Here is a 57,671-nt window from a genome sequence, read left to right as displayed (position 1 = left end):
GACCAGGAAGCGGCGCAAGCCCTGATGTCGAAGATGAGCGATATAAAAGACGACATCGCCGCTTGGGAGAAGGCCGATGACGACGCCGAAGAACTCGAGATAATGAACGAACTCGCGGTCTCCGAAGGCGATGAGACGCTCGCCGCCGACGTGGAGCGAGACTTCAGGCGTTTGAAGAGATACGCCGACGACCTCGAGCTGCGGAGCTGGTTTACCGACCCGCTCGACAGCCACAGCGCCATCGTCACCGTTCACCCCGGGGCGGGCGGCACCGAGTCGCAAGACTGGGCCGAGATGCTCATGCGCATGGTAATTCAATGGTCGAAAGATAAGCACTATCAGACCGACATCTATGAGATTGCGGCGGGCGACGAAGCCGGCATCAAGACCGCGACATTTACTATTCAAGGAAAATACGCGTACGGCTTTTTGCAGGCGGTCCGCGGTGTCCATCGTCTTGTCAGGATATCTCCGTTCGATTACGGCGGCCGGCGTCACACCTCGTTTGCTTCGGTCGATGTCATCCCGGAGGTCGAGCGCGATGTCCAAATCACAGTCGACCCCGCCGATTTAAAGATAGAGACCTACCGCTCGACGGGCGCGGGCGGCCAGCATGTCAACGTGACCGACTCCGCGGTGCGAATCACGCACATCCCGACAGGCGTCATGGCCCAGTGCCAGAGCGAGCGCTCGCAAACGAAGAACAAAGAGACCGCGATGATAATTCTCCGGGCCCGCCTGTACGAGCGCATTCAGGAGGAGCAGGCGCGAGAGGCGGCCGAGCGGCACAAGCAGAAAAAAGAGATAGCCTGGGGGAGCCAGATAATGTCGTATGTTATGCACCCTTACCAGCTTATCAAAGACCACCGCACCGGCGTCGAGAAGGGTAATGTCCAGGCGGTCCTCGACGGCGACCTCGATGATTTCATAATCGAGTATCACCGGCAGCGGATTTCGGAAGCCTCCGATGAGCAGAGGGCGACGTAGGATCGTCAGGGCTAAAGCCCTGAACTGCGGGCCCGGAGTTTCGGGAGCAATAATAATCATGTTAGCCGAAGGCCGATAACCATGACTGAACCTAAAAAGCCTATTATCAAAATCGAAGCCGACCTCCACGTCCATACGGTGGCCAGCGGACATGCTTACAGCACCGTCGAGGAGATAACGAAAGAGGCGGCCAAGAGAGGTCTCAAGATGGTCGCGCTTACCGACCATGGCCCGGCGTTGCCCGGCGGCGCGCATCGGTACCACTTTTGGAACCTGCGCATAATGCCGGCCGAACTAAACGGCGTCCGCATCCTCAAAGGAATCGAGGCCAACGTCACCAACGCCAACGGCGACCTCGATTTGCCCGAAGACTATCTCGCGCCGCTCGAGCTGGTACACGCCGGGTTTCATCCGAATTGCGGCTACGTGAGCGGCTCGGTCGCGCAAAATACCGAAGCGCTTTGCCGGGCGATGGATAATCCGTTGCTCGACTTTTTAGTCCATCCCGGCAACGCGAAATTTCCTATCGACCCCGAGACGCTCGTCGACGCCGCGGTCGAGAAGGGTATCCCGCTCGAAATAAACAACAGCTCGTTCTTGCCGACCACCAGCCGGCCGGCTGCTTACGATTATGATTTAGCTGTCGCAGAGTTCATCCGCGAGAAGCGCTCGCATGTTATAATAAGCAGTGACGCCCATATCCACACACAGGTAGGCGTCTTCGACCAGGCTCTAGAGCTGGTCACCCTAGCGGGCATAACCGAAGATCAAATCATAAATACCTCGGCTCAAAAAGTGCGGGACTATCTCGCTTCAAGGAGAGCCCGGCGTTAGGAGTTAGCGTGAAACGCTGGTGTATAATCGCGACATTAGTCATAGTCTCGGGCGTATTCTTCGCGATAGTCGTCCCTACCGTCGTCAGTTACTCGATAGAGAAGGCTGTCATCGAGACTATCCGCCGCGATTACAATCTCAAGGATTGCGCCTATGTCCGCGTCGACTACAGTTATCCGGAACTCTTCCGCGGCAAGATAGAGCGCGTCTACATCGAATGCGCCAAAAGCGAGTTCAACGGCATTAAGCGCAGGAGTGTCGTCATCACCGTTAAAGACATAGAGTTCGACGTCAAAAAGACGCTTCAGACGCGCGACGCCGCAATTAGCGACGTCGGTGCGGCCAAGACGAGCATAGTCGTCGCCGAGGCCGAGTTAAACAAATTTATCGCGAAGAGTCATGACGATTTGAAAGGCTGGCGTCTCGACCTTAAACCCAACAAAGTGGTCGCAAGCGCGGAAATCGAGATGATAGGCAAACTAGATATTTCGCTCAAGCCCAGGTTAAGGGGGAACAGGCTCGTTCTCGAGCCGACCGATGCTAAGTTTGCAGCTATGGATGACCTCGGGCTAAGTGAGGCTAAGAACTGGATAGGCGAGATAGGGCTCGACCTTCCCGTGAGCGACCTGCCGTTTAATATGAAAATCACCAAAGTGCTCGTTCAGGATAACCAGATATTGGTCAACGCGGGCAACTGACAGCATTGAAGCGTAATGGCCGCGCATCGGTGGTCGAGGTAATCGCCGATATTGGTCAACGCGGGCGACTGACAGCGATAAAACCTTGTTTTAAGTGAGTTTTAGCACTTCCAGCCAGGATGGGCGCATGCAAGCGGTCGCCGAATAATCATCGAAGTTATTTGCCGCGCGGTGCAAAACGCGCTATAAAGATAGATGGGATTAATCGTTAACGCCAAAAGAGTGCTTTGGCGAGGCATTGCCGGTCGGCTTGCGCCGGCCGTATTGTGTGCGGATTGTGAAAGGAGCGGACTTGATAACCGACACGACAGACAAACAGGTGACCGTCTCATTGGTCGAGGCGAAAGCCAGGACCATACGGACCCGAATAATAAATATGCTTGGCGCGGCGGGCTCGGGCCACCCGGGCGGCTCTTTATCGGCTGCCGATATCGTTGCGACACTCTATTTCCATGAGATGAAACATAATGCGGCGGAGCCGCGATGGCCGGGGCGCGACCGTTTTGTCTTAAGTAAAGGGCATGCCGCGCCGGTCTTATACGCGGCGCTCGCCGAGAGCGGCTATTTTCCCCGAGAAGACTTGGCGACGTTACGCAAGATAGACAGCCATCTCCAGGGTCATCCCGATATGAATAAAACACCGGGCGTCGAGATCTCGACCGGCTCGCTGGGGATGGGGTTTTCGGCGGCGGTAGGGATGGCGCTCGGCTTGAAGTTGGACAAGAGCGAATCGCGGGTCTATGCGCTCATCGGCGACGGTGAGTCTCAGGAGGGGATAATCTGGGAGGCCGGCATGTTCGCGGCGCAGCATAAACTAGATAACCTGGTCGGGATTGTCGATTATAACAATTTGCAGATAGACGGCCATGTGAGCGATATTGTCGATATCCGGCCAATCGCCGCGAAATGGTCGGCTTTCGGCTGGCACACGATTGAAATCGACGGACATAGCGTTGCGCAGATAATCGGCGCTCTCGATGAGGCGAAATCGGTAAAGGGTAAACCGACTATGATAGTCGCCAACACCGTTAAGGGCAAAAACGTCTCATTTATGGAAGGCCAAGTCGACTTCCACGGTAAGGCGCCGTCCAAAGATGAGGTCGCGCAGGCCTGTGGCGAGATAGCGGCTCTTGGGCCGCTGGGATAACAATAAGGGGACGTTGTTACGGTTGCTACGGTTACGCAACTAAGCAGCGGAAGATTTGCGTTGCATAATAGAATCTGACAATAGAATCCGTAATATCCGTAATACCCGTAACAACGTCCCCTTTTATAGTAAGGAGAACGATGTCTGAGAAGAGAGCGACGCGCGAAGCGTATGGCGAAACACTAATAGAGTTGGGTCGAGTTCACCCGAATATAGTAGTCCTAGACGCGGACTTGGCGAAGTCGACAACGACGATAAAATTTAAGAAAGAATTTCCTGACAGGTTTTTTGATTGCGGTGTCGCCGAGCAGAACATGATGGCGATGGCGGCGGGGTTGGCGACGACCGGCAAAATATGTTTTACGGGCTCGTTTGCGATGTTCGCCACCGGTCGCGCGTTCGAGCAGGTGAGAAATACGATAGCGTATCCCTCCCTCAATGTTAAAATATGCCCCACGCACGCCGGCATAACAGTCGGAGCCGACGGAGGGTCGCACCAGACCATCGAAGATATCGCGCTTATGCGCGTGATTCCCGGCATGACCGTCATCGTCCCGGCCGACTATTACGAGGCGAAAAAGGCGATTGCCAAGGCGGCGGAGATAGACGGGCCTGTCTATGTGCGACTCGGCCGCGCGATGCCGCCGATGATATTCGACGGGGATTACGATTTCGTCCCCGGCAAGGCGGTTCTCCTCAAGGAAGGAACGGATGTCACGATTTTTGCGACCGGCATCATGGTCGGTAGCAGCCTGGTCGCGGCGGAAAACCTTGCTAAAGCAGGCATCAGCGCGGAAGTTATCAATATATCTACTATAAAACCACTAGACGATAACGCTATAATAGAATCGGCGGTAAAAACCGGAAGAGTGGTAGTAGCAGAGGAACATAGTATTATTGGCGGACTCGGGAGCGCTGTCGCGGAGTTGTTATGCGAGAAGCATCCGGTACTGGTGGCAAGAGTGGGAATAAAGGACGTTTTTGGGCGCTCAGGCGAGCCGGACGAGTTGCTGAAATATTACGGACTAACCGACGAAGACATCTCCCAAGCGGCGAAAGGTCTACTAGGCGAGTAGATACGCAAGCCCCACTTTCCCGCAAAGCATACCGGCAAAGACTTTTGCTTTATCTTGAGCCTTCTGGTAGCATACCGATTTTGGGAGTGATAGTAGCATGATTAAAATGAAGAACGTATCGATGTTATATAAGGGGGCTCATCGTCCCGCGCTAAAGGACATCAACGTCGATATCGACCGCGGTGAATTTATCTTTTTGGTCGGTCCCTCGGGTTGCGGCAAATCTACTTTCATACGCTTATTGCTTAGAGAATTGATACCCACAAAAGGCGATATCTTTATTGCCGGTCACGACCTTGTCAACATGCGTCGCTGGCGCGTGCCGTTGCTCAGGCGCAACATAGGCTGCGTCTTTCAGGATTACAAACTTCTCCCCAACAAGACCGTCTACGAGAATGTCGCGTTCGCGCTCGAGGTTATCGGGCGCCCGACGAAAGTCATCAAAGCGCAGGTTCCGGAAGTCATACGGCTCGTCGGTCTTGAGGAGAAGCTCAACAATTACCCGGATGAACTCTCCGGCGGTGAGCAGCAGCGTGTCTCGATTGCGAGAGCTTTCGCCAACCGTCCGGCGATTATCCTCGCGGACGAGCCGACCGGAAATCTCGACCCGGCGACCTCGGGCGGCATCATGTCGCTTCTGAACAAGATCAACCGGACCGGGACGACGGTTTTGGTCGCGACGCACGACCGTGAGATGGTCGACAGCATGCGCAAGCGCGTCATCGCGCTCGAGGAAGGGGTTCTCATGCGAGACCAGCAACGCGGTGTATACGGGTACGAGGAGTAAGTCAAGGAATTCAGGGAAAAGATCGCCGGCAAACCCCGAATTTCTGTGTTGAATATTTAGAAGGAGCCGAACTATATGCAATTTCGTCCTTTTTACTTCTTGAAAGAGTCTTTGGTAAGTTTCAAGAAAAATTGGGTCATCAGTATGGCGGGCATTACCACAGTCGCACTATCGCTGCTGCTGGTAGGGGCCTTCATGCTCTTCGCGTTCGCGATGAACAACATCATAAAGTCGACCGAGCAGAAGGTCGAAGTAGTGCTTTTCCTGGCCGAAGGGGTGCCCGCCGAATCGGTCGAGGCGCTCCAGGCTGAGATAATATCGTGGGAAGAGGTCAAGAAGGCGACCTATGTCTCCAAAGAACAGGCGCTCGGCAGGCTTAAGCAAGAATTTAAAGAGTCGGACATGCTCGAGATGCTCGAAGGCAACCCGCTGCCGGCGTCTCTTGAGGTAACGCTTAAGAACCCGCAAAAAGCCAACGATGTCGTCGACCGGTTAAAGGGACGTTCTGAGATTGACGATATTAGGCATGATAGAGAGACTGTTGAGCGGCTGTTTCAGGTAACCAGGGTCGCAAGGTGGTTCATCGTGGTCTTTGTCGGGCTGCTCGCGTTTACATCCCTGGTTCTTATCGCTAATGCGATTCGCCTCGCGATTTATGCGCGGCGCAAAGAAGTGGCGATTATGCGGTTAGTCGGTGCGTCGAACTGGTTTATCCGTTGGCCGTTCTTGCTCGAAGGCACATTGCAGGGTTTCATCGGCGGTATTATCGCGGCGCTCCTGCTCTACCTCGCAAAGGTCATGCTCATAGATAAGATAAAGGATGCGCTGGTGTTTCTGCCGATCAACTCGAGTCCGCAGGAATTCTATCAACTTATATTTGCTTTGCTTGCGGCGGGGATGTTCATCGGCGCGGCGGGGAGTGCCATAGCTCTGCGGCGATTCTTAAGAGTCTAAAACGGCAAGCAGGTGCGGTTGCTATACGTAAGCTCGAGGATTACGCGCCCCTATGTAGTGCGCTGGTTGACTTGCCAAGCCTCCAATGCTTAACTAGTAGCTAATCAAAGGTGGAGCCATGGGTATTACTACTGCGTTGCGGCAAAAGATAACAGCAGTAATTACGATATTAGTCATTATCTCCCAGGTTAATCCTGCCCTTTCTTCCGAGGTCTCCAGTAAGAAAAACGAGCTAAACGACGTCAACAGCCGCCTCGAGCAGACCCGCGAAAAAATAAAACAAACCAAAGCACAAGAGTCCAGGCTTGTCGGCGAGATAAAATCGGTCGACGATAGCGTCCTTGCGGCCCAACAAGAGTTAGACCGGTTCGACGCCGAACTCAAGAAGATAGGCTCGGAGCGCGGTGTGACCGAGCGCCAGCTCGAAGTCTTACAGGTCGAACTATGGGATACCGAGCGGGAGCTGGAACAGACCTTAGCGAAACTCGACGAACAGAAGACCTTTTTAGGCAACCGTGTCGAGGGCATGTACAAGCGCGGAAGCGCGGGTTACCTCGATGTTCTGCTCAACGCGAGCAATTTTACGAGTTTTTTGAACCGGATGCGTTTCCTGGAGTATGTCGTAGCTCAGGACATAGATATAGTCGGACGCATAACCGACACCAAGGAGATCATCGAGCAGAAAAAGCGCGATGTCGAACAGAACAAAGCCGCTGTAAACGGCGAGCGCGTCAAGTTGGTAGCCGAAGAGCGGCGGATTAAAGAGCTGACCGAAGCGCGGCTCACTAAGAAGAAGGCTCTCCAATCCGAGAACAGCAGGAAGCAAGCGCTGCTCGTACAGATTAAGGACAGCCGTTCAGCATATGAGCTGGCCGAAGACCAACTTCTCGACGAGTCGTCGCGTATTACGTCAAGAATAAAGGAGCTGGAACGCAAGGCGCGCGAGAGCGGGCGCTCTTCGGCGAGACCGAGCAATTTCTCACCGGGTGCTTTTGCTTGGCCGACCGATGGCGAGGTCACCTCCTCGTTCGGCATGAGAAAGCATCCCATACTCGGCGTAACGCGCATGCACACCGGCATCGACATCGGCGCGCCTTCCGGGCAAGCGGTTATCACGGTCGACGACGGCGTGGTTATCCAGGCCGGATGGCTTAAAGGATACGGACAGACCGTAATCGTCAGCCATGGCGGCGACACGAGCACTCTTTACGCCCACCTCTCATCGATCACCGCCTCCGAGGGGAGCAACGTTTCTAAAGGGCAGACGGTCGGCAAGGTGGGTTCGACCGGCCTCTCCACCGGACCCCATCTCCACTTCGAAGTGCGAAAAGACGGCGAGCCGCGGAATCCCATGAATTGGTACTAATAAATCTTTAGTAAAACCGGTCCGCGGCCATTCGACGACCCCGGTAATCCCATTGTGGCCCTAATATTTCGCAAGCTATGGCGGATGCCCCTGTTTTTGCTTATACTAATAAAAGTAATCGTATTAAAAGAGGTGTAAGTTTTGGATAGAAAAGTTTTAGCCGCAACTGGAGTCGCGCTCGCATTTTTGGTAGTCTTCGCCACATTCGCGGGGGGGATGTTTCTCGGCAAGATGCTGGAGCAGGAGCGAACGGAGGCGTACAGACAAGGATTGCCGTCGGTCCAGAAGGTCCAGGAGGTATTCTCGATAATCGACCACGCTTATGTCGAGGAAGTCTCGGATAAAAAACTGATAAACGGTGCGGTGGAGGGTATGCTCAAGGTGCTCGACGACCCCTACACCCACTACTTCGACAAGAAACATTTCGACAAGTTTATGGAGGACACGACCGGGCATTTCGATGGTGTCGGTATTGTCATCAGCCAGAACAAAGAGAAAGAATTGGTCGTGATATCGCCTATCGACGGTACCCCGGCCGATAAGGCGGGCATTAAAGAGAACGATGTAATAGTGAAGATAGACGACAAAACGACCAAGGGCATCAATAGCGACGCGGCGGTAAAGCTGATTCGCGGAAAGCGCGGCACGAAGGTCAAGCTGACGATGCGCCGTGAGGGCGCGAAAGAGCCGCTCGTTTTTAACCTGGTGAGGGCGCAAATCAACATACCGAACGTCTCGTCCGAGAAGGTCGATGGCGATATCGGTTATCTCAGGCTCCACCAGTTCAACGAGCAGACCCAAACAGACCTCAAGAAACACTACGAAGAACTCAAGTCGCAAAAGGTAAAAGGGGTCGTCTTCGACCTTAGAAACAATCCCGGCGGCATTCTCGAGCAGTCTGTCGATGTGGGAAGCATGTGGATAAAGTCGGGCTCTATCGTTAAGGTGAAATCTAGGACCGGCCAAGTCGAATCGCGAAATGCGAACGGTGGGGCGGACGAGAAGATGCCCCTCGTCATTCTGGTCAACAAGGGCAGTGCCAGCGCGGCTGAAATCGTCGCCGGAGCTTTACAGGATTATAAACGGGCCGTGATAGTCGGCGAGAATACTTTCGGTAAAGCGTCGGTACAGACGGTCATCAATCTATCTGACGGGTCGGGGATATTGCTCACAACCGATAAGTATCTGACACCGAAAGGACGGATTATTCATAAGAAAGGCATCAAGCCCGATATCGTTGTCAAATTCGACCCGCACAAAGATAAAGAGGACGTCCAGCTTAAGAAAGCCAAAGAGGTTTTGAGGGAGTTAATCTCGGGGAAGCGGAGACTTAAAGCGGCGTCGTAAGGTCTGCGTCAACCGGTGACGCGCGCAAATTAAAATAGCCCAGAGCGTCTGCCCTGGGCTATATGATTTTCGTGCTATAATCTGTCGTCGTCGTCGATTTCATCGAAGAGTTCCGCCGGTACCTCTTCGTCGTAGTGCGCCGCCGCAAAGATCTCGCGATTGACGCGGTTTGCCCGCTTATTGTCCTCTTCGACCGGGGTCAGCTTTAGGATTTTGATGTCATCGACCAATTCTATTACGCTCAAATTGTTATCATGAGGGAAGAAACGTAAATAATTAAAGCTAAGGATATTCAAGAATATGCAGCCGTTTACGATGAGAGTCGAGGTCTCGGCGTTAGAAAAGACTTTAACCACGACACCCTCGCCCTCACTGATGGTGTCGCCGTCGACGTTGTAGGTATATTTGACGCTCTCAAGGGTCTCGAGGGCGCGTCGCATGTCCTTCTTGTTAATCAGGATGCCTTCATTGACGATACAAGGAGCAGGTGAGGCATGACGAAAGTTTTGCATCGATTATAACCTCCGAGTCTGTTGCGAGTTACTTGCTCATTCTATAACAGTTACCGGAAACCGTAAATACCAAAAAATCGAATATGGCGAAAACTTTGAGAGGTGTAAAATGCAGATAACGCGCGAGATAATCAAGCTGATGAGCAAGAAGGGATACGCGCCGCAAGACCTGGACGGGCTGGCGGCAGAGCTTGAGCTTCCAGGCATAGACAAGCACGATATAAAGAAAGCCTTGGGCTTGCTCGAGGCCGAAGGGAAAGTCTTGCGGACGAAGAAGGGCAAGTATGCATTGCCGGCGCAGCTCGATTTGGTCATCGGCGAGTTGCTTTCGAACAAGGCCGGATATGGTTTTGTAAAAACCCCCATCGGCGATGTCTTTGTCCCGGCGAGCAAGATAAACGGGGCGATGCACGGTGATAAGGTCGCGATTCGCATTTCGCGAAGAAAGACCAGGCAGGGCCCGCGGAGCGAGGGCGAGATAGCACGCATACTGGAGAGGGCTTACGAAGCGGTCGTCGGACGTTACGAGCGGCACGGCAAGATAAGCATAGTGGTCCCATCGGACAAGCGCATACAGTATCATGTCTTTGTCCATAGAAACGACGCTATTGACGCGAAAGACGGGGACATGGTCGTCGCCAAGATACTCGAATACCCGGACGGGGTGCGCGCGGCGCGCGGGAGCATCGTAGAGATAATCGGCGACGAGACATCGCCGACGATAGAGATAGACGTCATCGTCCGCGAACACAATCTAAGCACGGAGTTTACGTTGGCGACCATGGCCGAGGTCGAATCGGTGCCCGAAAGCGTCATAGTCGCCGATACGCTGGGGCGCAAAGACTACCGCGATCTCTTTACGGTCACGATAGACGGGCTCGACGCTAAGGATTTCGATGACGCCGTCAGCATCAGGCGAGATAATAGGGGGCATTTCCACCTCGGCGTGCATATCGCCGATGTCTCACACTATGTGGGCATCGGCAGCGCGCTCGACCAGGAGGCTTACGAGCGCGCGACCAGCGTCTATCTTGCCGACAGGGTGTTGCCGATGTTGCCCCATAAGCTTTCGAACAATATTTGCAGCCTCAACCCGCGTGTAGACAGGCTGAGCCTCTCTGTCGAGATGGTCGTCGATGAGAGCGGTGAGGTCGGCGATTTCGAGATATTCAACGGGGTGATAAATAGCGATTACCGTCTCACCTATGAGCAGGTCGACGAGGCGTTCGCGACAGGGGTCTTCCCCGATGAGGACGTCCGCGACCTGCTCGTTTCGATGCGCGAGCTGAGCGATGTTCTGGAAGCTAAGCGTTTGAGGCGGGGAAGCCTAAATTTCGAGACCATCGAGCCGAAGGTGATTCTCGATGCCGATCTCAAGCCTTTAGAGGTCATAGTGCGCGAGCGCACCGCCGCGACCAAGCTGATCGAGGAGGCGATGATTCTCACCAACGAGACGGTGGCCGGCTTTATGTATTGGCAGGATTCGCCGATGGTCTATCGCGTCCACGACAAGCCCAACGAGGAGAGCCTCGTCCAGATAGAGGAACTCATCGAAAACCTCCATTATCCGGTCAAGAAGCTCAAGGGGGCGCATCCGAGGGTGATCCAGCAAATCATCACGCACGCGCACGACAGGCCTGAGAAGCTGCTCATAAACAACCTTTTGCTGCGGGCGATGAAGCGGGCGAAATACACGCCGTCGAGTACGCTCCACTTCGGGTTGGCTTCACAAAACTATACCCATTTCACCTCGCCTATCAGGCGGTATCCCGACCTCATCGTCCACCGGCTGGTCAAGGCGGCGCTCGACCAGAGTCTATCCGAGCCCGACATCGTAGGCATGGTCGATAGTCTCGTCGAGATTTGCGAGCACAGCTCGTACATGGAGCGCGAAGCCGACGAGGCCTCGCGCGAATCGGTCGATGTCAAACTCTGTGAGCTTATGAAAGCGCATATCGGCGAGGAATTCGATGGGACCATAACCGGTGTCGCGGGATATGGGTTTTTTGTTCAGCTCGCGAACACGGCCGAGGGGCTCGTCCATATTAAGGACATAACCGACGACTATTACGAATACGATGAGGCTACCTTTACGCTGCTTGGGCGGCGCACGGGGAGGGCGTTTCAAATCGGCCACACCGTGCGGGTCCAGATTACGAACGTCGTTATCGGTGAGCGCAGGATAGATTTTGTCTTGGCCGAAGAGGAACAAGCCCGTAAGAAACGCTCTAAGAGGGCAAGGTAGCCGTGAGCCGTATATCGCGGTTGAACGACTTGTGCTACGCGACTTCTTCGGGGCGGGAGTTTTCGCCACATCCCGGCCGCGAAGTGATATAATTCATTACCATGAAAACCGAAAGAATCGCGGCCAAAAACAGAAAAGCATACCATGATTACCATATCGATGAGACCTACGAAACGGGAATCGAGCTTAAGGGGTCTGAGGTAAAGTCGATTCGCGCCGGTAAAATCAATCTGCGGGATAGCTACGCGCGGATAGACGACGGCGAGATGTGGCTATTTAATGTCCACATAAGCCCATACAGCCACGTCGATAAATTTACGCAGCCCGACCCGATTCGGCCCCGTAAATTACTGCTGCACAAGAAAGAGATACTGCGCCTCATAGGGAAGACAAAAGAGAAGGGCTATACGCTCATACCTCTCAAGGTCTATTTCAACAACCGCGGCAAGGCGAAGGTCGAGATAGGGCTGGCAAGGGGTAAGTTGCTCCACGATAAGCGCAAGGACATCTCCGAGCGCACCGCGAAACGCGATATAGAGCGCGCTCTTCGCGAGCGGCAGAAACAGTAGGGTCGAGCGTTTGGCATGCCGGGCGTGAGAGCGCCGGCCCATTTACAGCGCACGCCTTATTCTATATAATTTATATGAGGTTTCGTACATTGAAAAATGCGCCGGCGGTTAATATTGCCGGCCAAAAATATGGGGGCGACAGGCTTCGACTGAGGTTGGTTTCGGCAAGAGAAGCGAGTCGAGCTCAGACAACTCGTTAAACTATCTGACAAAAAACAAACGCAAACGAACCAGTTGCACTAGCCGCTTAATTGCGGCTCGTCAAACTAGAGATTGCTCACATCTCTAGGGCGACGTCATTTTAGTGAGCTTACTTCACCCGGACGCCCATAGGGGTTGAAGAAAATCTTATGGGATAGCGACCGGTTTACCCTGACTGTGGGGATGCCGGAAGCGAATAACAAACATAGTCTACACTCGTAGATGCTCTTGTGGAAATGCCTGAGGACGTGGGTTCGATTCAGAAATGGGGTCGCCGGTAGCGGTAACGCTACCAGGAAAAACAAGGCTTACATCGGTGAAATCTAAGTTCGAGAGAATAAGGCAACGCCGAGGGGTGAAAGCCCTCTAGAGACTTATGTAGGAGTCTTGCCAAGTAGGTAAATCTATGGCTCTTACTATACGCCTTGCACCGCATTGCAAGATAAATGCGGTTGAAGACATAGTCCGGTCCTTTCGGAAACGTTAGGGTAGCTGTCCCACCGCCTCCACAAAAATAGGCCGCCTTTTATGGGTGGCCTATTTTAATGCTTGCATATAGAACATATGTTCGTTTATCATATAGAAACTTCATGCGCAACCCGCTCTTGTTTCAGAACCGCCGTCACTCATCTTCGTGCCTCTCCGTGTCTATCTCGGCATATTCTTTAAGGTTTTTCTCGGTAGACCGATATTTTTAGAGTAGCAATAAAGCTCTGTCGAGCGTCAAAAAGCTTATCAATGCACAAGGGAGACATCGGTTGCGGGAACGTTATGATTTTCTCGAAAGATTATTAGGAAACTCGGCAATGGCGACGTTCGTCATCGATTTCGACGGCAAGTTCATCTATTTCAACGAAGCAGCGTATACGGCGCGCGGATACACCCGCGATGAACTTCTCGACATGACCATCAAAGATTTGGCGACGTCGGACAATGTGGAGCTGTTCGATGAGAGGATAGCGCAGCTAAGAGACGAGAGCAGCGCCGTCTTTGAGTCGGCACACATGAAGAAGGACGGGTCGGCTCTAAACGTCGAAGTCCATGCGCACATCGTGGAATTTCAAGGTAAAGAAGCGATCATCGCCATCGCACGTGACATCACCGACCGTAAGGATTCCGAGAGACTACTCAAAGAGAGCGAGGAACGCTACCGTCGCCTTATTGAATTATCCCCGGTTGCGATGGCAGTTCACAGCGGCGGAAAGGTCGTCTACGCGAACGCGGCCGCAGCGAAGCTTCTCGGGGCCTCGAAACCGGCTGAACTCATCGACAAACCGGTTCTTAGCCTTGTCCATCCGGACGACCACGCCCTGGTGAAAGAGCGTGTCGCTCTGATGATGCAAGGCAAGGAGGTCGATTTAATCGAAGAGAGGTTTGTACGCCTCGACGGCGGGACAATCGACGTCGAGGTAGCGGCCTCACCGATCATGTACAACGGCATACAGGCCATTCAGGTCGTAGTCAGGGATGTTACTGAGCACAGACAAGCGTTGGCCGCTGTCGTAGAGGCAAAAGAGCGGGTCGAACAGCTCTACCGGGTCATGCCGAGCGCCGTGTTCACCGTCGACAACGAGTCCGTTATCACTAGTTTCAACGATAAAGCGGCTGAGATAACCGGCTACGAGCCTTCAGAGATTATTGGGAAAAAATGTACGGTTTTTTCGCGGGACCCTTGTGTGAGCAGGTGCGGCTTGTTCTCGGCGGATGTGTTGAAGCCCATTATGCGTGGCGAATGCACGATACGTCGCAAAGACGGCGAAATCCGAACGCTCTCTAAGAACGTCGATGTAATTCGCGATGTCGGTGGAGACATAATCGGCGGCGTTGAGAGTTTCGAGGATATCACCGAGCGCAAGCACGCCGAAGAGATGCTCAACTATATGGCATATTTTGACCTGCTTACCGATTTGCCCAACCGCACGCTCTTATCCGACCGGCTTGTCTTGGCTATCGCAAACGCGCATCGCAACGGCCATATGCTGGCAGTGTTCTTCCTGGATCTAGACAGGTTTAAGGCGATCAACGATACGCTGGGCCACACGGTCGGCGACCAATTGCTCCAGCGCGTAGCCGACCGGCTCAAAAGGTGTCTGCGTGAAGGCGACACTATAGCACGTCTGGGCGGTGACGAGTTCACGCTGCTCTTACCGCGGGTTGATACTATTGATGACGTTACAGTCGTAGCCCAGAAGGTCATCGATGTGCTCAAGCCGTCGTTTATGTTCGAGGGGGGTGAGCTTCATGTAACGACTAGCATAGGTATCGCCCTCTATCCGGACGACGGCGAAGACGTGTCGTCACTCTTAAAGAACGCGGACATCGCGCTTTATCGCGCAAAAGAACAGGGTAGAAACAATTACCAGCTCTACGCGCCGTCGATGAATGCCAAAGCGTTCGAGCGGCTGGCGATGGAAGGCAACCTGCGAAAAGCGCTCGAACGGCAGGAATTTACCGTTTACTATCAGCCGCAGCTGGACTTGGCAACCGGCGAGATAATCGGCATGGAGGCCCTCATTCGCTGGAACCACCCCGACCTGGGCCTGGTCTATCCGGCGGAATTCATCCCCATGGCCGAAGAGACAGGGCTGATCGTGCCGATAGGCGAGTGGGTGCTCCGTACCGCATGCGAGCAGAACAAAGCCTGGCAAGACGCGGGACATGCTCCGATAAGGATGGCCGTCAATTTGTCTTGTCGCCAGTTCCAGCAGGTTGATTTAGCTGAGAGGGTGGCGCGAATTGTAAAAGAGACCGGTCTCGACCCCCGGTATCTGGAGCTGGAGATAACCGAGAGCGTTCTTATGAAAGACGCCGATGCGGCGGTCGATACGCTCAACAAGTTGAAGAAAAAAGGAATCTATATTTCGATAGACGATTTCGGCACCGGTTATTCATCCCTTGGATATTTGAAACGGTTCCCGATCGACGTTCTCAAAATAGACCGGTCGTTCATCAGGGAGCTGAGCGCCGGAACCGAAGACGCGGCAATCGCCACCGCGATTATAACGGTCGCGCACACGCTGAAGCTGAAGGCGCTGGCGGAAGGCGTCGAGACTTTGGAGCAGCTAGAACTCTTGAGGTCGCTGAAGTGCGATAGCATGCAAGGTTTTCTCTTCAGCCGCCCTTTACCCGCCGAAGAAGCGTCCAAAATATTGGGCGAGGAGCGCCAGATTCGTGTAGCTTGAGCCGGCCGGCTGAAGTTGCCCCAACCGGCGTCTACCTTCGAAGAACGCACTAAATCATTTTATTTAAAGTCATGTGTCCCTTAGTTTCTTATATGCCAAACTCTTCGAACCAGTACTCCATCACACATACATCGACTAGTATCCGTCATTCTGGGGGAGTTGAAAACGACCGAACAATCTCAAGCTTTAGAGATTCTTCGTTTCACTCAGAATGACAACTCATAAAACGTGTGATGGAGTACTAGTTTGCGCCAAAACTGCGCAAAATATCCCCTAATCTTTATTATTTTCAGCTCATTTTAGCTATAATGAGGAATGCTGTTTTAGTGCGGTATTTATAGCGCAGCGTTAACGTGGAGGAAGAATGGATAGCAGGCCGATAGGGATATTCGACTCGGGGCTCGGCGGCTTGACGGTCGTCGGTGAGATCGTGCGCCAACTGCCGCACGAGCAGACGCTCTATTTCGGCGATACCGCGAGGTTTCCTTACGGGCCGCGTAGCGCGCGGGAGCTTCGGGGGTTTGTCTTTGAGATAATCGATTTTTTGCTCATGTATGATGTCAAGTTTATAGTGATAGCTTGCAATAGCGCGTCGGCGGCCGCGCTCGAAGCGGCCCAGCAATTCTACAGTATCCCGATTATCGGCGTCATCGAGCCGGGCGCGCGGGCGGCGGTTCAGGCGACGCGGAACCGGCGTGTGGGGGTCATAGGTACGCAGGCGACGATATCGAGCGGCTCATATATTACGTCCATGAAGACGATAGACGCCGGGGTTAAAGCCTATTCGCTCGCTTGTCCGGAACTCGCGGACTTCGTTGAGCGCGACGAGATAGCGGGCGAGAGGGTGGAAGGGGCCGTCAAATGGTATCTCGACCCCTTGGTGCGCGACGGTATCGATAGTTTGATTCTAGGATGCACGCACTACCCGCTCTTGTCGGATACGATTGCGAAAGTCGCCGGAGACGATATCACGCTAATAAGCTCGGCCGAAGAAACCGCGCGTGAACTCAAGGAATTTTTGCAGCGCAAAGACCGCTTACGTGAAGGCGGCACGAGCCCGGAGCCGAGATTCTTTTCGAGCGGGGATGAGCACGTCTTTGGTCGGCTGGGGGCGCGGTTTTTAGGCCGGGAGATAGCCCATGTCGAGCGTGTCCATCTCCCATTGAAAGCAAAGGTGAATCGCGTTGAAAAAGGATAGAATCATTTGGCTGACCAGGGGAGCTATTATCGCGGCGATGTATGTGGCGCTTACCGTGACGCCGCCGCTAAATGTCATAAGCTTCGGTACGGTCCAATTTAGGCTCTCCGAAGCCCTCAGCATTTTGGCGTTTTTTGAGCCGGCGGCGATACCGGGCCTGTTTGTCGGTTGCTTGCTGGCAAATAGTATCGGCACGCTCATGGGGACATCCCTGGGCATGCTCGACATAGTATTCGGCTCGCTTCTGACTTTGCTTTCGGCTGTGTTCGTATGGAGAATCAAGAATCCCTTGTTGGCGCTGACGGCGCCGGTGGTGCTCAATGCTTTTGGTGTTGCCGCGCTCTTGAAAATCGTCCTCGACCTTCCATATTGGCCGAGTGTTCTCTTTGTGGGAATCGGCCAGACGGTGGTAGTCTATGGTCTCGGGTATCCGCTCTTGCGGCTGGTGCTGAAGCGGCGGATTTTAATCAGGGAAGACGTATTTCGCGAAAAAATGAACCGTTAAATCGTCGATGTCGAGCATAAAATCAGCCAAACCAACATTCGGAGAAAAGATTTCGCGGATGGTCTAGACGCGAGCCTTATTTGCCAACCAGCGCTTATTGCTATAACGTGGAACCAGGTGTTGATATAAGATACTCAAGCGTCGCGGGGGTTTAAGCCGCGATATTTAATAACGAAGGAGAGACTTATGGAGCGCGCCGATGGAAGGCGACCCGACGATATTCGGGAAGTCAGTATAACCAGAAATTACTTGCCGCACGCGGAGGGCTCGGTCCTTATCGAGATGGGCAACACAAACGTCATTTGCACCGCCACAGTCGAAGATAGGGTACCGAATTGGCTGCGCGGGCAGGGTCAGGGCTGGGTTACCGCCGAATACGGCATGCTGCCGCGCTCGACCGGAATCAGGATGGTGCGCGAGGCGAGCCAGGGCCGCGTCGGGGGGCGCACCCATGAGATTCAGCGCCTAATAGGACGTTCGCTCCGCTCGGTGGTAGACTTAAAGGCGTTGCCCGAGGTGACGATTTGGATAGATTGTGATGTGGTGCGAGCCGATGGCGGCACACGGACCGCGTCGATTACCGGCGCGTTTATCGCATTATATGACGCGCTCAGATGGCTCGTCGCGAATAGGCGAGTAGCCGAGTTGCCGCTCTCTGATTTCGTATCGGCGGTAAGCGTCGGCGTCGTCGATGGTGTTCCGTTGCTCGACCTTTGTTATGAGGAGGATTGCAAGGCGCAGGTCGACATGAACGTGGTGATGACGGCTTCGGGCAAGTTCATCGAGGTTCAGGGTACCGCCGAAGAGCACCCCTTTGAGCGCTCTGAGCTGGAGCAACTTCTCAACTTGGCGGAAAAGGGAGCATCGGAGCTTATCTCCCTGCAGCGCGAGATTCTCGGAAAGGATTTGTCGGTCAATGTTGGAACTCATCATAGCAAGTAAGAACGACGGCAAAATCAGGGAAATCGTCGATATCCTCGAGTTGTCCGACGTGAAGGTCTACACGTATAAAGATTTTTCCGACTGGCCGGATGTCGAGGAGACCGGGACGACCTTTTACGATAACGCTTTGCTTAAAGCGGAGGCGCTGGTCGAGAAGTACGGGAAATCGGCGGTCTCCGATGATTCCGGTCTCGAGGTGGACGCCCTGGGGGGCGACCCCGGTGTCGACTCCGCCATATACGCGGGCGAGCATGGAAACGCCGCCAAGAACAACGAGAAGCTGCTGCGGGCGCTCGACGGCGTTCCAGAGGATGAGCGAACCGCGCGTTTTCGCTGCGTCGCCATATTGATGACGCCGGACGGTTGGAGGATTTCGACCGAAGGCACGGTCGAGGGACGGATAGGCTTTGAGCCGCGCGGTGCGCTGGGCTTCGGCTACGACCCGCTCTTTTTTCCGACAGGGGAGACGCGCACCGTCGCGGAGATGGGTCTCGACGAGAAGAACAAGATAAGCCATCGCGGGCAAGCGTTCATGAAGATGCGGGAGAAGATGGAAGAGGTTCGCGGGCACCTGAAGCGTTCATAATCCGTTTACTGCTAGGATAACGCGCAACGGCGGACGATAACCCTCAGCAACGGACAGCAACAAACAGATATTAATTACTGCACTTTCCACCGACTATGTGCTAAAATACCATCTGGCATACCTTCAGGGTATGCCGTATATTTCGGGGTGTGGCTCAGTTTGGTTAGAGCACCGGTTTTGGGAACCGGGGGTCGGAGGTTCGAATCCTCTCACCCCGACCAGAGAGTTCTTATTCGAACTCGAAGAATTAAAGATTGCATCAAAGAGGTCACTTCGGTGCCGACATCGCCGAACTCGTGCTGCTTTTGGCTTTCTTCTAATGCTTTTGTAAGCTCATGGTCAGCAAGCTCATTTTGAATATCAAGCCTATCTGAATTTCGCCGTTTTGTAACTATAATATCCGATGATTTGTTATTCATAGCCCCGCATCCCTTAAGATATTAGCTGATCGACGAACTCACGAGGCGTGATTATCTGAATTCTCTGATAGGTGCCCACTTGAAGCAAATGATTATCCCCGGAAATAATGAAGTCCGCTTTGCCTTCGACTGCACAAGCCAAAAATATATTATCTGATGGATCTTCGGTTATGATATCTAGTCTTAGCTCGCCAGGGGTTATCTGAGAGTACTTACCAAGAAGCAATAAATCCTTCTCGATCTCTTCGTCTGTTAGAGAAAAGGTCTTCTTTATCTTGGGATAATTTAAAACCTTGCTTATCTCGGCAATAATCTCATCCGAGGCAAGCAATATAAATTCGCGGTCCCGCCAAGCTTCAAGTATCTCAAAAGGTGCACCTGAGCTTGAGATGGTTCCGCTTACAAAAACATTGGTATCTATGCATGCCTTAATCATGCTTAACCTCTTCTAATTTTAGATAGCGCTGATTCAACCGCAGCCTCTACTTCTTCAGGCTTGGCGCCTTGATTCTTGGCCCTAATCTTGTCTAAAATCTCAAAATCCTTCCTTCGTTGCTGTTTAAACTCTTGAAATTCGGCGTATGAGATAATCGCAACCATTGGTTTCCCGGCACGCTCAACGATGATCTCATCGCCTCGGTAGTGTGCTTCTTCCATAAGCCGTCCGAAGTTTTTCCTGGCCGTCATAGCGTTTTCTTTTTTCTCCACCTGCATAACACCTCCTCTAGTTAATACAGTCATTATAACTGATATAGTTATATTATCAAGGATATTATTTCCAAATTATTTTTATTTACCGCCGGCTTTTTAATCTAATCGGGTTGAATTAAGTTGCCGGCGTCGCTTCGCTCCGAAAGCGGCCGGAATAAATCGGAATCGGTGGCCGAAATCGTCGGAATACGCAAGGCGTCTTATGTGGGCGCAAATAGCAATTTTGGCGTATTATACGGATTAGTATAAACATTGTTAGGCGCACAAAAGCGTCAAAGCAATCAAGGAGCATTCGCGATGAGAGATGTATCACAAAAGATGGGAATCCGAGAGGGAATGCGAGCATTCTTTGGGAATGCCCCGCAGTCCGCTCTGGATGCTATAAACCTGCCAACTCTTAACATTGCTTCTCAACTCCGAGGACAGTTCGACTATATTCATGTCTTTACTATAACTCAGGCCGAGATGGACGATCTATTCCCTAAACTCAAACGCCATCTGAAGCCAACAGGAATGCTCTGGATTTCACGGCCCAAGAACAAAAAGCTCAAGATAACAATGGCCTTGCCATCCTAAGAATTGAAAAGGGTAAGCCTGTTGATAGTAGAATCGAGATACTCACAAACTCAGAATCTGTTATCTACGATATACTAACAAATGATAATATTATTGGCTTAGGAGTAGATACATTATCTTGCTGGAGCACAGCTTCCAATAATTTCAACCGAAATCCCGCAAACTTTTCCATAATGCCGTAGTCTTCAACCAGGTTCGATCTTGCGGTTTGGAAATGCCTCGTTGTAAGCCTTAGTTTTGGCATGAGAAGGTAGGCGGCAAAAACTTCAGCTTGACGCTTCTGCAACTTATCCCAGGAATATACACCAATAGAAGAGCGGTCGGAACTGTGTGACACTACACAAATCTTCTGAATGTGCCGGCAAAACGGGTGATAATACAGAGTCTACAGTCTCTTCTAGCGATAATCGACACTTAGTGTCTTAAATTGATGCACTCGGTGATTCATTAGGAATGAGCAATTCTGCTCCAGATTTGGAATAACAATAATGAGGATCATGTGTGGCCGGTTTTCGTACAGGTCACCGTCGTCTCGACTTTTCAAAGCAATTCTGCTATCATTTCAACGCAGCTAAAAGAAGCATTTCGCACTTTCTTGAGCTGCTAAGAATTGAATAACACCTTGTCGGGGTGAGTGAAGCATCGCCCGGGGTGAGGTCGGGGAAGCAATTCCTAGCGTACATGCGGACGTAACTCAGTTGGTAGAGTCACAGCCTTCCAAGCTGTTGGTCGCGGGTTCGAATCCCGTCGTCCGCTCAAGAAAAGCGCTTTGAGCGCTGAAGATGGCCAAAGGCCTCAGCCTGGCGGCCTTTCGTAGTTTCTAATTTCAAGTATGCGCCCGTAGCTCAGCTGGATAGAGCATCGGACTTCTAATCCGAGGGTCATAGGTTCGAATCCTATCGGGCGTGCAAAATAAGCAGGGAATATAAGAAAACCACCAGGCAAATATCTGGTGGTTTTCGCTTATTTGCTAACAATTTGCTAACAACAACTAGAAAAAAAATTATTCGCTAAATATCGCGTCTTCTGCAGTGCTCGCAATCTTAGAATAAATCTCAGGCATTAGGTGCATATAGATGTCTGTTACGGTCGCGGAAGAATGGCCCACAACGCCTTGAATATCGTTTCGGTGGACTCCCTGGTTTTTCAGTAGGGTAGCGAAGCTATGGCGAAGGTCGTGAAATCTGATCTTCTTTGTTATTCCTGCAGCCTTAATTGCTTTGTGGAACTGTATCCTTGAGATGTGGGGGGCATCGTAGAGATTACCTTCTTTCTTTATCAAAAAGATGAATTCAGAGCCTTCGGGCGCACTTAATTGCAGGTTCAGCAGCGCTGCATGAAGCTTATCAGATATGCCAACTACGCGCCTGCTGGTATTAGATTTCGGAGTATCAATCACGCCCATAACAATATTTTGGCGGACATAGATAAACCTTTTTTCGAGGTCGATATCAGACCAGCGCAAGGCCAATATTTCACCACGTCGCAGGCCAGTTAGTGCAGCTATCATAAAGAACGTTTTAAAGGCTCTTGTGCCGTATCAAACAGGAGCTTAATTTCTTGTGGGGTTAATACTTCGGTTTCTTGCTTCTCTTGCCTTGGCGGTTTAACATACTCAGCAGGGTTTTGCTTTAAGTATCCATCAATGCAGGCAGTCTTCAGTATTGCCTTTAAAACGACCAGGTGATACTGGATAGAGCGTGGGGATAGTTTATGTTCTTGCTTCTGGCCTTCCTCGTGCTCTTTTGATATAAACTCCTTAATAGCTGCAGTTGTGATGTTGGTTAGCTTATAGTTGCCAAAATGGGGGATTGAGCGGGCGGGATTGCTACCGCCAACAGAAAAGCATTATAAACTGCACCCTCTTCTTGAAACCGCTATTGAAGAATTAGCAAGCAAAAGTGAAAGCAAGCAGGTTTTGGCTGCTAAGCTAATAAGGGTCATAGCTGAAGATGCTTAGCTAGGCCTAGATAGAATGGCCATCAAGAATCTCTCTTCAACTTCTTCTTCGTTTTTGCAACCGCTTATATCAATATTTGACTTTAACAAGACATTAACTGCCGATCTTACCAGTTCTGTATTGGCCAATTTTCGCCCACCGGTTATTCTAGCCTTTAGGCTCAGCGCTTCTAAGCCCTCAAACATATCTGGCGGCATGGTTATTGGTACCCGCATACAGCTACTTCTATCACTTATGGTAATCACCCCTTTGTTCCTTTGTGCTAATCTTCTATATCGGTGACTCGAATCCTTCAAGATAATGAGACTGATTGTATATATGCCAATGCATTAAGAAGTAAGCAATGTTATCCTTGAGTAAATACTTATCTGTTTTTAAAATGAGTTTATTAACAACCCAATAAAATTATGACTGAAAAACAAAAACAATTATGGGGAGCAGCAAATGTATTCGTATTTATACTTATTAAATAAGCTCTAATCTTTATAAGGATTCAATTTATGAATAATAACACAAATAACAACGCGACAAAAGAGCAGGAACGCACAGAACTGCATCGCGCTATCTGGCAGATTGCCAATGATTTGCGCGGCAGCGTCGACGGGTGGGATTTCAAACAATATGTCTTGGGAATGCTTTTTTACCGCTTCATTAGCGAAAATCTCACCAGCTACATCAATGAAGACGAACGTCGTAGCGGTAATAAAGACTTTGATTACGCCAACCTTACGGATGAGAAAGCGGAGTTTGGTCGTACCGATACGGTAAAGGAAAAAGGGTTCTATATTTTACCTAGCGAGCTTTTTGTTAATGTCCGCGCCAAGGCGCGCCACGACGCCAACCTTAACGAAACGCTGGCCGCAGTGTTTCGCAACATTGAAAATTCGGCCAAAGGTTCTGACAGTGAAGACGATCTCAAAGGCTTGTTTGATGACCTTGACGTCAACTCCAGCAAACTCGGCAATACGGTAGAAAAAAGAAACCAACAACTGGTGAAACTTTTAGAAGCAATTGGAGATCTGCGGCTGGGCAATTACTATGACAATACGATCGACGCTTTTGGCGACGCCTATGAGTTTTTGATGACCATGTACGCTTCCAACGCGGGCAAGTCCGGAGGAGAATTTTTTACCCCGCAGGAAGTAAGTGAACTGCTGGCCTGTATCGCGACCGTCGGTAAAAAGGAAGTCAACAAGGTCTATGACCCGGCTTGCGGTTCCGGTTCGCTACTTTTGAAGTTTGCCAAGATTCTCGGCAAGGAAAACGTGCGAATAGGATTCTTTGGGCAGGAGAGCAACCTGACCACCTACAACCTGTGTCGCATCAATATGTTTTTGCATGATATCAACTATAATCACTTTGATATTGCACACGGCGATACGCTTACCGACCCGAAGCATTGGGATGACGAGCCCTTTGAGGCGATAGTCTCCAATCCGCCCTATTCCATCAAATGGGATGGTGATAACAATACGCTTCTCATAAATGACCCGCGTTTTTCACCGGCGGGAGTATTGGCGCCAAAGAGCAAGGCCGACCTTGCTTTTACCATGCACATGCTCTCCTGGCTTTCCACCAGCGGCACGGCGGCAATCGTTGAATTTCCCGGAGTGCTCTATCGCGGCGGCGCGGAGCAGAAGATTCGCAAATATCTGGTAGATAATAACTACATCGATACCGTCATCCAGCTTCCGCCCGATCTTTTCTTTGGCACGACCATCGCCACCTGCATCATCGTTCTCAAAAAGAGCAAGAAGGACAATAAAACGCTGTTCATTGACGCGTCAGCCGAATTTGTGCGCGGAGGAAATAAAAACAAACTGAGCGATGAAAACCGCGAAAAGATATTAAACGCGTTTATTGAGCGCGCCGACATAGAACATTTTGCAAAGCTGGCGGATAACAAAACCATTGAAGAAAACGAATATAACATCGCGGTATCCACTTATGTGGCGCAAAAAGACACCCGCGAGGTGATTGATATCAAAAAACTAAATGCCGAAATTTCCGGCATCGTTGCCCGGCAGAATGAACTCCGCAAAGCAATTGATGAGATAGTGGCGGACCTGGAGGGAAGCCGATAATGAAAGATGTAAAGAAACCTTCAAAGAAACAGCTTGCCCGTTCTTCTGCGGCTGAATACCTCACATATATCTCGGCAGTAGGTGATAGTCGGCAAAGTATTGAACTGCGGTACGAGAATGAAAATATCTGGATGACGCAGAAAATGATGGCGGAATTGTACGGGGTGAGCGTTTCCGCTATAAATCAGCATATTAAAAAACTTTTTAATGACAGCGAGTTGAATAATTCAGTTATTAAGCGATACTTAATAACTGCCTCTGATGGTAAGAACTACGATACCGTGCATTACAATCTTCAAGCGATTATCTCTGTCGGTTTTAAAATAGAAAACGAGCGGGCGGTCCAGTTTCGTAAGTGGGCGAGGGAAATTGTTAAAGACTACACCATCAAGGGCTTCGCGATGGATGATGATCGCCTGAAACAAGGCGGGAGTATTTTATCCAAGCAATTTTTTGAGGAATTATTAACCCGTATCCGCGAGATTCGGCTTTCGGAAAGAAAATTTTATCAAAAAATTACAGATATTTATGCTACGGCGATTGATTATGATTATACAGCCGAATCCACGAAACGTTTTTTTGCTACTGTGCAAAATAAACTGCATTGGGCGATTCATGGGCAGACGGCGGCCGAGGTGATTGCAGCACGGGCAAGTGCTGATAAGGAACACATGGGATTAACTACTTGGAAAGACGCTCCAGAAGGGAAAATACAAAAATTTGATGTGTCAATCGCGAAGAATTATCTCAAAAAAATTGAGCTTGCAGGTCTGGAGCGCATCGTTTCGGCATATCTGGATATTGCTGAAGATATGGCAGTGCGAAAAATCCCTATGACGATGAGTGACTGGGAAGAGCGTCTGGACAGATTTATCGTCATGACCGATCGTGAAGTGCTTCGCGACAGCGGGAAAATATCCCATGAACTAGCCAAAGAGTTCGCAGAAAGTGAATTCGAAAAATACCGCATCACGCAGGATGGTGTTTTTGAAAGCGACTTTGACCGGTTTATCTCGTCGGATGATTTTCATGAAATGGAAAAAAGACTGGAGAGCGGAAAAAAGTCAACTAAACAAGATCCTGAATCAGGAAGATCATCATGAATAGATCATTGAATAAGGTCGAAAAACTGATCGCCGAGCTCTGCCCAGAAGGGGTGGGGTTAAAGAGTATTGGTGAAATCTGCCAAATCAATCGTGGCAGAGTCATGTCAAAAGATTACCTCAGAAATAATGTTGGCGAGTATCCGGTGTATTCATCTCAAACAGTCGACGATGGTGTTTTTGGACGCATCAATACTTACGACTATGACGGAGAATACCTGACATGGACAACTGACGGAGCAAACGCCGGTTCAATTTTCTACCGCAAGGGTAAATTTAGCATTACAAATGTTTGCGGTCTTTTGAAAGTTAAAGTTGACGGTGTAAATACGAAGTTCCTCTTATATATCTTAGCGACAGTTTCTAAAAAATACGTTAGCGCCGGAATGGGAAACCCAAAAATCATGAGTAATGCAATGGAGAAAATCAAAATTCCCATCATACCCCTTGCAACCCAAGAAGAGATTGTGAAAATTCTGGATACCTTTACAGAGCTAGAAGCAGAGCTAGAAGCAGAGCTAGAAGCAAGAAAGAAGCAATATGAATATTATCGGGATGAGTTGTTGACGTTTGGGGAGGGTGTAGAGCGGAAGACGTTGGGGGAGGTTGTTCATTATCCAAAAAATCGAATATCATTTGATAGTGTTGATAATACAAACTACGTTGGTGTTGATAATTTATTACAAAACAAACAAGGCAAAATTGAGTCAAACTATGTACCGACTTCAGGTAATTTAATTGAGTATAAAATCAATGATGTTCTTATTGGAAATATTCGACCATATCTTAAAAAAATATGGTTGTCTACTAACAACGGAGGCACAAACGGGGATGTTATTGTTATTCGAATTAATGATGAAGATAAAGAAGGATTTATTCCGAGGTTCCTATATTTTTTATTGTCTTCTGATAAATTTTTTGACTACGATATGCAATTTGCAAAAGGAGCGAAAATGCCACGTGGGGATAAAGATGCTATCTTAAAATACAATATCCCCGTTCCACCGCTCGTTGAACAAGAACGAATCGTTTCAATTCTCGACAAATTCGATGCGCTGGTTAATGATATATCAGCCGGCTTACCGGCAGAACTCAATGCACGGCGCAAACAATACGAATATTACCGGGACAAGCTGCTCACATTTAAACCGTTGGAAAAAGAACATGCCAAACAATAAAAGATACAATCTTGTAGCGGAAAATCCTCAAAGCACGGTGGTGGCCGAATACGCTGCCGAATACCGTACCGCCAAAGCGTATCAGAGTGAGGCGGAACTGGAGCGCGCTTTTATTGAGCAGTTAGAGTCACAGGCGTATGAGCATCTGTCCATCACTTCCGAAGCCGATTTGGTTCTCAATTTGCGCAAACAACTGGAGAAGCTGAACGGCTTCACTTTTTCCGATGCAGAATGGGCGTCGTTTTTTACCGGAGAGATTGCAAATCCCAACCAGAGTATTGCCGAGAAGACGACCACCATTCAGGAAGACTACATCAAAAATCTAAAACGGGATGACGGAACAGTAAAAAATATCTATCTGCTCCGCAAAGACAAGATACACGAAAACAACTTGCAGGTTATCAACCAATACTCCACCGAAGAAGGACAAAGAGCGAACCGTTACGATGTAGCGCTTCTAGTCAATGGCCTGCCGCTCGTGCATATTGAGCTGAAACGGCGTGGGGTAGCGATCCAGGAAGCGTTTAATCAGATTAACCGCTACCAGCGCGAGAGTTTTTGGGCCGGATCGGGACTCTTCGAGTATGTGCAGTTATTTGTGGTTTCCAACGGTACACACACCAAATACTACAGCAACACCACGCGCTCGGAACATATCAAAGAATCAAGTGAAGGTGCCGTCAAGAAAGGCAAACGTTCCAGCAACAGCTTTGAGTTCACGAGCTGGTGGGCGGACGCGACCAATAGACCCATTACAGACCTTGTGGATTTTACCAAAACCTTTCTCGCCAAACACGCGCTTTTAAATATTCTCACACGCTACTGCGTGTTTACCACTGAGAAACAGCTTTTGGCGATGCGGCCTTATCAGATAGTGGCAACCGAGAAAATTCTGAATAAAATCGAAATCAGCACCAACTACAAAAAACTCGGCTCCGTGGGGGCCGGCGGTTACATCTGGCACACAACCGGTTCGGGCAAGACCCTGACCAGTTTCAAAACCGCCCAACTGGCAAGTAAATTGCCCTATGTTGATAAAGTGCTTTTTGTCGTTGACCGTAAAGACCTTGATTACCAGACCATGCGCGAATACGACAAGTTTGCAAAAGGCGCGGCCAACAGCAATACAAGTACGGCGATATTAAAACGTCAGCTCGAAGACCCCAACGCGCGCATTATTATCACAACAATTCAAAAACTCGACCGGTTCATCGGACGGAATAAAGGACATACGATTTTTGACGGCCATATCGTGCTTATATTTGATGAATGCCACCGCTCGCAATTCGGCGATATGCACACCGCCATTACCAAAGCGTTTAAAAACTACCATCTTTTCGGCTTTACCGGAACACCGATCTTTGCTGTGAATGCCCCTTCAGGAGGCCGTCCTGATTTTAAGACCACCGAGCAGGCTTTTGGCGATAAATTGCACACATACACCATCGTGGACGCCATTGCCGACAAGAATGTTTTACCTTTCAAAGTGGATTATGTTTCCACCGTGCGCGAAGCCGAGGACATCGAAGACAAGAAAGTGCGCGACATCGACCGGGAAGCAGTGCTTGCGGCGCCGAAGCGATTAGAAAATATCGTGCGGTATATCATGGAACACTTTAATCAGAAGACGAAACGGAATTACAGATCTTTTACCCATAGTGTTACTACAAATATTGAGGAGATTGTGACGGCAAAAGATAGATCCAAAGTTGAAAGGATTATGGAGAAAATCCGATTATCGGGCTTTAACTCTATTTTCGCCGTTTCGTCCATCGATGTGGCAAAAAAATACTATACTGAATTCACAAAACAGTTAGCAGACGTGCCAAGCGATAAAAAACTCAAAATAGCGCTTATTTACAGCTTTGGCGTAAACGATGAAGAAATCGACGGCGTCATAGACGAAAACTCCGAAGATACCAGCGGGTTGGACAAAAGTTCAAGGGATTTTCTCGAAAATGCCATCAAAGACTACAACGCCATGTTTGGGACTTCGTATGACACCTCTTCCGATAAATTTCAGAATTACTATAAAGATGTCAGCGAACGGGTGAAAAACCGTGAGGTTGATATTCTGCTGGTAGTCAATATGTTTCTGACGGGCTTTGACGCGACGACGCTCAATACCTTGTGGGTGGACAAAAATCTGCGTTTACATGGTTTGTTGCAGGCATATTCTCGCACCAATCGTATCTTAAACACCGTCAAGACATTCGGAAACATTGTTTGCTTCCGTAATCTGGAAAAAGCGACCAATGAATCCATTGCCCTCTTTGGCGATAAAGAAGCCAGCGGGATTGTGCTTTTAAAATCGTATGACGAGTATTACAACGGCTACAAAGACGGCGACAAAGAAGTTCGCGGCTATGCCAGTCTGGTTCAAGAGCTGTTGGATAAATTTCCAGTTGGCGAGCGGATTATTGGGGAACAAAATCAAAAGGATTTCATCAGGCTCTATAGCGCGATTTTGCGGGTGAGAAATATCCTGGTTGCATTTGATGAATTTGCCGGTAATGAAATTTTAACCGAGCGGGACATTCAGGATTATCACAGCGCCTACATCGACCTCTATAATGAATTTCGCAAGGCAGGTGAAGGCGAAAAGGAAAATATCATCGATGATATCGTGTTTGAAATGGAGCTCATTAAACAAATTGAGATCAATATTGATTATATTTTAGCGCTTGTTAAAAAGTACCACGAGGACCACATCAAGAACCGCGAACTGCTTGTTGACATTAACAAGGCAATCGACTCAAGCGTTGAACTGCGCAACAAAAAAGACCTTATCAACCAGTTTATCGCTTCGCTTGATATCCATTCGGTCGTGGATGAAGACTGGCAGAAGTATGTGGAGAAGAAAAAGATTGAAGAACTGGAAGAGATTATTAAGCACGAAAACCTTGACCACGACGAAACCTATAAATTTGTGCGAAACGCGTTTCGTAACGGCAGTGTTGAAACCACAGGAACCGCTTTAGCGAAAGCTTTGCCGCCGGTGTCACGCTTTTCTCCCGGAGGAGAGCGTTCCAAAAAGCGCGAGAGCGTTTTGGGCAAATTGACACGCTTCTTTGAACGGTTCTTTGATATTTCCGGAGGGCGTTTGTAACAATATACAAAAGCAAAGAATTGATGTGACGCGATATTTTCATTGGAATAGCCTCAAGCCTTGCCAAATTGATAATGTGGATGATGTTGAGAAATCATTTAGTGAGTTTTGGGCAAGTGCGCGCTCAGAGACTTTAACCGATCTTCGACAGTAAATAGGCATTTTTACCCTACCTAAAATCTAAAGCACCAGCTCAGCCGTCTGCAGAGTGCCAGAAACGCTGAAAAAGCGTAGGCACACGTTTACCAGTTATTACCTTGACTATTAAGGTATGCTTGCCCTACCATATAGGCATGTATTTAAGAACTATCAGCCGCAAGAACAAAGACGGCTCAGTTGTGCGCTATCTTCAGCTCGCACATAACGAGAGAAACGAAAAAGGCCAAGCCCAGGCCAATGTGGTCTACTCTTTCGGCAGAGAAGATAAGCTTGACCGGGATGCCCTCGCGCGTCTAGTAAAAAGCATCTCCAGGTTTTTAGAGCCCGGTGTAGCCCTTGAGGCAGGCGCAGCCCCGGATATCTCATTTATCTCGTCAAAGCCATATGGGACGGCCTATCTAATGGATACACTCTGGGAGCGAGTAGGTATCGCATCAGCCATAGGCGAGCTTCTCAAAAACAGGCGCTTTGATACCGATGTCGAGCGCACCCTCTTTGCTCTCGTCGCCAACCGGGCAATTAACCCGCTTGTCGAAGCTCTCAGCCGTCTCCTGGATAAAAGACGACGTGGTGATTGAGAACATATCAGAGGCAACCGACGACCACGCCTACCGCGCAATGGATTTTTTGCTCGAAGCCGACGAGGCCATACAAAAGCAAGTCTTCTTCTCTGTCGCCAACTTGCTTAACTTAGAAGTCGATCTGCTCTTTTTCGACACCACCTCCACTTACTTCGAGGCGGGCGAAGACGAGTTTCGAAAATACGGCAATACAAAAGACCACCGAGAGGATAGTCCCCAGGTAGTGGTGGGCCTTGCGGTAACACGTGAGGGGATCCCGGTTCGCTCCTGGACGTTTCAGGGAAACACCGCCGATATGTCCCTCGTCGAGCGGATTAAGGATGATCTTCGGGACTGGAAACTGGGCAGGGTCATCATGGTGGTGGATAGAGGCTTTACCTCAGAGGAAAACTTGCGCTACATGCAACGAGCAGGCGGCGGCTACATCGCCGGGGAAAAACTTCGATCGGGGAGCCCGTTAGCGGAAGAAGCCCTCTCGCGGGCCGGTAGATTCAGGCAGGTAAAAGACAACCTCAAGGTAAAAGAGATCGTGGTCGGAAATGGAGAGCGGCGAAAGCGCTATATACTCTGCTACAACCCGGCTGAAGCTAAAAAGGACAAAGAGATGCGCGAGCACACCATCTCACGGTTAAAGAACGAGCTTGCCAACATCAAACAGCTCAAAGGAGCCCCGCACAAAAAAGCGGCGTGCGAGCTACGCAGCAACAAAAGCATGGGGCGGTACCTTAAACAAAAAGCAGACGGCACGCTCTCAATCAACAAGGCCAAGATAAAGGCCGAAGAACGACTCGACGGCAAGTTCCTGCTTTCAACCTCAGATGACACGCTCTCTTCCGAAGACACAAGCCCTTGGCTACAGGCAACTCTTAGAAGTCGAGCGGGGGTTTAAGGATCTAAAACACACCCTTGAGCTTCGCCCCGTTCATCATAGAAAAGAGGACCGTATACGTGCGCACGTTACCTTATACTTCTTAGCTCTGCTTATCATTCGCATAGCTGAAATCAAAACAAAGAAGACCTGGAGAACAATCAAAACAGAACTAAACCGTTTGCACCTTGGCGAGTTTTCCGGCCCTGCGGGCAGAGTTCTGCAGCGAACAGAGACGACGCCGCTGCAAAAAGCGATATTTGCCGATCTAAAGATCAAAGAGCCGCCGAAGTTCTTCGAGATAACCCCGTAGGCACTACACGCATTTTAGCCACCCTCTATCCTTGCTGGATAACGCCCTGTTTGGGGCCGCGTTTGTCTACTGACTGTCGAAGTTCGGTGTATAAGTGGCAAACAAACCTAAGCATTTAAGGCATATTATCTGCAGGCCGATCATTTAATATAAGCGAATGTTGCTTTTTTCGGCTCGATATGGGTATATTTTTATTGCGGCACGATACGGGCTGCTTGGACACTAAATTGCCCCACTCTAAACACAGCAGGCAAATCAGAACAGCGTTAATGTAACAACTCAAGAATATCAAGGAAGCTAATACATAGACCCCGTATCAAGTAGTTAGAATGGGAGGTAGGCTTAGTGAGTGATGAAAAATATATGCACTCACCAATTGTAGAGGCCGTATGTGAGTTTCAGTTTGAACCTGATTCTCCCTGGGACTCTGTAATGCCGGGTCTTATATACGGGGAAGTCAAAGATGATTTTTCAAAACGTCAACAAGCAAAGGGCTTTGCTTTGGGTTTTACGATTGCCCCAGAAGAGGTGAGACAGCAGGTTCAACAAATCGATAGAATACAGTTTCTGTCCGAAGATGAGAAATCTTTAATTCAGGTTGGCCCGCAAGCTCTCTCTGTTCATAAGCTTGCTCCGTATAAATCTTGGGAGGATTTCCTGCCATTAATTGAGAAAGGTCTCACGGCTTACCGAAATATAGTAAATCCAAAGCAAATCCACCGAATAGGCCTCAGGTATATTAATCGCATTGAGTTCGAATCCGAACAAGTTAATCTTGAACAGTATTTTGAGTTTCGCCCGTTTATTGGAGATAAGGTGCAGGAAAAAATGCCTCAAGGGTATGGGCCTTTTATAACCGGTGTGCAAATACCGTATGAAGATGCGAGAGACGTCTTAAAGCTTGAATTAGTGAATGCTACACCTGAAACATCTACTAAAAGTAGCGCGATATTGCTCGATCTTGATTATTTTCTTATAAAGCCAAGAGAAGTTGGCTTCGAGGCTGTTAATGATTGGGTTAATAATGCACATGATCGTATTGAAGATATTTTTAAGGCAAGCATAAGCGAAGAGCTTAAGCAAAGGTTTAGAGGAGAGGCGTAATGTCAACCGCATCGACTGTCTTAGCATATACAGGCAAAATTCAGCCAAATTTGCGGCATACTTCAGTCACTTCAATACTCAAAAAGGCTTTAGATTGGCTAGCACCAGAAGAACAGCCAGCGTCTGGAGTCATCATATGCTTAGAGGAGAGCATGCCTGTCTCTGCATCTGCTGTGCAGGGGCTTAAGAAAGTCATGGAATGGAAGGATATAGGAACAACAACAGCTCGTATCTCTCAGCAAGAGAAGTTATTGCTCGAAAAAATGTATGACCTTAGGGGCGGCACTGAGGTTATGGGCTTAATAGAGAAACAACCGTTTCTTTCTACGTTGCTAATTGATGCTTACAGAAAGGTTTTGAGCTACTTTCCGGAGGCACACCGTTATCTTGATGTTATAAGAGACCCAGAATCACCTGAAGGTAGCAGGCTGGCGCTATACATTGCAACAACCCTTGCACCTGAAGAAGCTGTGGAGCGACTTGAGCAATTTGATGAGGATTGGTGGCTAGATACAATAGATAATACGCGAGGAAAACTAATCATTGATGTGGAGGTATAATGGCTTTTAATTGGTCAGAATACCTAGCTTTAGCCCAGGAACTCCCTAAGAAATCATCAAGCTCCGGAAATATGGAAGCAAAATTGCGATCAGCGATCAGTCGGGCATACTATGCAGCTTACTGTAAGTCTCGCAACCACATGCAGCATAAAGACATGAAATCCTTTCCGTCTTACAAAGTAAACAAACATGATTTTGTTAAGCAGCACTTCTTAAACGATACAGATAAAGCTAGAAAATCCATAGGAGCAAATTTAGATCGATTAAGAGAAGAACGGAATAAAGCTGACTACGATAACAGCTTTAAAGGCAACTTGCTTAATACGACCCAAAAATCGATAAGCCAGACTCAAAAGCTGTTTTCAAAGTTAAGCAGCTTATAAGGTTGAATATAAGCAGAGCCGCTCAAGGCATAGTTTCGCCATTGAGCAACTTCTAACATAGAAGGCAAAATACACATACGATAAGCGTAAGGGTAAGAATTCCTGTGTCGGCAATTAAAGCCTGTCTAGATCACAAGTGTCCATTTTTGCTAACATTTTGCTAACAGCACTGACAAACAAGCATGGATAAGCACGGACACTAAGTAATAACTACGGCTATTTACCTGCTTAAATGCAAATGACTAACAACGGATATTCAGAGAAAAGAATGGTTTACCAGGGATAATGCAAAGATTAGAACTTCTAATCCGAGGGTCATAGGTTCGAATCCTATCGGGCGTGCAGTATAAGAACCCTAATCGCGAGCATAAAAAAGACCGCGCCCAGGGTCGCAGTCTTATCTGTCGCAAGGTGTGTCCGTGACTATTACCTGCTCAGAGCGCCGACAAACAGCGCGATGATGCCGATTACCAGGAGTATTGCCAATAAGAACAGCGCGATGAGCGGGATGAAAAAAGTCCAGACCGCTCGGGCCGTCGAGAAATTGTAATTCTCGCGGACGCCTATTATCGTCAACACTATGGTCCAGATGGTAAAGGGCAGCGAGATGAGTCCGTAGAGCGATATGCCGATGCCCATTACATAGTCGAGCAGGCTAAACGGAGTCGAGATGATCATCGGGAAGCTTGCGAAACCGACCGCGCTGACGAGTCCCGGAAATTCACCTTTTCCTTTGAGCAATGATGCGATGAGATGGAGTATTCCGGCATAGACGACCAACCACAACAAGCTGAAAAACGGGGTTCCGACGATGGTAAAGACTATGATGGAACGCGGGCTGAACATGGGCAGACCGCTTATCTCCGGTATTTGTTCAAACGAGTTAAGTGAACCCGGTATTGAAGCGAACGCCCCGATCCAGGCTACCGCGACATATATAAGTATGCCGGCGGCGACGAGCTTGTGTTTGGCGACGTAGCGCAGAGTCTCGACCGGGTTGGCGATTACGCCGTAGAGCAGCTCGGTCGTCGTGCGCTTTTCGGGTTTCTCATGCGGCTCTTCAATTATGGGATGGTCGAGCCGCTCAGGGGTCGCATGGTCTCCGGTGCCGGCTTGTTCTTCGCTTTGGCCCGGCTCAGCTCGAGGTTCTTGAGGCTCGATGAACCGCCCCTCGGCTCTCATCGTGTCGCCTTCGCCGCTCTCCAAGCGTTGCTCTCCATCGTTTTTACCGTGGTCGTTGTCCTTATCCAAGGCTACAGTCCTCCATTGTGCTTATATTGTGGTGTTCCGTAATTCGCGCGCAGGTGCTCCAGCATCATCAAGTCGCTTCCCAACACTTTTAGCTTGATAAGGTCGCGAATGTATAAGCCCGGGGCTGCGAAGACCTCCTCGAATAAGCCGGGCGCTCTATACTCTTCGACGATGGGGTCTTCGATTTTGGCGAGTTTTGCCGCCGTGTCGATGGCGGTGTCGTATCCGCCTAAAACATCGACTAGGCCGAGCTTCTTCGCCGTCGTGGCGGGGAAGAGTTCACCGGTAGCCAGCTCTTCTACCTTTTCTCGCTTGAGCTTACGTCCCTTCGCCACATCGTCGACGAACTGGTTATATACCTCGTCGGAGAGCGCTTGGTACTTTACTTCTTCCTCGGGCGTGAGTGTTCTCTGGAACATGTCTTTGTGCTTGCCCGACTTTATCGTCTGCAGTTTGATGCCGAGTTTGTCCAGGAGACCGGATAAATCGGGTATCTGCGAGATGACGCCGATGCTCCCGACCAAGCTTCCTCGTTTGGCGACTATCTTGTCGGCTTGCGAAGAAATATAGTACGCGCCCGAGGCGACCGTGTCGCCCGCAAATACGACCACCGGTTTCTCGCTCTCATCGACCATCTCGGCAATCTCTTGCGAGGCGCCGACCGCGCCGCCGCCGCTGTCTATCTTAAATATGATGGCGCCTACGGCAGGATTATCGTTGGCCGCCTCTAAGCGGTCTCTTACGAACTTCGGTGTGATACCGCCCCCCGCCGAAAGGAGCGACGCATCCTGGCCCTCGGCTATGGTCCCGCTCAAGCTGATAAACGCGATGACGTCGCCGTCTCCGCCGCGAACCTTGTCAATGCCACTGACGGCTATTGCGATGATGGCGACGAGCGAGACGGCAACGACGGCGACGATGCCCGATATTACGATGGTACTCTTTTTCACGAAAATCCTCCTCGTATGCTCTCTTGCGAAGTGGCAGATGTTTGACTCGACTTCTCTATGAATTGACTGTACCCAAAGCTTAAGATAGCTATCGTACGTAGTTCGTTGTGGCGCGCGCAAAATCCTCTTAGGCTCGAGACGTTTTACGACAATCACTCAGCTTATCGTCGCATTCGATGTCATCGCTTTGACGTCAAATGCTCGATATCCCCGCGCGATATAGGTCTTGGCGGGCATAGGTCTGCGCTGTCAGCGTCTGCCGGTCTCCACAAGGGCCGATACACGGCAATGAAAAGCGGTAAACCTTGAATAATCAACAAAATAGTTTTAAAATAAGATGGTTGCCGTCGTTTAGTGCGGCAAAACATGGTGATCGTAGCTCAATTGGTTAGAGCGTCGGACTGTGGCTCCGAAGGCTGTGGGTTCAAGTCCCATCGGTCACCCAGGAAAAAAGTCGCCCCCTAGGGGCTATTTTTTCTAGAGAGTCGATTCTCTCGCGGGCTCTCTAGGGATAGAGGGAATAGACGGGCACTTAGCTCAATTGGCAGAGCAGCGGACTCTTAATCCGGAGGTTACAGGTTCGATTCCTGTAGTGCCCACGTAAATACCGCCTTCATCGGCGGTATTCTCGACGAAACATGTTTCCGCTTCGAAGAGCCGGTTTAGGTCGTTCGGAGACCGGCACCGGGAATGCGAGGGTGGCGGAATTGGCAGACGCGCTAGACTTAGGATCTAGTGGGGCAACCTGTGGGGGTTCGAGTCCCCCCTCTCGCACAGATAGCCGGCGACGGCGGTATCGCATAAGGGCATGGGTTTTAGCATTGGTCGGAGTTTATCTAGCGCAAGCTCGGGCCGACAGCCAACAGCTATTATTCGTGTTCTTTCGTTTCATTCGGGCATAAAGAGTGATAGTAGTATAATGATAGACGTTACGTCTAAATGGGAGGCTAATCTTGAAGACTGAAATCGAGAAGTTGGAAGAGAAGAACACGGTACTTCTGACAGTGGAAGTATCGGTGGATACGTTTGGGCGGGCGATCGATGAGGCATATAAAAAGATATCGAACCAGGTAGTGATTGCGGGCTTCAGAAAGGGCAAGATACCTAAGACCATCATCGACAGCAGGGTAGGCAGGGAGTCGGTGCGGGAAGAAGCGCTCCAGTCGGCTTTGCCCAAGTACTATGTAGAGGCGCTCCGGGAGACAGGCTTGGATCCGGTAGACCAACCCGATGTGGATATCGTCCAAGTCGGAGATGACGTGCCGTTGAAGTTTACGGCTAAGGTAAAAATCAAGCCCGAGGTAGCGCTCGGAGACTATAAAGGCATTGAGGTTATCAAGCCGGCGATAGAGGCCGGCAAAGAAGAGGTCGATGAGCAACTCGACGCTCTTAGGAATAACTTCGCGAACCTGGAGCCGATTGAAGACAGGGCCGTGCAAAACGGAGACTACGCGCTCATAAATTTTGAGGGCTTTATCGATGGCGAGCCCTTTGACGGCGGCTCGGCCGAGGACTATCTATTGGAGATAGGCTCGGGAACCTTCATACCCGGCTTCGAAGAGCGGATTGTCGGTGTGAAAAAAGGCGAAGCCAAAGATGTGACCGTGACCTTTCCTAACGACTACGGTAGCGAACAGCTCGCGGGGAAAGAAGCGGTCTTCAAAATTCTCCTGAAAGAGATAAAGGAAAAGAAGCTCCAAGACCTCGATGATGACTTCGCAAAACAGGTCGGTTTCGATACGCTCGACGAATTGAAATCCGATATCGAAAAGAAGATTAGTGAGGTAAAGGCGAAGAACGTCGATGCCGAAGTAAGAGGAAGCGCGGTTGACAAAGTGACGGAGGCCGCCGAAGTCGAACTCCACGACGTCATGGTCGAGCAAGAACTCGACGTCATGGTCGAGGATTTCGGAGAAGAGGTAAAAAGGCAGGGCGTCGAACTCAACCAGTATCTGAAAATGGTCAACTCAAGCATCGAGGAGCTGCGAGCGGAATGGAACGAGCGAGCGCATCATAGGGTAAAAAGCCGTCTTGTTTTGGAAGCTATCGCCACGCAAGAGAAGATCGATGCCGGCGTCGAAGAGGTCGATAATGAAATGAAGAAAGTCGCGACAGCGACCGGGCGCGATTTTGAAGAGGTAAAACAGATATTCACGATGCAAGGCAATATGGGAGCACTCGCCACTAGAATAAAGCTCGCCAAGACCATCGATTGGCTGGTCGGACAAGCGAAGATAAAGACCGGCGAAGAACCGGAAGTTGAAGAAAAAGAGGATAAGAAGGCGACGGAGAGGAATACGAAGGCAGAGACTTCGACGAAGGTTTCGGAAGCGACCGAGGAAGAGAAGGGGACGGATTAATGAGCGAGATCATCACGAACCAGTTAATACCCATGGTTGTCGAACAGACGGCCAGAGGTGAAAGGGCTTACGATATCTACTCAAGATTGTTGACGGAGAGAATTATCTTTTTAGGTACTCCCGTCGATGACAATGTCGCCAACTTGGTAATCGCCCAGCTCCTTCATTTGGAGTCGGACGACCCCGAGAAGGATATCAGTATTTACATCAATAGCCCGGGCGGGGTTGTTACCGCCGCCCTGGCGATGTATGATACAATGCAATATATAAAGCCGGACGTATCAACTATCTGTATAGGTCAGGCAGCTAGCGCCGCGGCGCTTCTCTTGGCGGCGGGGGCGCCCAATAAAAGGTATGCTCTTACGAACGCCAGGATATTGATTCATCAGCCGCACGGTGGCGCGACCGGTCAAGCGGTCGATATCGAGATTCAGGCAAGAGAGATTTTGCGGACGCGAACGGTCCTCGACGAGATACTCGCTTCTCACACCGGGCAAACAGTGGAGAGGGTGCACAGCGACACGGACAGGGACTATATCATGACCGCAGCGGAAGCGAAAGATTACGGCATTGTTGACGAAGTCGTAACGCAACGCAAGAAGTAAGGGAGGTAGCAATGGCCAAATTCAGCGAGAACGAGCAGTTAAAATGCTCGTTTTGCGGAAAAAGCCAGCGCCAGGTCAAGAAACTCATCGCGGGTCCCGGTGTGTATATCTGTGATGAATGCATAGACCTGTGCAACGAAATAATCGAAGAAGAACTGACGGAAGAGGTCGAATTCAAGCTGGAGGATCTCCCGAAACCAACGGAGATTTATGGCGCTCTCAACGACTACGTCATAGGCCAAGAGGTAGCAAAGAGAATTCTAGCGGTAGCCGTTTATAACCACTACAAACGCATTCAGGTCGGCCCGCAAGGCGACGACGATGTCGAGCTTCAAAAGAGCAATATTCTACTTCTTGGGCCGACCGGTTCAGGAAAGACCCTTTTGGCTCAGACATTGGCCAGAACGCTTAATGTACCGTTCGCCATCGCGGATGCGACGGCGCTAACGGAGGCCGGGTATGTCGGCGAAGATGTGGAGAACATCTTGCTCAAGCTCATCCAGGCCGCCGATTACGACGTAAAAAGGGCTGAGACGGGCATTATCTATATCGACGAAATCGATAAAGTCGCTCGCAAGAGTGAAAACCCGTCGATAACCAGGGATGTTTCAGGCGAGGGAGTACAGCAGGCGCTCCTCAAGATTCTTGAAGGAACCGAAGCCAGCGTACCGCCGCAGGGTGGACGCAAGCACCCGCACCAGGAGTTCATCCAAATCGATACGACAAATATTCTGTTTATCGTCGGCGGCGCTTTCGCGGGTCTCGACAAGATAATCCAGAACCGCATAGGCAAGAAGGGCTTGGGCTTCGGCGCCGAGCTTAGACGCGAAGACGAGAAAGGCGCGATTTCGGTCGTCGGCGAGGTACTGCCGGAAGACCTGTTAAGGTTTGGCATGATACCGGAGTTTATCGGAAGGTTGCCGGTAATCGCAACAGTCAGCCAGCTTAGCGAGGAAGACCTTATCAAGATACTCGTCGAGCCGAAGAACGCCCTTATCAAACAGTATAAGAAGTTCTTCGAGTACGACGGAGTCGAGCTGGTATTTACCGAGGGTTCGCTCGGGGCTATAGCACAGAAGGCTATCGTGCGAGGGACGGGCGCCCGGGGCTTAAGGGCGATACTCGAGCACGTACTCCTCGATGTGATGTACGAGTTACCGTCGCGCACCAATATTAAGAAGTGCGTCATAACCAAAGAGGTAATCGAACAGAATATCGAGCCGACCATTCTTACCGAGGGCATGGAAGACGTGGGCTTTCCGGAAGATGAAACCGAAGTCTCAGCTTAAAGAAGTGTAGCGCTTATAATAAAGGCAGCTTACCGCAAGCTGCCTTTATTTATAGGGTGATACTCCCGCATAGTCAAACGCCTTTGTCGGTATATATAACTATGGACAATTATGAATTGGTGCTAAGTAAACTCATAGAGCGGCTCGCTAAATTCAATTACGCGATCGTCGGCGACCGGACGGGCGCGGAGTTCGACTTGGAGACCGAATCGCTTAAGGTGCGATTTCTGGGACAGGATTATTGTGTTACCAAAACCGATTGCAAACCGCTCGGCGGTTACGTCGACGACACCAAAGATATAATTCTTATAATAGATTATTTGCTCTCATTTGGAAGTCTCGACGCCGGTGATGATTGGATAGACTTCAGGGATTTACCGGGGGCGATGCCGTATGATGGGGCGTTCAGGGCCAATGTCGAGATGGTTTTGGAGAAGAACGCCTCCCATATCATCGAGCGCAAAGACGGGCTGACCGGTAAATTCGACGGGTACGACGCGGTCGGCTTCTCAAATGCCGATTTTGCCGTTGTCTTTCAGGTCTTTCCGCGGGTCGATTGCCTCGTTTTATTATGCGCCGGCGACGACGAGATAGGCGCGGGCGCCAAGCTTTTGTTCTCTTCGAAAGCGCAACACTACCTCACGACGGAGAGCCTCGCGGCGATAGGCGAGACGCTGACCAGAAGAATTTCCGGCCGCGTTTCATAGGTAAGCGCATTAATCACGGGAGGCATTTTTTACAAGCGCCGCGACATTTGCGGTCACCCCATTTACCCGCTTACGCACTCCCATGCCCTGTGGTATTATGTTAAAATGGCTCAGTCCGAGTCCTGACCTCTATTTCTATGAAAAGGGAGACGTAAGTTGGAGGAAACCCTGCCTAAAGTTTATAATCCTCATGAAGTCGAAGCCAAGTGGTATGATATTTGGGTCGAGCGGGGCTATTTTCGCGCCCAGGTCGATCTCGGTAAGAAGCCTTACTCAATCGTAATCCCGCCGCCGAACGTTACCGGCTCGCTCCATATGGGCCATGCTCTCAACAATACCCTGCAGGATATCGCGATCCGCAAGCACCGGATGGAAGGGGACTCGACGCTCTGGCTCCCCGGTACCGACCATGCCGGTATCGCCACCCAGAACGTGGTCGAGCGACAGCTCGCGCAAGAAGGGCTGACCCGCCACGACGTCGGCCGCGACGATTTCATCAGGCGCACCTGGGAGTGGAGGGACCGGTACGGCGGCCGCATTATCAACCAACTCAAACGTCTCGGCGCCTCTTGCGATTGGTCGCGCGAGCGCTTCACTATGGACGAGGGCTACTCGAAAGCGGTCCGCCGCGACTTTGTCCAGCTCTATAGCGAGGGACTCATCTATAGAGACAACTACATCATCAACTGGTGTCCCCGCGATTTGACCGCGCTCTCCGATATCGAGGTAGAGCACGCCGAGGAAGAGGGCAATTTCTACTACGTCAAATATATGCTCAAGGGAACGCCCGATTTCATAACCGTCGCGACGACGAGGCCCGAGACCATTCTCGGCGACACCGCGGTCGCCGTACACCCGGAAGACGCCCGCTACCAAGACTTTGTCGGCCTAACGGTCGTTGTCCCCGTAGTCGGCCGCGAGATTCCGGTCATTGCGGACGATCATGTCAATCCCGAGGTCGGGACAGGTGCGTTAAAGGTGACACCCGCGCACGACCCGCACGATTTCGAGATAGGTAATCGCCATGGCATAGAGCGGATTAGCGTATTTACGCCCGACGGCATGATCAACGAGGAAGCGGGCAAATACGAGGGTATGAGCCGCGAGGAGTGCCGCGAAGCCATCCTCGAGGATATAGAAAAAGCCGGCCTTTTAGTCAAAGTCGAGCCGATGACGCACTCGGTCGGCCACTGCTACCGGTGCGATACCACAATCGAGCCGTACCTCTCGACGCAGTGGTTTATGAAGATGAAGCCGCTCGCCGAGCCCGCTATTGCGGCGGTAAAAGAGGGACGGGTCAAATTTGTCCCGGCGCAGTGGGAGAAGATCTACTTCGACTGGATGTACAATATCCGCGACTGGTGTATCTCGCGCCAGATTTGGTGGGGCCATCAGATACCGGCCTGGTACTGCGGCGATTGCGACGAGATAGTCGTCGCCGAGGAGACCCCGGCGGCGTGTACGAAGTGCGGCGGCGCTAATCTCGTCCAGGATACCGATGTCCTCGATACCTGGTTCAGCTCGGCGCTCTGGCCGTTCGCGACCCTGGGGTGGCCCCGGGAGACCGAGGAGCTTAAGTATTTCTATCCGACCAGTCTTCTGGTCACCAGCCACGACATCATTTTTTTCTGGGTCGCCAGGATGATGATGATGGGGCTTCATTTTATGCGCGACATACCCTTTGACGACGTCTATATCCACGCGCTCGTCCGCGACGAGCAAGGACGCAAAATGAGCAAGTCGCGCGGGAACGTCATCGACCCGCTCGACGTCATCGACGAGTTCGGTACCGACGCGCTTCGCTTTACGCTGTCGAGCATGGCGACGCCGGGCCGGGATATCTTTCTTTCGCGCGAGCGTATCGAGGGCAACCGGAACTTCGCGAACAAACTTTGGAACGCGTCGCGGTTCGTCCTAATGAACCTGGAGGGTTTCGAGAGAATCGTCGTTAAGGAAGAGGAGTTTACCCTCGCCGACCGCTGGATATTCTCGCGGATGAACAATGTGGTAAGCCGGGTCGAAGACGCCTTGCGCGTCTACAATGTCGCGGAAGCCAGCCGGCTTATCTATGACTTTTTCTGGAGTGATTATGCCGACTGGTACATAGAGCTGGCGAAGCCGAGGCTCTACCAGAAGGATGACCCGCGCCGGCGTCTCGTCGCGCAGAACCTGCTCGTTGAGATTGTGGATGTGACGCTCAGGCTGCTCCACCCGTTTATGCCTTTTATCACGGAAGAGATTTGGCGGAAGTTTCCCGGCGCCGGCGAGAGCATCGTCATCGCGCCGTGGCCGAGATCGGATGCATCGCGCATCGACATGGGAGCCGAGAGCCAGATGGATGTTGTTCAGAGCGTGACATCTTCGATTCGCGCCATCAAGTCGGTCCTCGGTATCGCGTTGACCAAGCCGGTGACGGCGATGCTCAAAACCGCCGATGCCGACAAGCAAGCGATACTAGAAAAAGACGCGTCTTATATTAAAGAATTGGCCTGGGTCGAGGAGTTGATAATCGCCCCCGATATCGCCAAGCCGGAGCACGCAGCGGTCGATGTCGAGCAGGGAATCGAGATATTCATACCGCTTGCCGGGCTCGTCGATATCGAAGAGGAAAAAAAGCGCCTCGGCAAAGAGCTTGCCAAGACGCAGGCCGATGCCGAGAAGTCGCGCAAGAAGCTCTCGAACCCGCAGTTCATGGAGAAAGCCGCGCCCGAGGTCGTCGAGAAGGAAAAAGCCAAGCTCAACGAGTTCGACGAGAAGATTCATAAGCTTACGAAACAATTGGAGAGTTTGTAGGAGAGCGCGATGAACTTCGCTGAAGCTATCAGCTACATAGAGGGCGCGCTCAAGTTCGGCATCAACCCGGGCTTGGAGAAGATCGGGGCGATTTGCGAGCGGCTCGATAATCCGCAGCTCAAATACCCGACGATTCAGATTACGGGCACCAACGGCAAGACGTCGACGACCTGGATGGCGCGTACCTTGCTTACGACATCGGGCTTGCGCACGGGGTGTTACACATCACCGCACCTCCATACTTACCGCGAACGCATCACCGTCGACGGCGAATTCATCACCGAAGAGGATTTCGCGCGGGCGCTAAACGACATAATGCCGGCGGTTGAGAAGGTCCGGGCCGAATACGGAGAGCTTACCGAGTTCGAAATTCTCACCGCGATGGCCTTTTACCACTTTGCGGTGAGCGGTGTCGAGGTAGCGGTCTTCGAAGTAGGTCTCGGCGGACGCTGGGACGCGACGAGTATGGTGCAACCGAAAGTGGCGGCGATAACGAGTATCGCGCTCGACCACACCGACAGGCTGGGAGAGACCTTCGAGGAGATAGCGTGGGACAAAGCGCACATCATAAAGAGGGGAAGCATAGCCGTCATAGGGGAGACCCCGCCGGGAGCGTTCGAAAAAATCAAAGAGCGCTGTGAAGCGCAGGATGTCCCTATGATACTGCGCGGGAGAGATTTTTCGCCTCACGGTATCTCGATTCTAAAGAACGAAGGGTCGAGCTTTTCTATCGAGGGGATTTTCGGGACTTACGACGACCTCCGGTTGCCGGTCTTCGGTGACTATCAGGTAATCAACTTCACAACGGCCGTCGCGATTGTCGAGACCTTTACCGGCCACAGAATCGAAGACGACACCCTCCGTCGCAGCCTTGCAGCGGTAACATGCCCGGGGCGTTTCGAACTCGTTTCTTCAAACCCGGCGGTCGTCCTCGACGGGGCGCACAATCCCGATGGTATGGCGATGCTCGTAGCCGGGCTTCCCAAGGCGTTCGATTACGATAGATTGCTGGTCGTGCTGGCCGTCTCGAATGACAAGGATATCGAGCAGATGCTTCAGACCCTCGGCGCGAACGCCTCGATGCTAATTCTGACCCAGAACACAAGCTATCGCTCGGCAAGCGTTAGCCGGCTCAACGATATTGCCATGAGGGCGACAAATAGCTATAGTATTGAAGCAGACCTAGAGAAAGCGATTGATAACGCTATCTCGATGGCCGACGCGGGCGACCTGGTATGTATTACCGGTTCTCTATACACGGTCGCCGACGCCCGCGAGATTTTGGTCGATAAGCGCTAAACGCTATCCAAGTCACGGCGGAAGCATGATCTCTACTAGTCTGGTCGTTATCGCGGAATTCTGTAAAAATATATCCAGCACTCAATAAAGCAGGGGTAGTAGTGGAGTTTTTTCAATCGGTCGTCGACTTTTTCGATTCGCCTCTCTTCAGGCTTATCGTAAACCTCGTCTATTTGTTCGGCTTGGTTCTCTATATCAGTATCGCGAAATGGACATATTCCGACGCTAAGCGGCGCGGGGCGATGGCGTTCTATTGGATGATAGTCGCTATGCTCTTTCCGGTAGCGGGATGGCTGATTTACATGATTGTCAGGCCCCCGGAATACGTGGAGGATGTCCGCGAGCGGGAGCTGGAAGTCAGGGCGAAAGAGGCGCTGCTCGCGAGTGGCGACTTGGCCTGCCCGGCGTGTTTCAAGCCGGTCGATAAAGATTTTCTAATCTGCCCGGCCTGCAGGCGCAGATTGAAGAAGTCGTGCCCGTCGTGCGACAGGGCGCTCGATACCGGTTGGAGCATCTGCCCATATTGCCAACAGATTCTTTAGCCGCGGCTCGATCGATATCGCTGTGGTAGCGAATGTTTTTTTGAAACCGTCGAGCCCGCCCGATTCATTGTCCGCCCGTGCAATCTGACTGCCTAGATACATATCGCTAAACCATAGATCAATCAATCGGTATATTCCATATTGAGCGGTTTGTAACAAATTAAGGGGGTATGTAACAATAATGGCACCTTAGAACCGCAATTTATCAAAATTAATGCCAAAAAACGCGCATTTTAGCTTGAAAGTTTTACGCGGTACTGTTAAATTAGCTGTGGCGCACACTTTGTTATCAAAATCACAAGCAAAAGTTGTTAGCGGAGGATTTGATGGAGAGAACGTTTACGATGATCAAACCGGACGGAGTCAAGAAGGCTCTAGTCGGCGAGATAGTCAAGAGGTACCAAGATGCCGGCCTTAAGCTGGTGGCGCTAAAACTTACGAGGCTTTCCAAGGATGAAGCAGAGGAACTCTACTCTGTACACCGGGGGAAGCCTTTCTACATGGAATTGGTGGATTTTATTACCGCGGGGCCGGTTGCTCCTATGGTAATCGAAGGCGATAATGCGGTCAGTCGGGTTCGTGATATAATGGGCGCGACCAATCCAAAGGACGCGGACAAGGGAACCATCAGGGGCGATTTCGCCGAGGAAGTCTCCGAGAACATCGTTCATGGAGCTGATTCGACCGAGTCGGCCAATAGAGAGATAGCCATATTCTTCAACGACGACGAGCTGGTCGGCTAAGGGAGTACCCGCGGACAGGTTGCGCACAGGGGTTACCCCGTGCGTGAGCGAGAAGAAGTGATATGGAGACGCTGGAGTCACAGAGCAATATCGATGCAAGGGACGGATACAAGGAACGGCTCTTATCCTTAAAGCATAAGAGAACCAAAAACAATACGAGGGCTATCGGGAGAGCCCGAAGATTGAATCCGAACCTTGGTAATTTGAGACCTTTGCCGATATTACAAGGAGCGCCTGAGTCTTGAGTTTAGAGCGTTCGATATTCCGCAATTAACTGGGGAGAGTTAATTTTAATGGTCAGCGAAATCATCTATTTTTCTGTTTTTGTCGCGGTCGGCTTAATGGTAGTCGTCCTGATGCTCGGGATACAAAAACTGCTTCAGACGAAAAGGCACAGCGACGCGAAGTTGTCGGTCTACGAATGTGGCAATATCGACGTTGTGAGCGACCCCCGCATACAAATCAAAATGCGCTATTATATCTTCGGACTTCTTCTTATTATCTTCGACGTCGAAATGATATTTCTCTTCTCGTGGGCGGTTGTCTTTAGTAGCCTGGGTGTGGTCGCTTTAATCGAGATGTTGATTTTTGTTGTGATTCTATTAATCGGCCTGCTCTATGCATGGCGTAAAGGAGTATTAAAGTGGAGTTAACGAACGGGCAAATAATACGGCAACCGGCTTGTAGGGCAGGCATATTACAGGAGCAAGCGCCGGGTACCGGCTTAATCCTCGGCAAGGCCGGCGACCTACTGAATTGGTCGCGCAAGAATTCGATTTGGTGGATGGCGTTTGGCCTTGCTTGTTGCGCCATCGAATCGTTGATGTGCTTGAATACGGCGCGTTTCGATATGGATAGGCATGGCGGGTTGCTGCGAAACACCCCCAGGCTGTCCGACCTAATGCTTGTGGCGGGGACTCTCACACATAAGATGGCGGACATAACAGAGCATTTATATGAGCAGATGCCCGAACCAAGGTATGTCATGGCCATAGGGGGCTGCGCGATAAACGGCGGGCCGTTCTACTATGATAGCTATACCGTGGTCAGAGGGGTCGATAAGATTATTCCGGTCGATGTTTATGTCCCCGGATGCCCGCCGCGGCCTGAAGCCGTCATGTTCGGGATAGAGCAACTTAAGGAAAAGATCATAGCCAGAGGAATGATCGAGTAATGAGTGACGACATTAACGCGAACGAAACAAATATCGATGGTATTCCGGGAAAAGGGATGATAGTACAAGAAGAAGGTCTCGGGTATACGATTACTGTCGAGAGGGAGGATTTACTCAAAACGGCGACAGGCCTCAAGGAGGCCGGCTTCGACCTCTTTCTCTTTGTTACCGGAGTGGACTATCCGGACCATATCAAACTGGTCTACAGGATATATTCGACGAAGAGAAAGAACCGAATGGCGATTATCGTAAAAACGGACGTGCCCAAGAGCGACCCCGCTGTCGATTCGATGGCGCCCTTGTGGCCGGCAGCGAATTGGCACGAACGAGAGGCATACGATTTGTTCGGGGTGGAGTTTAAGGGACATCCCGACCTGCGCAGGATTTTTATGCCGGAGGATTGGGTCGGTTATCCGCTGCGCAAAGATTATAGCGATGACCATATGCTCGTCAGCGACGGTGACAAGTACGCTCGGCCTCCGCTTTCAGTAATCGATAGCCGGGCCGGTGATGACGCCGCCGCAGGGAAGCCGTCGGCTCGGGTCGAACAAGCCGTCGCAGCGGAAAACGAGACAGGCGTCGCCGCCGCGAGTGAGCTTGAGCGGGCTATAAAAGACATCAAAACCGATGTCCTCACGATTAATTTCGGACCGCAACATCCCAGTGCGCATGGCGTCTTTCGCGGCGTGTTCGAGGTAGACGGCGAGATAATCACGCGGATAGATTCGCACATCGGTTACTTGCATAGGTGTTTCGAAAAGATCGCCGAGCACCGAACTTATACGCAGTTTATCCCGTTTACCGATAGGATGGACTACCTCTCAGCCATGCTCAACAATTGGGGCTATACCATGTCGGTCGAGAAACTGGCGGAGATCGCGGTGCCGGAGCGAGCCGAGTATTTGCGGATAATCGTCGGCGAACTCAACCGTATCGCTTCGCACCTGGTGTTTTTATCTACGGCGGCGATAGAGACGGGCGCGTTGACACCATATTTTTACTATTTCGATGAGCGCGAGCGGATATTACTCCTCTTCGAGCAGCTCTGTGGCGCAAGGTTTACCTATAACTATATGAGAATCGGCGGTGTCAGAATCGACGCCCCGGAAGGATGGTTCGATGACGTGCTCGCATTTTGCGAGCGGCTCGAAAAGAGCATGGTCGACTATGACAAGCTCCTTCTCGGAAACTATATATTCAAAAAGAGGATGAAAGGCGTTGCGCCGTTCTCTGCTGAGCAGGCGTTGAGCTGGGGTCTTACCGGTCCATCGCTAAGGGCTTCGGGCGTCAATTATGACGTACGCAAGGCGGACCCGTATTCGGTCTATCCCCGCATCGACTTCGATGAGGTAGTTCTATGCAACGGTGATAACTTGGACCGGGTAATCGCAAGGTCTCAAGAGATACGGCAGAGCCTCAAAATCATCGAGCAGGCGGTAGCGCAGATACCGGATGGGCTAATCGTCACTCCGGATTTGCCGCGCTACATTACTCCGGCACCGGGTGAAGCGTATGCCCATATTGAATCGAGCAGGGGGGATTTAGGCTTCTTTATCGTTAGCGACGGGAGCCCGAAACCGTACCGTGTCAAGATTCAGGGACCGAGCTTCGGAAACCTGCAGGCTTTGCCGGCGATGGCTACGGGCTGTTATTTCAGCGACGCGGTGTTGATATTTGGAACGCTTGATACGGTCTTTGGAGAGGTGGATCGCTAATGCTGACGAGCGTGGAACTTTTCGAATTCGCAACTAGAAACGGGATACCGATTTGGGCGCTAGACGCGTCAATCGCGCTCCTGCTATCCTTGGCGGTCTTCTCACTTTGCGGACTCGGCGTAATCGTCCTTGTTTACATGGAGCGCAAGGTGAGCGCGGACATCCAGCTGCGCTTAGGGCCCACGCATGTAGGGCCGCGCGGGACGCTTCAGCTCATTGCCGACATGATAAAATTGCTGTCTAAGGAAGATGTTTTTCCAAAGAATGCCGACCGCTGGCTCTTCCGGCTCGCGCCGGCACTGGTATTCATATCGGCTTTCGTCGGGCTTATGGCGATACCGATAGGGCCGCGCCTGGTCGTTCAGGACTTGAATGTGGGGCTGTTATATGTTTTGGCTATACCCTCCATCGCCGTAGCGGGATTAATAATGGCCGGCTTCGGCTCGTATAATAAATACGCGATGATGGGCGGTCTTCGAGCGGCGGCTCAGATGGTCAGTTACGAAGTGCCGCGAGCGCTATCGGTCATCGGGATCGTCATGATAGTCGGCTCGACTAAGCTTTCGTCGATAGTCGACGCGCAGGGCTTGTGGTATATCTTCTTGCAGCCCATCGGATTTATGGTCTTTTTCGTCTCGACCCTCGCGGAGATAAACAGGGTGCCGTTCGATCTGCCGGAGACCGAATCGGAGCTGGTTCACGGATACAGCACTGAATATAGCGGCATGCGATATGCGTTCTTCCTTTTCGGGGAGTATATAGCGCTTATCGCTGCGGCGGCGCTTACCGTAGTCTTGTTCCTCGGTGGTTGGCATGGACCCGGCCCCGAGTTCCTGGCTCCGATATGGTTCGCTATCAAGTTCTTCGGCATAATCTTTGTAATAATGTGGGTGCGCTGGACCTTACCGCGTTTCCGTATCGACCAGGTAATGGACTTGGGCTGGAAAGTGCTCTTGCCGCTCGCATTGCTCAATATCTTGATAACCGGAATTGTAATGTCAATTTAACACGATCTGCTCATGGCCGTCGGCGATTAGCGATTACGTAAACCGCTGAGAGTCGGCTGCGTCGAGCCGAGAGTTCGTAGCGAAAAGGTTGATTTGGATGGCCGGACGTGTAACAGACTTCATAGAAGCATGGATGAGCATATTCACTGGGCACAGGATCACCGTGCAAAAGATCATCGACAAGAGGCTGAAGCGGCATCCTATGCCGACAATGCTATATCCGTACGAGAAACCGCAATTAGCCGAGCGGTATCGCGGCACGCCGAAGTTGAACGATGTTATGGTCGAGACGACAACGGTCGAGAAATTTCCCAACATTATCGGTGAGTTCAACAGGACCATCGAGCAGAGGCAAGACGAGGATCTGCTACCGCCATGTGTCTTCTCGTGTCCCGCGCATGTCGATGCGCGCGGCTATGTAGAGCTGATAGGGAAGGGCAGGCATAAAGAGGCGCTCGACCTTATTCGAGAGAGATGCTCGATGCCCGCGTCGATAGGGCGGGTCTGTACGCGGCCGTGCGAAGAAGGGTGTCGCAGAAACTACTTTGATGAGGCGATATCGATACGTGACCTCAAACGGTTCGCGGCGGATGCTTGTAGAGGGTTGCCGCACCCGGCTCCGATCCCGAAGACCTCGGATAAGAAGATAGCGATTATAGGCGGCGGGCCGGCCGGGCTGACAGCAGCTCAGGGGCTGGCTAAGCTAGGTCACAGCGTGACCATATACGATAAGAACCCAGAGGGCGGCGGCACACTTCTTACGGGAATACCTAAATACAGGTTGCCGAAGGACGTTCTTAAGTGGGATGTCGAGTCGATCTGTTCACTCGGTGTCGAACTGAAGAAGAACGTTGAGGTAGGAAAAGACATCACCTTTAGCGACCTCATCGCTTCATATGACGCCGTTTTGATTGCTACCGGGCTTCCCGGGTCATGGGACCTCGGCATCGAAGGCGAGGATGCCGAAGGTGTTTGGGGTTGCCTCGATCTGCTCCGCGCGATGAACCTGGAGCAGAATCCCACTATCGGCAAGAAGGTAGCGGTGGTCGGGGGTGGAAACGTCGCTATGGACGGCGCGAGAACATCTATTAGATTAGGGGCGGAAGAGGTCTATCTGGTATATCGGCGCGGTAAGACCGAGATGCCGGCGCGGTTTGAGGAGATTCACGAGTCGGAGGAGGAGGGCGTCATTTTCGAACTTCTCACAAACCCGACGCGGGTCGTGGTGGAAAATGGAAAAGTAGCAGGCCTCGAATGCATACGCATGGGCCTGGGTGAGGCGGATGCTTCCGGCCGGCGGCGTCCCGAGCCGATTCCGGGCAGCGAGTTCGTCCTTGAGGTAGATACTGTCGTGACGGCAATCGGACAAATGACAGAACTTGACTTTCTGGCGGGAAGCGATATTGAGCTAACTGAACGGGGCGTTATCGTCTATGACAAGTTGTCGCTTCAGACCTCGAACAAAAAAGTTTTTGTCGCCGGCGAGGTTGTCACGGGGGCGGGGGCCGCGATTGAAGCGATAGCAAGCGGCCACGAAGCTGTCGAGTCGCTCGACAGGTATTTCAAAGGAGTCGATTTGGCAGAGGGCAGAACGCCGCGGATTATGCCGACAGGGTCGACCTATCCGCAAGGCTTCTTAGGTTGGGCCGAACCCGAGCATCGCCGGATCCACATGGATATGCTCTCGCTCGAAGAGAGACTACAAGGTTTTAACGAGGTAGAGCTTGGATTCAAGGAAGAGGAAGCAGTGCGCGAGGCGAATCGGTGCCTTGTCTGTAATACCGGGATTTGTAGCGGATGCACCATGTGCGCGAGAACGTGCCCGATGTATTGCATAGATGTAAATCGAACCGCCCCAACGGAGACCGAGCGAAGAGTCGTCAGCTACGACCTTGACCTGACGAAGTGTATGTATTGCGGGTTCTGCGCGGAGATTTGCCCGACCGATGCGCTTGAGATGAGTAAGGACTTCGAAAACGCGGAATATGTTAAGGAACGGCTCTTTTACGATAAAGAGCATGTCCTTCGATATGAGACTACGGATATGAGCCGGTCCAGGGAGTAGTGATATGAACGATATTGTCTCGCATGTAATATTTTTCGCGCTAGCCGTTTTAGCCGTTGGCAGCGGTGTGTTGGTGGTAACGGGAAGAAACCTCTTCCATGCCGCGATGTTTTTAGGCCTGTACCTGCTATCGATCGCCGGATATTTTTTCCTGCTCAACGCCGACTTCATCGGCATCATGCAGGTCTTCGTCTATGTCGGCGGTGTGGTCGTGGTACTGCTCTTCGGTATCATGCTCACCGCGCAGTTAACGAATGTGCGGCTGACCTCGGCGATGGAGCAGCGCTGGGTGACGATTGTCTCGCTCGTTGGTCTAGTCGGGCTGCTCGTATTCGTCATTAAAGATACTGTTTTCAGGATTTCGGCGTTAGCGCCGGTGGAAGATACGATTTCGTTTATAGGAAGGATGTTTATGACAGATTACATCCTTCCGTTCGAGGTCATATCGGTTCTGCTGCTGGCGGCATTGATCGGCGCTGTTATTATAGCGCGAGAGGAGGGAGGGAAATGATACCGCTCTCTTACTATTTGATACTCAGCGGAGTACTCTTCGCTATCGGTATGGCCGGTGTTCTTTTGCGAAGAAACGCGGTGGCGGTGCTTCTCTCTGTAGAAATAATGCTGAACTCGGCAAACCTCAATTTCGTGGCGTTTTCGAGGTATATCGCGCCTGAGCAGGCCTCGGGGCAGATTTTCGCGCTTTTTGTAATGGCCGTCGGCGCGGCTGAAGTCGCAGTCGGTTTGGCTTTGATTTTGATGATTTATCGAAATATGCAATCGGTAAATCTTGACCAGTTCAACATCTTTAGGTGGTAACCGGGGAAGGGGATCATGGATTACCTATCGTTAATTGTATTGTTGCCCGTACTCAGTTTTATATTGCTCGTAGTCTTCGGCAAGAGGCTTGGGGATAAGTCTGCGTATTTAAGCATCTTGGCTGTCGGTACCGCGTTTGGGCTGTCGGTAAAAGCGCTCCTGGATGTTATGGGAGGCGCTCGTGCCGATTTGACGTTTACCTGGCTGACCGTCGGCGACCTGGAGCTGACCTTTGGTCTGTTGTTGGACCCGCTAGCCGGCATGATGCTGGTCGTTGTAACGTTTGTCAGCTTGCTTGTACAGCTATTTTCAGTAGGATACATGCACGGTGACAAACGGTATGGTTGGTTTTACGCGTGTCTGTCGATGTTTACCGCGTCGATGCTGTTGCTCGTCTTTTCTCCGAACTTTGTCCAGATGTACATGGCCTGGGAAGGCGTAGGTCTCTTTTCGTATCTGCTGGTCGGTTTTTGGTTCGAAAAACGGAGCGCGAGCAACGCCGCCAAGAAGGCCTTTATGGTTACGAGAGTCGGCGACCTCGGCTTTGCAATCGGCTTGATTATTCTCTTTTTAACGGCCGGAACGCTAGATATGAGCCAGGTCTTCGCGATGAAATTCGCGCCGGAGACCGCGTCGCTCATAGCGATACTCTTCTTCTTCGGAGCTATCGGAAAATCGGCGCAGTTTCCACTCCATGTTTGGTTGCCTGACGCCATGGAGGGTCCGACACCGGTCAGCGCGCTCATTCACGCGGCTACCATGGTCGCCGCCGGCGTCTATCTGGTCGCCCGTGCTTATCCGCTCTTCGAGCAAGGCCCGGCCGCAATGGAGTTCGTCGCGATTATAGGGACGATAACGGCGTTTATGGCCGCGACAATCGCATTGACGGCGACCGATATTAAGAAGATACTGGCTTACTCGACAGTCAGCCAGCTTGGATATATGATGATGGGTCTCGGTGTCGGCGCGTTCGCGGCGGGAACGTTCCACCTGATGAACCATGCTTTCTTCAAAGCGCTCCTCTTTTTGGGCGCGGGCAGCGTCATCCACGCAGTCCACAGCCAGGAGATTTTCGACATGGGCGGTTTGAGCCGTAAGATGAAGATAACCTCGCTGACGTTTGTCATCGGAGGGCTCGCGCTTGCGGGAATCCCGCCGTTCAGCGGCTTTTGGAGCAAGGACGAGATTTTGTTGGGGGCGTTCGACGGCGGGTACATGGGCATCTTTGCGATTGGGCTTTTGACGGCGCTCTTTACGGCGTTCTACACTTTCAGGCTGATATTCGTGGTCTTCTTTGGAAAAGCGAGAGGACACCACGCGGACCACGTCCACGAGTCGCCGGCTGTGATGGCCGTCCCGTTGATCTTGCTGGCTGTATTGGCGCTCAGCACGGGCTTGCTCGGTTCACCGTTTACGGGCTACGCATACCAGTCGTTTATTTTGGGAGGCGGATTCGAGCATCATACCAACTACATGGTTATGGGGCTCTCCATCGGAGTAGCCGTGCTCGGAATATTCGGCGCATGGTTGAAATACTCGACAAACTTGCTCCCGTCTAATGTGTTAAGCAAGAACAATATCGTCTACAAGCTTCTGGTAAACAACTACTATATCGACGAAATCTATGAGTTTACACTCGTGAGGCCGACACATGCGATCGCGAGGTATGTCTTAACCTTCGACCAGAAGGTAATCGACGGCGCCGTCAACGGTGTCGCTAAGGCCACAGCGCGAATCGGCGGCGGCCTGAAGTATGTGCAGACCGGTTATGCGCAGAACTATGCGCTGGTCATGGTGGTAAGTGTCGTCGTTTTGATAATCTGGTCGTTCCGGGCAATGGAGTTGTTTTAATAGGTCGACAGAGACGGACTAATTCGAATTTTATTAAGGGCGTGAAGGAATGGACTATCCAATACTGTCAATAATCGTTTTCTTGCCTCTGCTGGGAGCGCTGCTCTTGCAGTTTGTGCCGCGCGAAAAGGCGAATTTAATTCGCGGCATCGCGCTTATCACAACTCTGGCCGGACTCGTCTTAAGCATCCCGATTCTGACGGATTTCACGGCCGGCCAATCGGCGATGCAGTTTGTAGAGAAGCAAGTCTGGGTGCCGGGCCTCGGCATATCTTACCACCTTGGCTTGGACGGGTTGAGTATGCCGCTGTTCTTATTGACGCTGGTGCTGATGGTGATAGCGGTTTTGGCATCATGGTCTATAAAGGAGCGGGTCAGGGAGTATTTTAGCTTGCTATTACTACTCGCAGTGGGCATGCTCGGCACCTTTGTCGCACTCGACTTTATTTTGTTCTACGTCTTCTGGGAGATCGTCCTTATCCCGATGTACTTCATAATCGGTATCTGGGGCGGCGAGAATCGCAATTACGCGGCTCTCAAGTTCTTCCTATACACGCTAGCCGGGAGCGTTCTCATGCTCGTCGGTATCTTGGCGCTATACTTCACTTCCGGGCTGAACACCTTCGATATGGTCGCATTGATGCAGTCGGGATATACGCACTCCTTATCGACCTTTATCTTCGCGACGTTCTTTCTGGGTTTTGCCGTGAAGGTGCCGATGTGGCCGTTCCATACCTGGTTGCCCGACGCTCACGTCCAAGCTCCGACCGCGGGCAGCGTACTCCTTGCGGGTATTCTTCTTAAGATGGGAACCTATGGGTTTGTCAGGGTCCTCATGCAGATAATGCCCGGTGAGTTTGTAGAGTTTGCGCCGTATATAGCGGTACTCGCGGCGATCAGTATCGTCTATGGGGCGTATGCCGCTTTATCGCAGAGCGACCTCAAGAAGCTGGTCGCTTATTCGAGCGTCAGCCACATGGGTTACGTTATGCTCGGCTTGGCCGCGCTGACGCAGGTCTCTATTAACGGCGCGGTTCTGCAGATGGTAAACCACGGGTTGATAACGGGCATGCTCTTCTTGGTCGTCGGCTACATCTATGAGAGGACCCACACGAGAGACATCGCCAAGCTCGGCGGACTCTCGTTAAAGATACCGATTCTCGGCGGGATGTTTATCTTCGCGTCGCTGGCTTCGCTGGGTCTGCCGGGTTTGAGCGGCTTCGTCGGAGAGTTTCTTGTCCTGCTCGGCTCCTACGAAGCGTACAAGGTCTACACTATTCTCGGTGTGCTGACGCTCGCTCTGGGTGCGTTCTACCTCTTGCGGGCGGTTCAGAATGCGTTCTATGGCTTGCCGCCGACTTCTATGGAAGATTTTAAAGATATGAACGGGCGCGAGTTTATGAGCCTGATGCCGCTGGTGGCGCTGATCATCGTTTTCGGCGTCTATCCGAAGCCGTTGCTCCAATATATCGATCCCGCGGTGAGCACAGTATTACAAATGATAAGAGGTAGCTAGGATGAATTTGATGCAAATCGAGTGGAATAACATAATGCCGGAACTAATAATCTTTGGCGTCGCGATAGCCGTGTTGCTGGGAGAGATGTACCTATCGGCGAACGGAAAACGCATGCTTGGTGGGTTCAGCCTGTTGGGCATAGCAGCCGCGCTTTTTAGCCTCACCACGCTCTACGGGGTCGAAGCCACTGAGTTCATGGGCATGTTCTCAATCGGCCTTACGGCTACGGTTCTTAAAGGGATATTACTTGTCACAACCGCTCTGGTCGTCCTGGCGACGCTCCGTTCGCGTACGACGATCGGGGAAGGCGAGTTCTACAGCATGATGCTCTTCTCGGTTCTGGGAACTATGTTTATGGCGTCGGCGACCGACCTCATCATGCTCTTTATCGCGCTGGAGCTGACGGTTTTGCCGGCGTACATTCTGGTCGGCAGCAAAAAGACGGCCGGCTCCGCCGAAGCGGCGCTCAAATATTTCTTGCTCGGTCTTGTCGCGTCGGTTATCTTGCTCTACGGCATGTCGCTAGTGTACGGCTTGACCGGGCAGACTAATTTTACGGCGATAGCGGATGCGCTTGCCGGACAGGCAATCCAACCGCTCTTGCTCGTCGGAATGGTGATGATAGTCGTCGGTCTCGGCTTTAAGGTCGCAGCGGTACCGTTCCATTTCTGGGCGCCGGACGTCTACGAGGGGGCGCCCGTGCCGGTCGCGTCGTTCTTGGCGGTCGGACCGAAAGCCGGCGG

The 57,671-nt window shown here is 51.2% G+C and carries 51 protein-coding genes, 6 tRNA genes, 1 other RNA gene and 1 pseudogene (1 of these 59 running past the window's edge); 50 read left to right on the top strand and 9 right to left on the bottom strand.

Going from position 1 to position 57,671, the window contains the following annotated elements:
- The 9 genes from prfB to KGZ93_03950 all read left to right on the top strand — a co-directional run.
- Nucleotides 1–987, top strand: the 3' portion of a protein-coding gene (prfB, locus tag KGZ93_03990) for a peptide chain release factor 2 (protein ID MBS3908767.1). Its footprint begins 78 nt before the window's first position; only the last 987 of its 1,065 coding nucleotides appear in the window; its start codon lies off the left edge, out of view; the stop codon is at nucleotides 985–987.
- Nucleotides 988–1,092: 105 nt separating this feature from the next.
- Nucleotides 1,093–1,821, top strand: coding sequence for a phosphatase (locus tag KGZ93_03985; protein ID MBS3908766.1), 729 nt, complete (start codon nucleotides 1,093–1,095; stop codon nucleotides 1,819–1,821).
- 8 nt (nucleotides 1,822–1,829) lie between these two features.
- Nucleotides 1,830–2,519, top strand: coding sequence for a DUF2993 domain-containing protein (locus tag KGZ93_03980; protein ID MBS3908765.1), 690 nt, complete (start codon nucleotides 1,830–1,832; stop codon nucleotides 2,517–2,519).
- A 295-nt stretch (nucleotides 2,520–2,814) separates the two neighbouring features.
- Nucleotides 2,815–3,666: a transketolase gene (locus KGZ93_03975; GenBank protein MBS3908764.1), complete on the top strand. Its 852-nt coding sequence runs from the start codon at nucleotides 2,815–2,817 to the stop codon at nucleotides 3,664–3,666.
- Between the two features lie 140 nt (nucleotides 3,667–3,806).
- Nucleotides 3,807–4,742, top strand: a complete 936-nt coding sequence (locus tag KGZ93_03970) for a transketolase family protein (protein MBS3908763.1) — start codon at nucleotides 3,807–3,809, stop codon at nucleotides 4,740–4,742.
- A gap of 97 nt (nucleotides 4,743–4,839) precedes the next feature.
- Nucleotides 4,840–5,529: a cell division ATP-binding protein FtsE gene (gene ftsE, locus KGZ93_03965; protein ID MBS3908762.1), complete on the top strand. Its 690-nt coding sequence runs from the start codon at nucleotides 4,840–4,842 to the stop codon at nucleotides 5,527–5,529.
- Nucleotides 5,530–5,604: 75 nt separating this feature from the next.
- A complete protein-coding gene (ftsX, locus tag KGZ93_03960) occupies nucleotides 5,605–6,483 on the top strand; it encodes a permease-like cell division protein FtsX (GenBank protein MBS3908761.1) in 879 nt (292 codons plus the stop codon).
- A gap of 118 nt (nucleotides 6,484–6,601) precedes the next feature.
- Nucleotides 6,602–7,849, top strand: coding sequence for a peptidoglycan DD-metalloendopeptidase family protein (locus tag KGZ93_03955; GenBank protein MBS3908760.1), 1,248 nt, complete (start codon nucleotides 6,602–6,604; stop codon nucleotides 7,847–7,849).
- A 141-nt stretch (nucleotides 7,850–7,990) separates the two neighbouring features.
- Nucleotides 7,991–9,196, top strand: a complete 1,206-nt coding sequence (locus KGZ93_03950; GenBank protein ID MBS3908759.1) for a S41 family peptidase — start codon at nucleotides 7,991–7,993, stop codon at nucleotides 9,194–9,196.
- A 74-nt stretch (nucleotides 9,197–9,270) separates the two neighbouring features.
- On the opposite strand, the gene KGZ93_03945 is transcribed toward KGZ93_03950, so the two are convergent.
- Nucleotides 9,271–9,708: a hypothetical protein gene (locus KGZ93_03945; GenBank protein MBS3908758.1), complete on the bottom strand. Its 438-nt coding sequence runs from the start codon at nucleotides 9,706–9,708 to the stop codon at nucleotides 9,271–9,273.
- Nucleotides 9,709–9,817: 109 nt separating this feature from the next.
- Here KGZ93_03945 and rnr point away from each other — a divergent pair, with 109 nt between their 5' ends.
- The 9 genes from rnr to KGZ93_03900 all read left to right on the top strand — a co-directional run bounded on the left by rnr (nucleotide 9,818) and on the right by KGZ93_03900 (nucleotide 19,357).
- A complete protein-coding gene (gene rnr, locus KGZ93_03940; GenBank protein MBS3908757.1) occupies nucleotides 9,818–11,953 on the top strand; it encodes a ribonuclease R in 2,136 nt (711 codons plus the stop codon).
- 101 nt (nucleotides 11,954–12,054) lie between these two features.
- On the top strand, nucleotides 12,055–12,522 hold the full coding sequence (gene smpB / locus KGZ93_03935) for an SsrA-binding protein SmpB (protein ID MBS3908756.1): 468 nt from the start codon (nucleotides 12,055–12,057) through the stop codon (nucleotides 12,520–12,522).
- 138 nt (nucleotides 12,523–12,660) lie between these two features.
- Nucleotides 12,661–12,985: a transfer-messenger RNA gene (gene ssrA, locus KGZ93_03930) on the top strand.
- Nucleotides 12,986–13,481: 496 nt separating this feature from the next.
- Complete coding sequence (locus KGZ93_03925; GenBank protein ID MBS3908755.1) at nucleotides 13,482–15,905, top strand: EAL domain-containing protein; 2,424 nt, start codon at nucleotides 13,482–13,484, stop codon at nucleotides 15,903–15,905.
- 364 nt (nucleotides 15,906–16,269) lie between these two features.
- Entirely contained in the window at nucleotides 16,270–17,103 is an 834-nt protein-coding gene (locus tag KGZ93_03920) for a glutamate racemase (GenBank protein ID MBS3908754.1), read from the top strand.
- Nucleotides 17,090–17,608 (top strand): QueT transporter family protein, encoded by a 519-nt coding sequence (locus tag KGZ93_03915; GenBank protein MBS3908753.1) that lies wholly within the window; start codon nucleotides 17,090–17,092, stop codon nucleotides 17,606–17,608. Before KGZ93_03920 ends, KGZ93_03915 begins: the two co-directional genes overlap by 14 nt.
- Before the next feature lie 186 nt (nucleotides 17,609–17,794).
- Nucleotides 17,795–18,550 (top strand): ribonuclease PH, encoded by a 756-nt coding sequence (gene rph, locus KGZ93_03910; GenBank protein MBS3908752.1) that lies wholly within the window; start codon nucleotides 17,795–17,797, stop codon nucleotides 18,548–18,550.
- On the top strand, nucleotides 18,528–19,136 hold the full coding sequence (locus KGZ93_03905; protein ID MBS3908751.1) for an XTP/dITP diphosphatase: 609 nt from the start codon (nucleotides 18,528–18,530) through the stop codon (nucleotides 19,134–19,136). Before rph ends, KGZ93_03905 begins: the two co-directional genes overlap by 23 nt.
- Nucleotides 19,137–19,279: 143 nt before the next feature.
- Nucleotides 19,280–19,357 (top strand) — tRNA-Pro (locus tag KGZ93_03900).
- Here the strand turns inward: KGZ93_03900 and KGZ93_03895 are convergent.
- The 3 genes from KGZ93_03895 to KGZ93_03885 are packed head-to-tail and all read right to left on the bottom strand — an operon-like array spanning nucleotide 19,346 to nucleotide 20,269.
- Nucleotides 19,346–19,555 (bottom strand): hypothetical protein, encoded by a 210-nt coding sequence (locus KGZ93_03895; GenBank protein MBS3908750.1) that lies wholly within the window; start codon nucleotides 19,553–19,555, stop codon nucleotides 19,346–19,348. The two genes, KGZ93_03900 and KGZ93_03895, sit on opposite strands and share 12 nt — an antisense overlap.
- Before the next feature lie 13 nt (nucleotides 19,556–19,568).
- Nucleotides 19,569–19,991 carry a putative toxin-antitoxin system toxin component, PIN family gene (locus tag KGZ93_03890; GenBank protein MBS3908749.1) on the bottom strand — a complete coding sequence of 141 codons (423 nt, stop codon included), beginning with the start codon at nucleotides 19,989–19,991 and terminating at the stop codon, nucleotides 19,569–19,571.
- A 2-nt stretch (nucleotides 19,992–19,993) separates the two neighbouring features.
- Nucleotides 19,994–20,269 (bottom strand): type II toxin-antitoxin system prevent-host-death family antitoxin, encoded by a 276-nt coding sequence (locus KGZ93_03885; protein ID MBS3908748.1) that lies wholly within the window; start codon nucleotides 20,267–20,269, stop codon nucleotides 19,994–19,996.
- A 294-nt stretch (nucleotides 20,270–20,563) separates the two neighbouring features.
- On the opposite strand from KGZ93_03885, the gene KGZ93_03880 reads away from it, so the two are divergent.
- The 3 genes from KGZ93_03880 (at nucleotide 20,564) to KGZ93_03870 (ending at nucleotide 21,750) form a co-directional block, all read left to right on the top strand.
- Nucleotides 20,564–20,842 (top strand): hypothetical protein, encoded by a 279-nt coding sequence (locus KGZ93_03880; protein ID MBS3908747.1) that lies wholly within the window; start codon nucleotides 20,564–20,566, stop codon nucleotides 20,840–20,842.
- 683 nt (nucleotides 20,843–21,525) lie between these two features.
- Nucleotides 21,526–21,598: transfer RNA gene (locus tag KGZ93_03875), tRNA-Gly, on the top strand.
- 78 nt (nucleotides 21,599–21,676) lie between these two features.
- Nucleotides 21,677–21,750: transfer RNA gene (locus KGZ93_03870), tRNA-Arg, on the top strand.
- A gap of 95 nt (nucleotides 21,751–21,845) precedes the next feature.
- Here the strand turns inward: KGZ93_03870 and KGZ93_03865 are convergent.
- From KGZ93_03865 to KGZ93_03855, 3 genes are all read right to left on the bottom strand, one after another.
- Nucleotides 21,846–22,352 (bottom strand): site-specific integrase, encoded by a 507-nt coding sequence (locus tag KGZ93_03865; GenBank protein MBS3908746.1) that lies wholly within the window; start codon nucleotides 22,350–22,352, stop codon nucleotides 21,846–21,848.
- Nucleotides 22,349–22,654 (bottom strand): phage integrase SAM-like domain-containing protein, encoded by a 306-nt coding sequence (locus tag KGZ93_03860; GenBank protein MBS3908745.1) that lies wholly within the window; start codon nucleotides 22,652–22,654, stop codon nucleotides 22,349–22,351. Before KGZ93_03860 ends, KGZ93_03865 begins: the two co-directional genes overlap by 4 nt.
- Nucleotides 22,655–22,798: 144 nt before the next feature.
- A complete protein-coding gene (locus tag KGZ93_03855; protein ID MBS3908744.1) occupies nucleotides 22,799–23,017 on the bottom strand; it encodes a hypothetical protein in 219 nt (72 codons plus the stop codon).
- A 285-nt stretch (nucleotides 23,018–23,302) separates the two neighbouring features.
- On the opposite strand from KGZ93_03855, the gene KGZ93_03850 reads away from it, so the two are divergent.
- The 8 genes and pseudogenes from KGZ93_03850 (at nucleotide 23,303) to KGZ93_03815 (ending at nucleotide 34,244) form a co-directional block, all read left to right on the top strand.
- A complete protein-coding gene (locus KGZ93_03850; protein MBS3908743.1) occupies nucleotides 23,303–24,886 on the top strand; it encodes a type I restriction-modification system subunit M in 1,584 nt (527 codons plus the stop codon).
- On the top strand, nucleotides 24,886–25,989 hold the full coding sequence (locus KGZ93_03845) for a virulence RhuM family protein (GenBank protein ID MBS3908742.1): 1,104 nt from the start codon (nucleotides 24,886–24,888) through the stop codon (nucleotides 25,987–25,989). Before KGZ93_03850 ends, KGZ93_03845 begins: the two co-directional genes overlap by 1 nt.
- 8 nt (nucleotides 25,990–25,997) lie before the next feature.
- A complete protein-coding gene (locus KGZ93_03840; GenBank protein ID MBS3908741.1) occupies nucleotides 25,998–27,167 on the top strand; it encodes a restriction endonuclease subunit S in 1,170 nt (389 codons plus the stop codon).
- Nucleotides 27,154–30,276 carry a type I restriction endonuclease subunit R gene (locus KGZ93_03835; protein MBS3908740.1) on the top strand — a complete coding sequence of 1,041 codons (3,123 nt, stop codon included), beginning with the start codon at nucleotides 27,154–27,156 and terminating at the stop codon, nucleotides 30,274–30,276. The genes KGZ93_03840 and KGZ93_03835 overlap by 14 nt, the downstream gene beginning before the upstream one ends.
- A 293-nt stretch (nucleotides 30,277–30,569) precedes the next feature.
- A pseudogene (locus tag KGZ93_03830) lies at nucleotides 30,570–32,197 on the top strand (IS1634 family transposase).
- Between the two features lie 345 nt (nucleotides 32,198–32,542).
- Nucleotides 32,543–33,301, top strand: a complete 759-nt coding sequence (locus KGZ93_03825; GenBank protein ID MBS3908739.1) for a TIGR04255 family protein — start codon at nucleotides 32,543–32,545, stop codon at nucleotides 33,299–33,301.
- Nucleotides 33,301–33,861, top strand: coding sequence for a hypothetical protein (locus KGZ93_03820; GenBank protein ID MBS3908738.1), 561 nt, complete (start codon nucleotides 33,301–33,303; stop codon nucleotides 33,859–33,861). Before KGZ93_03825 ends, KGZ93_03820 begins: the two co-directional genes overlap by 1 nt.
- Complete coding sequence (locus KGZ93_03815; protein MBS3908737.1) at nucleotides 33,861–34,244, top strand: hypothetical protein; 384 nt, start codon at nucleotides 33,861–33,863, stop codon at nucleotides 34,242–34,244. Before KGZ93_03820 ends, KGZ93_03815 begins: the two co-directional genes overlap by 1 nt.
- Before the next feature lie 426 nt (nucleotides 34,245–34,670).
- Here the strand turns inward: KGZ93_03815 and KGZ93_03810 are convergent, their stop codons facing one another.
- Complete coding sequence (locus tag KGZ93_03810; GenBank protein MBS3908736.1) at nucleotides 34,671–35,495, bottom strand: YIP1 family protein; 825 nt, start codon at nucleotides 35,493–35,495, stop codon at nucleotides 34,671–34,673.
- Nucleotides 35,496–35,497: 2 nt separating this feature from the next.
- Complete coding sequence (gene sppA / locus KGZ93_03805; GenBank protein ID MBS3908735.1) at nucleotides 35,498–36,445, bottom strand: signal peptide peptidase SppA; 948 nt, start codon at nucleotides 36,443–36,445, stop codon at nucleotides 35,498–35,500.
- A 369-nt stretch (nucleotides 36,446–36,814) separates the two neighbouring features.
- Here sppA and KGZ93_03800 point away from each other — a divergent pair.
- The 21 genes from KGZ93_03800 to KGZ93_03700 all read left to right on the top strand — a co-directional run.
- A tRNA-His gene (locus KGZ93_03800) sits at nucleotides 36,815–36,888 on the top strand.
- A gap of 83 nt (nucleotides 36,889–36,971) precedes the next feature.
- Nucleotides 36,972–37,044: transfer RNA gene (locus tag KGZ93_03795), tRNA-Lys, on the top strand.
- A 93-nt stretch (nucleotides 37,045–37,137) separates the two neighbouring features.
- A tRNA-Leu gene (locus tag KGZ93_03790) sits at nucleotides 37,138–37,219 on the top strand.
- Nucleotides 37,220–37,398: 179 nt separating this feature from the next.
- Complete coding sequence (gene tig / locus KGZ93_03785; protein MBS3908734.1) at nucleotides 37,399–38,805, top strand: trigger factor; 1,407 nt, start codon at nucleotides 37,399–37,401, stop codon at nucleotides 38,803–38,805.
- Nucleotides 38,805–39,410, top strand: coding sequence for an ATP-dependent Clp endopeptidase proteolytic subunit ClpP (clpP, locus tag KGZ93_03780; protein ID MBS3908733.1), 606 nt, complete (start codon nucleotides 38,805–38,807; stop codon nucleotides 39,408–39,410). Before tig ends, clpP begins: the two co-directional genes overlap by 1 nt.
- Nucleotides 39,411–39,421: 11 nt before the next feature.
- The gene (gene clpX / locus KGZ93_03775; GenBank protein MBS3908732.1) at nucleotides 39,422–40,699 is read left to right on the top strand and encodes an ATP-dependent Clp protease ATP-binding subunit ClpX; all 1,278 of its coding nucleotides are present in this window, start codon (nucleotides 39,422–39,424) and stop codon (nucleotides 40,697–40,699) included.
- 101 nt (nucleotides 40,700–40,800) lie between these two features.
- On the top strand, nucleotides 40,801–41,406 hold the full coding sequence (locus tag KGZ93_03770) for a DUF3786 domain-containing protein (protein ID MBS3908731.1): 606 nt from the start codon (nucleotides 40,801–40,803) through the stop codon (nucleotides 41,404–41,406).
- 156 nt (nucleotides 41,407–41,562) lie between these two features.
- Nucleotides 41,563–44,199: a valine--tRNA ligase gene (locus KGZ93_03765; protein MBS3908730.1), complete on the top strand. Its 2,637-nt coding sequence runs from the start codon at nucleotides 41,563–41,565 to the stop codon at nucleotides 44,197–44,199.
- Nucleotides 44,200–44,208: 9 nt separating this feature from the next.
- On the top strand, nucleotides 44,209–45,498 hold the full coding sequence (locus KGZ93_03760; protein ID MBS3908729.1) for a bifunctional folylpolyglutamate synthase/dihydrofolate synthase: 1,290 nt from the start codon (nucleotides 44,209–44,211) through the stop codon (nucleotides 45,496–45,498).
- Nucleotides 45,499–45,599: 101 nt separating this feature from the next.
- Nucleotides 45,600–46,040, top strand: coding sequence for a zinc ribbon domain-containing protein (locus KGZ93_03755; protein ID MBS3908728.1), 441 nt, complete (start codon nucleotides 45,600–45,602; stop codon nucleotides 46,038–46,040).
- Between the two features lie 326 nt (nucleotides 46,041–46,366).
- Complete coding sequence (gene ndk, locus KGZ93_03750; GenBank protein ID MBS3908727.1) at nucleotides 46,367–46,783, top strand: nucleoside-diphosphate kinase; 417 nt, start codon at nucleotides 46,367–46,369, stop codon at nucleotides 46,781–46,783.
- Nucleotides 46,784–47,076: 293 nt separating this feature from the next.
- A complete protein-coding gene (gene ndhC / locus KGZ93_03745; GenBank protein ID MBS3908726.1) occupies nucleotides 47,077–47,436 on the top strand; it encodes an NADH-quinone oxidoreductase subunit A in 360 nt (119 codons plus the stop codon).
- 41 nt (nucleotides 47,437–47,477) lie between these two features.
- Nucleotides 47,478–47,957: an NADH-quinone oxidoreductase subunit B gene (locus KGZ93_03740; GenBank protein MBS3908725.1), complete on the top strand. Its 480-nt coding sequence runs from the start codon at nucleotides 47,478–47,480 to the stop codon at nucleotides 47,955–47,957.
- Nucleotides 47,957–49,672, top strand: coding sequence for an NADH-quinone oxidoreductase subunit D (locus KGZ93_03735; GenBank protein ID MBS3908724.1), 1,716 nt, complete (start codon nucleotides 47,957–47,959; stop codon nucleotides 49,670–49,672). Before KGZ93_03740 ends, KGZ93_03735 begins: the two co-directional genes overlap by 1 nt.
- Nucleotides 49,672–50,679 carry an NADH-quinone oxidoreductase subunit NuoH gene (gene nuoH, locus KGZ93_03730; GenBank protein MBS3908723.1) on the top strand — a complete coding sequence of 336 codons (1,008 nt, stop codon included), beginning with the start codon at nucleotides 49,672–49,674 and terminating at the stop codon, nucleotides 50,677–50,679. The genes KGZ93_03735 and nuoH overlap by 1 nt, the downstream gene beginning before the upstream one ends.
- Nucleotides 50,680–50,776: 97 nt before the next feature.
- Nucleotides 50,777–52,744: an FAD-dependent oxidoreductase gene (locus KGZ93_03725; GenBank protein ID MBS3908722.1), complete on the top strand. Its 1,968-nt coding sequence runs from the start codon at nucleotides 50,777–50,779 to the stop codon at nucleotides 52,742–52,744.
- A gap of 4 nt (nucleotides 52,745–52,748) precedes the next feature.
- Nucleotides 52,749–53,255 carry an NADH-quinone oxidoreductase subunit J gene (locus KGZ93_03720; GenBank protein ID MBS3908721.1) on the top strand — a complete coding sequence of 169 codons (507 nt, stop codon included), beginning with the start codon at nucleotides 52,749–52,751 and terminating at the stop codon, nucleotides 53,253–53,255.
- Nucleotides 53,255–53,560, top strand: a complete 306-nt coding sequence (gene nuoK, locus KGZ93_03715; GenBank protein MBS3908720.1) for an NADH-quinone oxidoreductase subunit NuoK — start codon at nucleotides 53,255–53,257, stop codon at nucleotides 53,558–53,560. The genes KGZ93_03720 and nuoK overlap by 1 nt, the downstream gene beginning before the upstream one ends.
- A gap of 15 nt (nucleotides 53,561–53,575) precedes the next feature.
- Nucleotides 53,576–55,411, top strand: a complete 1,836-nt coding sequence (nuoL, locus tag KGZ93_03710; GenBank protein MBS3908719.1) for an NADH-quinone oxidoreductase subunit L — start codon at nucleotides 53,576–53,578, stop codon at nucleotides 55,409–55,411.
- A gap of 49 nt (nucleotides 55,412–55,460) precedes the next feature.
- Nucleotides 55,461–56,927, top strand: coding sequence for an NADH-quinone oxidoreductase subunit M (locus KGZ93_03705; protein MBS3908718.1), 1,467 nt, complete (start codon nucleotides 55,461–55,463; stop codon nucleotides 56,925–56,927).
- 1 nt (nucleotide 56,928) lies between these two features.
- Nucleotides 56,929–57,671, top strand: a 743-nt coding sequence (locus KGZ93_03700) for an NADH-quinone oxidoreductase subunit N (GenBank protein MBS3908717.1), incomplete at its 3' end; no start/stop codon positions are given.

The organism is Actinomycetota bacterium, assembly GCA_018333515.1.
Lineage (GTDB): Bacteria > Actinomycetota > Aquicultoria > Aquicultorales > Aquicultoraceae > Aquicultor.
This window is presented reverse-complemented; position numbering and strand designations above follow the sequence as displayed.

Excerpts from the sequence above, each read along its gene's own strand:
- KGZ93_03890 (MBS3908749.1), bottom strand. The coding sequence starts at position 19,991 with ATGATTAAGGCATGCATAGATACCAATGTTTTTGTAAGCGGAACCATC.
- KGZ93_03760 (MBS3908729.1), top strand. The coding sequence starts at position 44,209 with ATGAACTTCGCTGAAGCTATCAGCTACATAGAGGGCGCGCTCAAGTTC.
- rnr (MBS3908757.1), top strand. The coding sequence starts at position 9,818 with ATGCAGATAACGCGCGAGATAATCAAGCTGATGAGCAAGAAGGGATAC.
- rph (MBS3908752.1), top strand. The coding sequence starts at position 17,795 with ATGGAGCGCGCCGATGGAAGGCGACCCGACGATATTCGGGAAGTCAGT.
- KGZ93_03720 (MBS3908721.1), top strand. The coding sequence starts at position 52,749 with ATGAACGATATTGTCTCGCATGTAATATTTTTCGCGCTAGCCGTTTTA.
- ndhC (MBS3908726.1), top strand. The coding sequence starts at position 47,077 with ATGGTCAGCGAAATCATCTATTTTTCTGTTTTTGTCGCGGTCGGCTTA.
- KGZ93_03880 (MBS3908747.1), top strand. The coding sequence starts at position 20,564 with ATGAGAGATGTATCACAAAAGATGGGAATCCGAGAGGGAATGCGAGCA.
- KGZ93_03850 (MBS3908743.1), top strand. The coding sequence starts at position 23,303 with ATGAATAATAACACAAATAACAACGCGACAAAAGAGCAGGAACGCACA.
- KGZ93_03895 (MBS3908750.1), bottom strand. The coding sequence starts at position 19,555 with ATGAATAACAAATCATCGGATATTATAGTTACAAAACGGCGAAATTCA.
- KGZ93_03835 (MBS3908740.1), top strand. The coding sequence starts at position 27,154 with ATGCCAAACAATAAAAGATACAATCTTGTAGCGGAAAATCCTCAAAGC.
- KGZ93_03725 (MBS3908722.1), top strand. The coding sequence starts at position 50,777 with ATGGCCGGACGTGTAACAGACTTCATAGAAGCATGGATGAGCATATTC.
- KGZ93_03845 (MBS3908742.1), top strand. The coding sequence starts at position 24,886 with ATGAAAGATGTAAAGAAACCTTCAAAGAAACAGCTTGCCCGTTCTTCT.
- KGZ93_03735 (MBS3908724.1), top strand. The coding sequence starts at position 47,957 with ATGAGTGACGACATTAACGCGAACGAAACAAATATCGATGGTATTCCG.
- KGZ93_03955 (MBS3908760.1), top strand. The coding sequence starts at position 6,602 with ATGGGTATTACTACTGCGTTGCGGCAAAAGATAACAGCAGTAATTACG.
- KGZ93_03970 (MBS3908763.1), top strand. The coding sequence starts at position 3,807 with ATGTCTGAGAAGAGAGCGACGCGCGAAGCGTATGGCGAAACACTAATA.
- KGZ93_03865 (MBS3908746.1), bottom strand. The coding sequence starts at position 22,352 with ATGATAGCTGCACTAACTGGCCTGCGACGTGGTGAAATATTGGCCTTG.
- KGZ93_03855 (MBS3908744.1), bottom strand. The coding sequence starts at position 23,017 with ATGCGGGTACCAATAACCATGCCGCCAGATATGTTTGAGGGCTTAGAA.
- KGZ93_03820 (MBS3908738.1), top strand. The coding sequence starts at position 33,301 with ATGTCAACCGCATCGACTGTCTTAGCATATACAGGCAAAATTCAGCCA.
- ftsX (MBS3908761.1), top strand. The coding sequence starts at position 5,605 with ATGCAATTTCGTCCTTTTTACTTCTTGAAAGAGTCTTTGGTAAGTTTC.
- ndk (MBS3908727.1), top strand. The coding sequence starts at position 46,367 with ATGGAGAGAACGTTTACGATGATCAAACCGGACGGAGTCAAGAAGGCT.
- clpP (MBS3908733.1), top strand. The coding sequence starts at position 38,805 with ATGAGCGAGATCATCACGAACCAGTTAATACCCATGGTTGTCGAACAG.
- KGZ93_03920 (MBS3908754.1), top strand. The coding sequence starts at position 16,270 with ATGGATAGCAGGCCGATAGGGATATTCGACTCGGGGCTCGGCGGCTTG.
- KGZ93_03705 (MBS3908718.1), top strand. The coding sequence starts at position 55,461 with ATGGACTATCCAATACTGTCAATAATCGTTTTCTTGCCTCTGCTGGGA.
- nuoL (MBS3908719.1), top strand. The coding sequence starts at position 53,576 with ATGGATTACCTATCGTTAATTGTATTGTTGCCCGTACTCAGTTTTATA.
- clpX (MBS3908732.1), top strand. The coding sequence starts at position 39,422 with ATGGCCAAATTCAGCGAGAACGAGCAGTTAAAATGCTCGTTTTGCGGA.
- ftsE (MBS3908762.1), top strand. The coding sequence starts at position 4,840 with ATGATTAAAATGAAGAACGTATCGATGTTATATAAGGGGGCTCATCGT.
- nuoH (MBS3908723.1), top strand. The coding sequence starts at position 49,672 with ATGCTGACGAGCGTGGAACTTTTCGAATTCGCAACTAGAAACGGGATA.
- KGZ93_03945 (MBS3908758.1), bottom strand. The coding sequence starts at position 9,708 with ATGCAAAACTTTCGTCATGCCTCACCTGCTCCTTGTATCGTCAATGAA.
- KGZ93_03885 (MBS3908748.1), bottom strand. The coding sequence starts at position 20,269 with ATGCAGGTGGAGAAAAAAGAAAACGCTATGACGGCCAGGAAAAACTTC.
- smpB (MBS3908756.1), top strand. The coding sequence starts at position 12,055 with ATGAAAACCGAAAGAATCGCGGCCAAAAACAGAAAAGCATACCATGAT.
- KGZ93_03815 (MBS3908737.1), top strand. The coding sequence starts at position 33,861 with ATGGCTTTTAATTGGTCAGAATACCTAGCTTTAGCCCAGGAACTCCCT.
- KGZ93_03770 (MBS3908731.1), top strand. The coding sequence starts at position 40,801 with ATGGACAATTATGAATTGGTGCTAAGTAAACTCATAGAGCGGCTCGCT.